The 57,671-nt window shown below is 65.7% G+C and carries 49 protein-coding genes (2 of these 49 cut by a window edge); 20 read left to right on the plus strand and 29 right to left on the minus strand.

Features of this window, described 5'->3' with window-relative positions; all coding sequences use genetic code 11:
- The 3 genes in view from HNP02_RS33305 to HNP02_RS33315 are tightly spaced (at most 8 nt apart) and all read right to left on the minus strand, a layout consistent with a single transcriptional unit that may run on beyond the window.
- Positions 1-552, minus strand: the 5' portion of a protein-coding gene (locus tag HNP02_RS33305) for a fumarylacetoacetate hydrolase family protein (protein ID WP_184444929.1). The gene continues 312 nt to the left of window position 1, outside the view; only the first 552 of its 864 coding nucleotides appear in the window; its start codon is at positions 550-552; its stop codon lies beyond the left edge, outside the window.
- Positions 549-1,238: a cysteine hydrolase family protein gene (locus HNP02_RS33310; RefSeq protein WP_184444930.1), complete on the minus strand. Its 690-nt coding sequence runs from the start codon at positions 1,236-1,238 to the stop codon at positions 549-551. Before HNP02_RS33310 ends, HNP02_RS33305 begins: the two co-directional genes overlap by 4 nt.
- A gap of 8 nt (positions 1,239-1,246) precedes the next feature.
- Positions 1,247-2,320, minus strand: coding sequence for a MurR/RpiR family transcriptional regulator (locus tag HNP02_RS33315; RefSeq protein ID WP_255507240.1), 1,074 nt, complete (start codon positions 2,318-2,320; stop codon positions 1,247-1,249).
- 696 nt (positions 2,321-3,016) lie between these two features.
- On the opposite strand from HNP02_RS33315, the gene HNP02_RS33320 reads away from it, so the two are divergent.
- The 4 genes from HNP02_RS33320 (at position 3,017) to HNP02_RS33335 (ending at position 7,069) form a co-directional block, all read left to right on the plus strand.
- Positions 3,017-4,432: an APC family permease gene (locus tag HNP02_RS33320; protein WP_184444932.1), complete on the plus strand. Its 1,416-nt coding sequence runs from the start codon at positions 3,017-3,019 to the stop codon at positions 4,430-4,432.
- Between the two features lie 11 nt (positions 4,433-4,443).
- Positions 4,444-5,196 carry an SDR family NAD(P)-dependent oxidoreductase gene (locus HNP02_RS33325; protein ID WP_184444933.1) on the plus strand — a complete coding sequence of 251 codons (753 nt, stop codon included), beginning with the start codon at positions 4,444-4,446 and terminating at the stop codon, positions 5,194-5,196.
- 32 nt (positions 5,197-5,228) lie between these two features.
- Positions 5,229-6,005 (plus strand): SDR family NAD(P)-dependent oxidoreductase, encoded by a 777-nt coding sequence (locus HNP02_RS33330; RefSeq protein ID WP_184444934.1) that lies wholly within the window; start codon positions 5,229-5,231, stop codon positions 6,003-6,005.
- Between the two features lie 77 nt (positions 6,006-6,082).
- Positions 6,083-7,069 (plus strand): polysaccharide deacetylase family protein, encoded by a 987-nt coding sequence (locus HNP02_RS33335; RefSeq protein WP_184444935.1) that lies wholly within the window; start codon positions 6,083-6,085, stop codon positions 7,067-7,069.
- A 74-nt stretch (positions 7,070-7,143) separates the two neighbouring features.
- Here the strand turns inward: HNP02_RS33335 and HNP02_RS33340 are convergent, their stop codons facing one another.
- Positions 7,144-8,151, minus strand: coding sequence for a DUF998 domain-containing protein (locus HNP02_RS33340; protein WP_184444936.1), 1,008 nt, complete (start codon positions 8,149-8,151; stop codon positions 7,144-7,146).
- A gap of 49 nt (positions 8,152-8,200) precedes the next feature.
- On the opposite strand from HNP02_RS33340, the gene HNP02_RS33345 reads away from it, so the two are divergent.
- Complete coding sequence (locus tag HNP02_RS33345) at positions 8,201-8,833, plus strand: TetR/AcrR family transcriptional regulator (protein WP_184444937.1); 633 nt, start codon at positions 8,201-8,203, stop codon at positions 8,831-8,833.
- Between the two features lie 10 nt (positions 8,834-8,843).
- On the opposite strand, the gene HNP02_RS33350 is transcribed toward HNP02_RS33345, so the two are convergent.
- Positions 8,844-9,347 (minus strand): MarR family winged helix-turn-helix transcriptional regulator, encoded by a 504-nt coding sequence (locus HNP02_RS33350; RefSeq protein ID WP_184444938.1) that lies wholly within the window; start codon positions 9,345-9,347, stop codon positions 8,844-8,846.
- A gap of 92 nt (positions 9,348-9,439) precedes the next feature.
- On the opposite strand from HNP02_RS33350, the gene HNP02_RS33355 reads away from it, so the two are divergent.
- From HNP02_RS33355 to HNP02_RS33385, 7 genes are all read left to right on the plus strand, one after another.
- Complete coding sequence (locus tag HNP02_RS33355; RefSeq protein WP_184444939.1) at positions 9,440-10,066, plus strand: class I SAM-dependent methyltransferase; 627 nt, start codon at positions 9,440-9,442, stop codon at positions 10,064-10,066.
- A 75-nt stretch (positions 10,067-10,141) separates the two neighbouring features.
- Positions 10,142-11,002, plus strand: a complete 861-nt coding sequence (locus HNP02_RS33360; RefSeq protein WP_184444940.1) for a haloalkane dehalogenase — start codon at positions 10,142-10,144, stop codon at positions 11,000-11,002.
- 375 nt (positions 11,003-11,377) lie between these two features.
- Positions 11,378-12,679 carry an NtaA/DmoA family FMN-dependent monooxygenase gene (locus tag HNP02_RS33365; RefSeq protein WP_184444941.1) on the plus strand — a complete coding sequence of 434 codons (1,302 nt, stop codon included), beginning with the start codon at positions 11,378-11,380 and terminating at the stop codon, positions 12,677-12,679.
- Positions 12,679-13,980, plus strand: a complete 1,302-nt coding sequence (locus HNP02_RS33370) for an NtaA/DmoA family FMN-dependent monooxygenase (protein WP_184444942.1) — start codon at positions 12,679-12,681, stop codon at positions 13,978-13,980. Before HNP02_RS33365 ends, HNP02_RS33370 begins: the two co-directional genes overlap by 1 nt.
- A gap of 2 nt (positions 13,981-13,982) precedes the next feature.
- Positions 13,983-15,188, plus strand: a complete 1,206-nt coding sequence (gene ribB / locus HNP02_RS33375) for a 3,4-dihydroxy-2-butanone-4-phosphate synthase (protein ID WP_184444943.1) — start codon at positions 13,983-13,985, stop codon at positions 15,186-15,188.
- Positions 15,188-16,405, plus strand: a complete 1,218-nt coding sequence (locus HNP02_RS33380; RefSeq protein ID WP_255507242.1) for an MFS transporter — start codon at positions 15,188-15,190, stop codon at positions 16,403-16,405. Before ribB ends, HNP02_RS33380 begins: the two co-directional genes overlap by 1 nt.
- A gap of 168 nt (positions 16,406-16,573) precedes the next feature.
- Positions 16,574-17,275, plus strand: coding sequence for a GntR family transcriptional regulator (locus HNP02_RS33385; protein ID WP_309241782.1), 702 nt, complete (start codon positions 16,574-16,576; stop codon positions 17,273-17,275).
- A gap of 20 nt (positions 17,276-17,295) precedes the next feature.
- On the opposite strand, the gene HNP02_RS33390 is transcribed toward HNP02_RS33385, so the two are convergent.
- The gene (locus HNP02_RS33390) at positions 17,296-18,612 is read right to left on the minus strand and encodes an NtaA/DmoA family FMN-dependent monooxygenase (RefSeq protein WP_309241783.1); all 1,317 of its coding nucleotides are present in this window, start codon (positions 18,610-18,612) and stop codon (positions 17,296-17,298) included.
- 408 nt (positions 18,613-19,020) lie between these two features.
- Here HNP02_RS33390 and HNP02_RS33395 point away from each other — a divergent pair, with 408 nt between their 5' ends.
- Positions 19,021-19,686 carry a GntR family transcriptional regulator gene (locus HNP02_RS33395; RefSeq protein WP_255507245.1) on the plus strand — a complete coding sequence of 222 codons (666 nt, stop codon included), beginning with the start codon at positions 19,021-19,023 and terminating at the stop codon, positions 19,684-19,686.
- Positions 19,687-19,794: 108 nt separating this feature from the next.
- On the opposite strand, the gene HNP02_RS33400 is transcribed toward HNP02_RS33395, so the two are convergent.
- The 12 genes from HNP02_RS33400 to HNP02_RS33455 all read right to left on the minus strand — a co-directional run bounded on the left by HNP02_RS33400 (position 19,795) and on the right by HNP02_RS33455 (position 36,657).
- A complete protein-coding gene (locus tag HNP02_RS33400) occupies positions 19,795-20,790 on the minus strand; it encodes an ABC transporter permease (RefSeq protein ID WP_184444946.1) in 996 nt (331 codons plus the stop codon).
- A gap of 16 nt (positions 20,791-20,806) precedes the next feature.
- A complete protein-coding gene (locus HNP02_RS33405) occupies positions 20,807-21,691 on the minus strand; it encodes an ABC transporter permease (protein WP_184444947.1) in 885 nt (294 codons plus the stop codon).
- Between the two features lie 149 nt (positions 21,692-21,840).
- The gene (locus tag HNP02_RS33410) at positions 21,841-22,977 is read right to left on the minus strand and encodes an MFS transporter (RefSeq protein ID WP_184444948.1); all 1,137 of its coding nucleotides are present in this window, start codon (positions 22,975-22,977) and stop codon (positions 21,841-21,843) included.
- A gap of 48 nt (positions 22,978-23,025) precedes the next feature.
- The gene (locus HNP02_RS33415; protein WP_184444949.1) at positions 23,026-24,342 is read right to left on the minus strand and encodes an NtaA/DmoA family FMN-dependent monooxygenase; all 1,317 of its coding nucleotides are present in this window, start codon (positions 24,340-24,342) and stop codon (positions 23,026-23,028) included.
- A 36-nt stretch (positions 24,343-24,378) separates the two neighbouring features.
- Complete coding sequence (locus HNP02_RS33420; protein ID WP_184444950.1) at positions 24,379-25,695, minus strand: NtaA/DmoA family FMN-dependent monooxygenase; 1,317 nt, start codon at positions 25,693-25,695, stop codon at positions 24,379-24,381.
- Positions 25,696-25,732: 37 nt separating this feature from the next.
- Positions 25,733-27,043, minus strand: a complete 1,311-nt coding sequence (locus HNP02_RS33425; RefSeq protein WP_184444951.1) for an NtaA/DmoA family FMN-dependent monooxygenase — start codon at positions 27,041-27,043, stop codon at positions 25,733-25,735.
- A 132-nt stretch (positions 27,044-27,175) separates the two neighbouring features.
- A complete protein-coding gene (locus tag HNP02_RS33430) occupies positions 27,176-29,164 on the minus strand; it encodes an ABC transporter ATP-binding protein (RefSeq protein WP_184444952.1) in 1,989 nt (662 codons plus the stop codon).
- A gap of 166 nt (positions 29,165-29,330) precedes the next feature.
- On the minus strand, positions 29,331-30,929 hold the full coding sequence (locus tag HNP02_RS33435; RefSeq protein WP_309241784.1) for an ABC transporter substrate-binding protein: 1,599 nt from the start codon (positions 30,927-30,929) through the stop codon (positions 29,331-29,333).
- 219 nt (positions 30,930-31,148) lie between these two features.
- Positions 31,149-32,474: an NtaA/DmoA family FMN-dependent monooxygenase gene (locus HNP02_RS33440; RefSeq protein WP_184444953.1), complete on the minus strand. Its 1,326-nt coding sequence runs from the start codon at positions 32,472-32,474 to the stop codon at positions 31,149-31,151.
- A gap of 123 nt (positions 32,475-32,597) precedes the next feature.
- On the minus strand, positions 32,598-33,878 hold the full coding sequence (locus HNP02_RS33445; protein ID WP_184444954.1) for an MFS transporter: 1,281 nt from the start codon (positions 33,876-33,878) through the stop codon (positions 32,598-32,600).
- The gene (locus HNP02_RS33450; protein WP_184444955.1) at positions 33,875-35,194 is read right to left on the minus strand and encodes an MFS transporter; all 1,320 of its coding nucleotides are present in this window, start codon (positions 35,192-35,194) and stop codon (positions 33,875-33,877) included. The genes HNP02_RS33445 and HNP02_RS33450 overlap by 4 nt, the downstream gene beginning before the upstream one ends.
- A gap of 146 nt (positions 35,195-35,340) precedes the next feature.
- Positions 35,341-36,657 (minus strand): NtaA/DmoA family FMN-dependent monooxygenase, encoded by a 1,317-nt coding sequence (locus HNP02_RS33455; RefSeq protein ID WP_184444956.1) that lies wholly within the window; start codon positions 36,655-36,657, stop codon positions 35,341-35,343.
- A gap of 189 nt (positions 36,658-36,846) precedes the next feature.
- Here HNP02_RS33455 and HNP02_RS33460 point away from each other — a divergent pair, with 189 nt between their 5' ends.
- Together HNP02_RS33460 and HNP02_RS33465 are read left to right on the plus strand one after the other, a co-directional pair.
- A complete protein-coding gene (locus tag HNP02_RS33460) occupies positions 36,847-37,332 on the plus strand; it encodes an NADPH-dependent FMN reductase (RefSeq protein ID WP_184444957.1) in 486 nt (161 codons plus the stop codon).
- Positions 37,329-37,829, plus strand: coding sequence for a flavin reductase family protein (locus HNP02_RS33465; protein WP_184444958.1), 501 nt, complete (start codon positions 37,329-37,331; stop codon positions 37,827-37,829). The genes HNP02_RS33460 and HNP02_RS33465 overlap by 4 nt, the downstream gene beginning before the upstream one ends.
- A gap of 18 nt (positions 37,830-37,847) precedes the next feature.
- Here HNP02_RS33465 and HNP02_RS33470 read toward each other — a convergent pair whose 3' ends face one another.
- Both HNP02_RS33470 and HNP02_RS33475 read right to left on the minus strand, forming a co-directional pair.
- Positions 37,848-39,476: an ABC transporter substrate-binding protein gene (locus HNP02_RS33470; protein WP_184444959.1), complete on the minus strand. Its 1,629-nt coding sequence runs from the start codon at positions 39,474-39,476 to the stop codon at positions 37,848-37,850.
- A gap of 135 nt (positions 39,477-39,611) precedes the next feature.
- Positions 39,612-40,925 carry an NtaA/DmoA family FMN-dependent monooxygenase gene (locus HNP02_RS33475; protein ID WP_184444960.1) on the minus strand — a complete coding sequence of 438 codons (1,314 nt, stop codon included), beginning with the start codon at positions 40,923-40,925 and terminating at the stop codon, positions 39,612-39,614.
- 120 nt (positions 40,926-41,045) lie between these two features.
- On the opposite strand from HNP02_RS33475, the gene HNP02_RS33480 reads away from it, so the two are divergent.
- Positions 41,046-41,471 (plus strand): hypothetical protein, encoded by a 426-nt coding sequence (locus HNP02_RS33480; protein WP_184444961.1) that lies wholly within the window; start codon positions 41,046-41,048, stop codon positions 41,469-41,471.
- Between the two features lie 28 nt (positions 41,472-41,499).
- On the opposite strand, the gene HNP02_RS33485 is transcribed toward HNP02_RS33480, so the two are convergent.
- Together HNP02_RS33485 and HNP02_RS43155 are read right to left on the minus strand one after the other, a co-directional pair.
- A complete protein-coding gene (locus tag HNP02_RS33485) occupies positions 41,500-41,811 on the minus strand; it encodes a type II toxin-antitoxin system PemK/MazF family toxin (RefSeq protein ID WP_184444962.1) in 312 nt (103 codons plus the stop codon).
- Positions 41,801-42,034, minus strand: a complete 234-nt coding sequence (locus HNP02_RS43155) for a hypothetical protein (protein ID WP_184444963.1) — start codon at positions 42,032-42,034, stop codon at positions 41,801-41,803. Before HNP02_RS43155 ends, HNP02_RS33485 begins: the two co-directional genes overlap by 11 nt.
- Positions 42,035-42,117: 83 nt before the next feature.
- Between HNP02_RS43155 and HNP02_RS33495 the strand changes: the two genes are divergently transcribed.
- The gene (locus HNP02_RS33495) at positions 42,118-43,275 is read left to right on the plus strand and encodes a zinc-binding dehydrogenase (RefSeq protein ID WP_184444986.1); all 1,158 of its coding nucleotides are present in this window, start codon (positions 42,118-42,120) and stop codon (positions 43,273-43,275) included.
- Between the two features lie 151 nt (positions 43,276-43,426).
- Here HNP02_RS33495 and HNP02_RS33500 read toward each other — a convergent pair whose 3' ends face one another.
- Positions 43,427-43,876, minus strand: coding sequence for an STAS domain-containing protein (locus tag HNP02_RS33500; protein ID WP_375373739.1), 450 nt, complete (start codon positions 43,874-43,876; stop codon positions 43,427-43,429).
- Positions 43,877-44,052: 176 nt separating this feature from the next.
- Positions 44,053-45,426 carry an LLM class flavin-dependent oxidoreductase gene (locus HNP02_RS33505; RefSeq protein ID WP_184444964.1) on the minus strand — a complete coding sequence of 458 codons (1,374 nt, stop codon included), beginning with the start codon at positions 45,424-45,426 and terminating at the stop codon, positions 44,053-44,055.
- Positions 45,427-45,594: 168 nt separating this feature from the next.
- Between HNP02_RS33505 and HNP02_RS33510 the strand changes: the two genes are divergently transcribed.
- From HNP02_RS33510 to HNP02_RS33520, 3 genes are read left to right on the plus strand one after another with little or no spacing between them, the layout of a single operon-like run.
- Positions 45,595-46,947: a sugar ABC transporter substrate-binding protein gene (locus tag HNP02_RS33510; protein WP_184444965.1), complete on the plus strand. Its 1,353-nt coding sequence runs from the start codon at positions 45,595-45,597 to the stop codon at positions 46,945-46,947.
- On the plus strand, positions 46,944-48,533 hold the full coding sequence (locus tag HNP02_RS33515) for a sugar ABC transporter ATP-binding protein (RefSeq protein ID WP_184444966.1): 1,590 nt from the start codon (positions 46,944-46,946) through the stop codon (positions 48,531-48,533). The genes HNP02_RS33510 and HNP02_RS33515 overlap by 4 nt, the downstream gene beginning before the upstream one ends.
- Before the next feature lie 4 nt (positions 48,534-48,537).
- The gene (locus HNP02_RS33520) at positions 48,538-49,563 is read left to right on the plus strand and encodes an ABC transporter permease (protein WP_255507248.1); all 1,026 of its coding nucleotides are present in this window, start codon (positions 48,538-48,540) and stop codon (positions 49,561-49,563) included.
- 35 nt (positions 49,564-49,598) lie between these two features.
- Here the strand turns inward: HNP02_RS33520 and HNP02_RS33525 are convergent, their stop codons facing one another.
- The 5 genes from HNP02_RS33525 to HNP02_RS33545 form a co-directional block, all read right to left on the minus strand.
- Positions 49,599-50,654, minus strand: a complete 1,056-nt coding sequence (locus tag HNP02_RS33525; protein ID WP_184444988.1) for an oxygenase MpaB family protein — start codon at positions 50,652-50,654, stop codon at positions 49,599-49,601.
- Between the two features lie 723 nt (positions 50,655-51,377).
- On the minus strand, positions 51,378-54,110 hold the full coding sequence (locus HNP02_RS33530) for an FAD-dependent oxidoreductase (protein WP_184444967.1): 2,733 nt from the start codon (positions 54,108-54,110) through the stop codon (positions 51,378-51,380).
- Positions 54,111-54,273: 163 nt separating this feature from the next.
- A complete protein-coding gene (locus tag HNP02_RS33535; RefSeq protein ID WP_184444968.1) occupies positions 54,274-55,269 on the minus strand; it encodes a CdaR family transcriptional regulator in 996 nt (331 codons plus the stop codon).
- 513 nt (positions 55,270-55,782) lie between these two features.
- Positions 55,783-56,388, minus strand: a complete 606-nt coding sequence (locus HNP02_RS33540) for a TetR/AcrR family transcriptional regulator (RefSeq protein ID WP_184444969.1) — start codon at positions 56,386-56,388, stop codon at positions 55,783-55,785.
- Positions 56,389-56,768: 380 nt separating this feature from the next.
- Positions 56,769-57,671, minus strand: partial view of a GMC family oxidoreductase gene (locus HNP02_RS33545; RefSeq protein ID WP_184444970.1) — the 3' portion only. Its footprint extends 690 nt past the window's final position; the window shows 903 of its 1,593 coding nt (coding positions 691-1,593); its start codon lies off the right edge, out of view; it ends in the stop codon at positions 56,769-56,771.

The raw sequence follows: 57,671 nt of genomic DNA on the forward strand, positions 1-57,671 counted from the left end.
GATGTACGGACCGATCGGGCACGAGCGTCGCGCCGACTTCGCACACGTGACGGTCGGGTCCGTCTGTTGCAGCGCGCGCAGGGTCAGATCGTTCGCGACCGCATAGCCGAAGACGGATGAAGGGTTGGCCACGGATGCGGACGGTCGACAATCCACCACGACGGCGAGCTCGACTTCGTAATCGCAATGCTGGTCGGGCGTCGAGGTGATCATGAGGGTATCGCCGCTCGCAGCCAGCGTGCTCGGTGAACGTTCGAACAGGTGAGGGATCGGTGACGCGGACATCCCGACCTCGGCCGCGTGTGCAGCGAAGTTCGCGCCCGCTCCCACGATCCGTTGGTTGGGCGTGATCGGGCAGTGCAACGCGTCGGCGCGTACCAACTCGCCCGCCGGCTGTGGGTAGCCCCATGATTCCCAGAGCCGCGCTATCGCGATGGCCGTGCCCGTGTCCGCTGGGTCGACGCCTAGACACGGCATCGGCAGCCACTGCTCAGAATCCATGGAGACGGCGAACCCGATCCAACTTCCGCTCGAGATCCGGCCGAGCCTCATTGCGCGGCTCCAGCCTGCGCCCACGCCTCACCGATTTCCGCGGCTGTCGCATGATCGCAGCGGTATGCCGTGAGCACGTGCATCGCGGCCTCGTGCAACGACCGGTCGTCGCTGGCGACACCATCGCGGACCAACGTGACGTAATAGTCGCGCGACACGGCATCCCTGATTGTCGAGTCCACACACCCCTCAGTCGTACAGCCGGTCACGACGATCGACTCGATACCGTTGCTGCGCAACAGCATGTCGAGGTCTGTGCCGGCGAAACCGCTTGAGCGTCGCTTGTCGACGACGGCGTCGCCGTCGCGGTAGCCGAGGCCATCCAGGAACTCGTGTCCCCAGGTGCCCGGCTTGGCGAAGTCGAACTCCGGCTGTTCGGATCGTCCGTAGGTGTTCTTCATTCGCAGTTCGAACCGCAACTGCGCCGGGGACTGGAAGAGTTCGGTCTGTGTACTGGTCACGCGAACCCAGATGATCAGTACCCCGGCCGCGCGCGCCGCGTCGACAAGCGACGCGATGGTCGGAACGATCGGTGGATATGCGCTGATGTCGGCTCCGGCAGCGGCAAAGGCGCCGTCAGCGTGGCACAAGTCGTTCTGCATGTCGATGACGACCAGCGCGGTCGTGCCCCGCTCGACCAGTTCGTCCAAGGTCTCACGCACCTGCGCGCGTCGGATGGTTAGCACGGTGTCTCCTAGGTGATCTGGGTGTCGCTAAACACCGAGTCGATGCGCTTCAGGGCTGATAGGGAACGGTCGGGATTGCTGTGTATTACCGCGGTGACGATGGCGTTGATCAGCGCAACGGTCGCGGTCAGCGAGTTGCTGAGCTCCGCCGAGTCGGTTGGCACTCGCAGCACTTGTTGGGATGCCCGGGCGACGCCTGATTCTGAGCTGTCAGTGATGGCCGCCGTTTGGACGTCGGCGGCGGCGGCGCGGATGAGCAGTCGCTCGCTCGATGCGATGTAGCGCCAGAACGAGATGCCGATGACTAGATCGTCGGTTCCCAGATCGGCGATGTGGATCGCCGTCTCGATCTCGGTGGTCGGCGCGATCGCGTCGACTCCTGCAAGGCGAAGGAGGTGAGCAGCCAGTGATGCCGCGTGCGAAGAGAGTCCAGACGCCACGATCACCGTGCGGCGTGCAGCTGTGATCGTCTCGGCCAGTTCGGCGATCTTTGCCGCACTGTTCCACTCCGCAGCAAGCGCGATGTTGGCGCTGTCGCGGCTGAACACGCCGGGCACAGCGTCCTCTTCGGTCTGCCCGGCGGCCAAGGTTCTGGAGATCTTCTCTGCGGCAGTGCGGAATCGCGTGTAGTCGTCACGCAGTTGGGATTTGAGCCCGGCGAAGCCGTCGTATTCGAGCTCGTTGCAGAGCCGGACGACCGTGGCGCCGTCGACGCCGGCTTCTTGAGCAAGGGACTCGACGGTGCGCAACATCAGGGCAGCGGGGTCGGTGAGCATGATCTGGGCGAGTACGCGTCGCTTCGGTGTCAGGAACGGCATCCGATCGCGTAGGCGAGCCTCGAAGTCGGCCGTCGCGGAGCTTTCGGGCAGAACAGCGGAGCTTTCGGGCAGAACAGCGGAGCTTTCGGCCAGAACAGCGGAGCTTTCGGCAGGAGCGGGGGACTGCTTCGTCTGTGCTTTCGAGTCGCGCTTCCTCTGCGCTGTTGCAGCGGTTGCCGATTGGCGCCTGGCCTTCGGTTTCGTCTCTTTGGGCGAACCTCTTTGCGGCTCGGGTTTGTTCGTCGAACGTGCAACCCTCGCCATCAGGACTCCTTCACGGATCGGTGGTGTACAGCGACATTCGAATACTCGAGCGGAACAGCGCTTCCCCTGCTGCTCCGGGCCACGGGGTTGGGTGGTCGACGACACCGACAGCCTCCATGACGGGCGCCGTGCCTCTGCGGGCTTGGCTTCCCTTCGTGGAATGCCGCGTGCGCGCCCATCGCCGCCCTTCCGCTGGATGTTTGCGCAATCTGACGTGGGTTCACGCTAGCCGAGTTCCTGAGCTGTTGCAATCTGTGCTGCACGATCGCCCATGGTGTGCAACATTCTATGCATGACCGTAGTTCGACCGGCCGCGAGGATCCTGCGAAGACTAAGTCATGCAACATTCAGTGCAGCTGGCGCCGTCAATGCAACAGAATCAGCAATTGGTTTCGATCGTGGTTTAGGTTATCCAACAAAGGATTTGGTAACCGAAAGCCTCGATTCGCTCCACCCTCGGGTTGACAGCCGATCCCCCCGAGGCTCTAATTCCACATATTCGCTCCAGCGCCATACCACACAACGACCTGCGATAGTCCGCTGTGTGGTGCGTCTTGGAGACCGGATCTACTGGCGAGAGGCTAGAGACAGATGGCCAATACAGTCCCCACATCATCGAGTGCATCAGGCGAAGGACCGAAGCTTGAACGGGGGATTCTGACAACCCGGAACTGCGTGGCGCTGTCTGCTGCCGCGATGGCGCCTGTGCTCGCAGTCGTGCTGAACGCGCCTGCGGCCGGAGCCAACGCAGGCGCGGCCCTGCCCGTCGCGTTCCTGCTGGCGTTCGTTGCCGCGTTGTTCGTGTCCAACACCGTCATCGAGTTCACGAAGAAGCTTCCTTCCTCGGGCTCCTTCTACACGTTCTGTACCAAATCGATCGGTAGCCTCGCAGGGTTTCTCACCGGGTGGATCTACGCCGCGGCGTTCGTCGCGTTGACGATCGGGCTCTTCACCGCGAACGGTGCCTTCATGCATACCTACCTGCAGTCGACCTTCGGTTGGGACGTCCCGTGGTGGCTCCTCGGGATCATCCTGGTAGGACTGGCGATGATCCTGTCGGTGCGGAGCATCAGGACATCGGTGCGGCTGGACCTCATCCTGCTCGCAGCGGAGATGTTCGTCTTCGCCTTGCTGGCGCTCATCGCCATCATCCGTGCGGGCAGCGGCAACAGCCTCTCGTACTTCAACCCGACTTCCGGCCCGAACGGTCTTTCCGGGGTGGGCCTGGGTGTCGTCTTCGGACTCTTGTCTTACATCGGCTTCGAGGCCGCAGCAACATTGGGTGAGGAGACCGCCAACCCCAAACGCAATGTGCCGCTGGCCATCCGAGCTGCGCTCATCGGAGTCGGCGTGTTCTTCGTCTTCGTACTGTACGGACTGGCGGCCGGCTTCCATCTGAACACCGCCGAGGGACTGACGAACTTCCTTGCCAGCCCTGCCCAGTTCACCTCCCTGGCCGAGCAGAACGCCCCATGGCTCACGCAGCCCGTGGAGTTCGCCGCGGTTGCCGGCTTGTTCTCGTGCATGCTCGCAGTGCTCAACACGACAGTTCGGGTCATGTACGCGATGGCAAGTGAGCGGGTACTCCCGCCCGTGCTCTCGCGAATCCATCCGAAGTTCCGCTCGCCGTTCATCTCGATCTACGTGCTGGTCGGCTTCTCGGTCATCGTCGGCATCGCGCTGTCGCTATGGGTGGGTTCCGGCCTGACCGACGTCTACGGATTCACCGGCTCGATCGGCACCATCGGTGTCATCCTTGTCTACGCGATGGCCAACGTCGGCCTCATCAGATTCTATTGGGGGGAAGCCGATTTCAACGCCTGGCGGCACTTGGTTGCGCCGGTGATCGGCACCGCCGTGTTGCTCTATCCCTTGTGGTCGACGGTGAAGCCTGGCCAAGACTTCCCGTACAACCACGTCAGCCAGATCGTTCTCGTCTGGCTCCTGATCGGGCTGGCCGTCTACTACTACATCAAGCGCACGGCGCCCGAGAAGCTTGCCGCGATGGGCGCAACGATGGCCACAGACGACATCGACTTCGCAGAGGGGAAGTCGCCAAGCCTGTCGCCGGACGGCCTGCCCGACGTGGATCCCGCGCTCGAGAAGCCCTGACAGAGGACACCATGACCAAGAAACTCACCGACAAGGTCGCCATCGTCACCGGTGGCGCACGAGGGATCGGCGGCCAGATCGCGATGGCGTTCGCCGCCGAGGGCGCCGACGTGGTCATCGCCGACGTGCTGAGCGAGGCGGCGGCAGAGCGGGTGATCGCGTCCATCGCCGAGTCCGGCCGTCGCTCTCGGTTCGTGCACACCAACGTCGCCGACGAGAAGCAGGTGCGCGCAATGGTCGACATCGCAGTCGCCGAGTTCGGCAGGGTCGACATTCTGGTCAACAACGCTGGGACCTTCAGCGAGCACGGATGCGAAGACCTCTCGATCGAAGAGTTCGACAGGGTAGTCGGAGTGAACCTGCGCGGCTCCTTCATGTGCAGCAGATTCGTGATCCCGGGCATGCTCGAGCGCAAGAGCGGCGTGATCATCAACGTCGCCTCGCAGCTCGGCCAGATCGGCGGGCTGGACATGGTCCACTACTGCGCGAGCAAGGCCGGGATCATTGGGATGACCAAGGCGATGGCTCGGGAGGTCGCCACCAGAGGCGTTCGAGTCAACGCCATCGCACCCGGCCCGATCGTGACGGACATGATGGCCGAGGAGAGCGAGGAGTGGGCCGCCCGCAAGCTCTCCGAGCTGCCGATGGCGCGCTTCGGAGAAGTGGACGAAGTGGCGCCGACGGCGGTCTTCCTCGCTTCCGAAGACTCCTCCTACTACGTCGGCCAGACGCTCTGCCCCAACGGCGGAGACGTAATGCTCTGAGAGGGGCACCTCTTTGGAAAGTTGAGACGTCCATGTTTGAACTCACTGGCCGGGTAGCACTCATTACCGGGGCTGCCTCTGGGATCGGTGCGGCAACCGCAAGGGTGTTCGCCGAGGCGGGCGCCAACCTGGCATTGGCCTGGTATCCGCCGGACGGTCACGACATCGGCATCGTCGAAGATGCGGTGGCGAAGGCAGGAACACGGAGCATTGCGGTCGAGGTTGACGTACGTAGCACGGCGGACGTCGATTCGATCGTCGAACAGGCGGTGTCGAAGTTCGGCCGCCTCGACATCGTCGTGGCCAACGCCGGGATCGCCCGCAAGGTCGATCTTGCGGACCTGGACGACGACGCGTGGCAGGCAGTGATCGACGTCGATCTCAACGGTGCCTGGCGGTGCTTCCGAGCCGCGCTGCCACACATGCGTGAGGCGGGCTACGGGCGGTTGCTGGCAACCTCCTCGGCCGCTGGCACCGTACAGGGGTGGCCGAAGCTTCCCCACTACACCGCGGCGAAGGCGGGACTGGGCGGACTCATCAAGACACTCGCCGTCGAATACGGGCCGGACGGTGTGACCGCCAACGCGGTCGCACCTGGCGTCATCGACACCCCACAGGCCAACGACCCGGTCAACTCACTCGGCCCCGACGGGGTCAAGGAGGTCGCAGCCAAGATGCCCTCGGGACGGTTGGGTCAGCCGGAGGACATCGCGTACGTCTACCAGTTCCTGGCCAGCGAGCAAGGTGCCCACGTGAGTGGACAAGTGATCGCTGCCGACGGCGCGCGCTATCTCGCCGGGCTGGGTTAGAACGTCGTCGCTCTGTCCAGACGGGATCGCAGTGTCGCGCCGATCTGGGGCCCAACGCTAAAACACGAGGAGTAGGCATGACTGAGGACGTTTCATTCTTCCGCCGCGGCGACGACGTCGATGTGGCCGGCCCGCCACGGGAGATCGTCGGCTACGGCGAGCACCCCCCGATGATCCGGTGGGCAGGCGACGCGAAGGTCGCGATCCAGCTCGTCGTGAACTACGAGGAAGGCTCTGAGAAAACCTACGCAATGGGCGACGGCGAGAATGACATCCTCTACGAGCTGCCGTTCAAGCTCGAAGGTCAACGTGACCTGGCTGTCGAGTCAATGTACGAGTACGGCTCGCGGGCCGGTATCTGGCGGCTGTTCCGGATCTTCGACAATGCGGGCATCCCCGTCACCTTCTTCGCGTCCGCGGTCGCCCTCGAGCGCAACCCGGACGTCGCGGTCAAACTAGCCGCCCGTGGGGACGAGGCCGCAGGCCACGGATACCGGTGGAGCAATCACTTCGAGATGACGCGCGAGCAGGAGCGTGAGGCGATTCGACGCGCGATCCTGTCCATCGAGGAGACCACAGGAACTCGACCCGTCGGCTGGTACTGCCGCGAGATGAGCACCAACACTCGCGAGCTGGTGGTCGAGGAGGGCGGCTTCGAGTACGACTCGGATTGCTACAACGACGATTTGCCGTACTGGACTCGTATCGGCGGACGGACACACCTGGTGGTGCCGTACTCCCTCGTGGTCAACGATGCGCGATACATCGTCGGCACGGGGTACGGCAGTCCTGAAGACTTCTTCATGACGGCCAAGGCCACGCTTGATCGACTTCGCAACGACGGCGACGACCTCGGGCGGATGATGTCGATCGGCGTCCATCCGCGGATGAGCGGCAACCCTGCGCGCTCAGACGGACTGGCCCGCTTCATCGACTACGCCCAGCAGTTCACTGACGTCGCCTTCGCGCGCCGTGTGGACATCGCCCACGATTTCGCTGAGCAGTACCCGGCGTCGAAGGCGTTCTCGGATGTCGCCCTCGTCAGGGACGCCGCCTCTCGATGAACGGCGAAAGGTAGACGCGGGCAACGCCTTTACTGCAATCGTCCGCAGACAGTCAGAGACATCCACGGCTTGTTCTACGACGCGTGAGCTTGCCCGGCAGGCGATGCGACCGTGGACCGCGCTGCCGCACGACCCGCCAGGAGCAGCAAGATCACTGCAACAGAACCGAAGACGACGTTGCTCACCAAATCCACCGTGGGTGAGCCACCGTCTGATGGGGCCATCGGGAACGCCAGCCACACACAGGTCAGGGTCGCACCTGCGGCGAGCGCAGAGCGATGGCGCTCGTTCCAGCCGCGTTGCCGCGACCACCGCGAGATCATCAGGACCCCGACGGCGACGACGAGGCACCACGCGAACACACCGGCCCACTCGCGCCATGCGGACTCGTTGAAGCCCGAAGCCATCCAGTAACCGCTGGTTGCCACCAGTGCAGCGGTGCCGACGAGCCACGGTGACGGCGCCCGGCCGTCCAACGGCGGCAGTCGGCGTGACCGGATGGCGAACGCGGCGATCACCAGTCCGACGATGGCGATGCCGATCCAGATCTGATGCGACCACGGGGCGATGAACCGGTACTCGGTGAAGTTCCCCCAGAACACGAACACCGCTCCGAGCGCGAAAATCGTTGCGACGACGATCAATCCGGTGCGGCCCAGCCAGGGCGTGCTGCCTCGGTCTCGGGCGAAGGTCTCGACAAGTGCGATGGGCACGCAGATGCTCCACACGGCGTGCAGCGCGATCACGGTCTGGATGAGCGCGATGCTGGTGCCGAGCGCAGGCACGTAGGTGGCGGTGTGGAAGTCGTCGACACCGAGGTAGGCGTCGTTCCACAGCAGCTGATCGAGCGGTCCTTCTTCGATGAGCGCATAGGCGCACGCCAGCAGTCCGATGGTGGGCCACCCGCCGCCGTAGCGACGTCCGAGCTCGCGCACCAGGATTGCCCCGCCCCCGTACATGGGGGCGAGGAGGACGCCGATGAGGAGGCCACCGATGGTGATGTTGCCGAGCAGGAACTCGCCGACGAACGGCGCGAGCAGGAAGAGGCCGATGACGGGAGCCAGCCGTCGCAGGAGAGCCACGACGCCGAGCCTACCGCAATAATTCGACTAGTCAGGTTAAGATTGACGAATGGCCAGAACCGTCAACCACGAGCAACAGCAGATCCGCCGCGAGGCCATCACCTCTGCAGCGGCTGCCCTGTTCGCCAGGCAGGGGTTCGCCGAGACGTCGACGGCCGACATCGCCAAGGCCGCAGGGATCAGCACGGGCAGCCTGTTCTACTACTTCCCGGACAAGGCGGCGATCTTCCGAGGAATCTTCGAACAGGACATCCCCGAGAGCCGCCGGCTGTTCGAGAAGCACGACGAGACCGACGATCCAGCCGCCTCGATCCTCGAAGCCGTTGCCACGCTGGCGAATCCGGCTCGCGACGAGCTGGCGCCCGGCCTGTTCGTCGAACTTCTCCGCCGTGCGGGCAACGATCCGCAACTCATGGAGATCGTCGTCGCGAACGAGGCGATCGTGCAGGACGGTCTCGCGTCGTTGATCCGCAGGGCTGCCGGCAACGGACACGTCGACAAGGGGCTGGACCCTGCTGTAGCGGCAACCTGGATTCGCAGGATCATCGACGCCGTCTACCTGAACGCGGGCGACGGCGCCAGCGTCGACCCCGTCCCGATGCTTCGGCTGATCATCGCCCGGTTCCTCGGGATCGAGACGACGCCGAAGACCCCACGACGTCCTCCCAAGAAGCTCCGATGACCACCTCCGATCAGATCTCGATCGCACCAGCCCAGGCGCGCAGTCCGGCGAGGAACCCGCTCCGCTGCGCGACAGTCAGTTGCCCCAGCGCCCGAGCCAACGGTGCAGTGCGCCGCGCCACGAATTGCTCTACGTCGGCGCGCTGCGCGCTCTGCAGCGACACCAGCGTGCGACGGCGATCAGCGGCGTCGGCGTGGCGTTCGACATATCCGGCGTGATCGAGGTCCGCAATGAGCTGGCTGGCATTCGTCAAACCGAGGCCGAGTTGTCGGGCTAGCTCACCCACCGAGACGGGTCCGGTGTAGAGCAATCGGGCCAGCACGGCGCCGTGCCGATTTCCCAACCCAGCGTCAACGAAGTCCGCACGCAACTGTGGCGGCATGTCGGCGTGCGCACGCTTGAAATGGTTGGCCAGCAACGGGACCAACGCTTGGAGCTCAAGCAGTTCCTCGGCATCGAGCGCGGCGCCCGGAGGCACGCCCATCGACGTAGGAGCTCCCTCTCGTCGCGTCATCGATCTGACCTCCACCGGCTGGGGTTGGCAAGCATGATATAGTTCTAATATCTGAACTGTTCAGATATAAGAACCTTCTAGCGGGAGACGCCGTGACCTCCAACCAGTACTTCGAAGGCATCTACCGGGCCCATCGACCGGACGGTAACCCGGTCTCTGGCGCAGGATGGGACATCGGCAGCCCGCAACCCATGCTGGTCGAACTCGACCGTCGCGGCGCCATCACCGGCACGGTACTCGACGCCGGCTGCGGCACCGGCGACAACGCTCTCTATCTGGCCAAACAGGGATACACGGTGACTGGGCTCGACGCAGCGCCGTCCGCGATAGCCCACGCTCGCAGCAAGGCTGAGCAGCTTCGCCTGACCATTGAGTTGGCGGTCGCCGACGCGCTGGACCTAACTGCGTACCAGGATCGGTTCGAGACGATCATCGACTCCGGGTTGTTCCACACCTTCGCCAACACCGACCAGGCCCGCTATCTTGCTTCCCTCCACCGCGCCGCTCGTGACGGAGCCCGCCTTCACGTATTGGCAATCAGCGACATGGCAACGGGAAGCCAGGGTCCTCGCCGGCTCACCGAAACCGAGATGCGAGGGGCGTTCACTGACGGTTGGGTCCTCGACGACCTCGAGCGCGTCGCCATGTCGGGTGCACTACCCGGCGAACCACATAGCGTTGATATCCCGTCGTGGCTTGCGACAGCTCACCGTCGGTGAACGAAGTAGGGCCGCCGCGGTGACCTACCGGAATGTCAACCGACCACACCCCGTCCACTGACGAAGGGACATGTCGTGCCCACCATCGATGCTCTCGATTCGACCATCTACTACCGGGAATCAGGCAGTGGGACGGCCATGGTCCTCCTCCACGGCAATCCAGGCTCGTCGCACCTGTGGCGCAACGTGATCCCCAACCTGGGTAGTCGGCGGCTGCTGGCACCAGACCTCATCGGAATGGGCCGATCTGGAAAGCCGGACGTCGCGTACAGCTTCGCCGACCACGCCCGCTACCTCGACGCCTGGTTTGATGCCCTCCATCTGGACCGGGTAATCCTTGTCGGTCACGACTGGGGCGGCGCGCTCGCCTTCGACTGGGCGGCCCGCCACCCCGAACGGGTACTCGGCATTGCGTTTCTGGAGAGCGTTGTCAAACCAATGGCGTGGGAAGAGCTTTCACAGCAGACCCGCCAACGGTGGGAGGCGATTCGGACTCCCGGCGAAGGCGAAGCCATGGTGCTCGAGCAGAATCTGTTCCTCCGTGGGGCGTTCACTGGGGGCGGCGTCCTCACCCCGGTCAGCGACGTAGACATGCAGGCGTATCTTGAGCCATTCCCGACTCCCGGCAGCCGCCGCCCCATTCTTGCCTGGGCGCGCGAGCTTCCTCTCGGCGGCGAACCGGCCGGACTGGTTGCCCGCATCGAGACCTACGACGCCTGGCTGGCGGTCAGCTCGGACGTGCCCAAGTTGCTCATGACCTTCGAGGGCGCGCCGTCGCTGCTGATCGGCAAGGAAATGGCCGACTGGTGCGCGGCTCACATCGCCTCGCTGGAAATCGTCGCCTGCGGTCAGGCCGGGCACCACGCTCCGGAGGATCGTCCGAACGAGATCGCGGCGGCAGTGTCCGCCTGGGCAGACGAGCACGGGCTGCGCTAACGACCGCCTGTAGGGGTGCCGACGCTGCAGCACGGCCATAGTTACCGGATTGGTCGAGCAGATCCCCGATCAACGGCGGAGTAGGCCGTTCATCATCGCATCTCGCAGGGGATGACCTGCTACGTGCCATTGGCTCAGAATCATTGCCTACAGGGCACTTTCAAGTGGCGTTTGTTGCCTAGTGACGGTGGTTCACAGTGACCGCGTGATCGAAGGCCACGGGGAACGATCTGCGTCGGGGAGCGACGTGGTGGAGCGCACGAGCACCCGCGTGATCTTCAGCGCAATCTCGGTGGTACCGCTAGGACACATCGGAGTAACGCCACTCCACTTGTCTTGAGCCAGAGGTAGCGAGCAGATCCGAGAGGGGTCGTAATGACCGACATGTTCCATCTGGGCTGGTTCCTGAACTTCGTCGCCGACGAGTGGAACGGAAACTGGGGCGACGGCGGGCGGGACTTCACCGGCGACTTCTACGTCGAGATGGCCAAAGACCTCGAGCGCGCCAAGTTCGACTACGTCCTGATCGAGGACAAGCTGATGGTCTCGACGGCCTACGGCGGCACGATGGAGCACGACCTCAAGCACGGGGTGAACCCCAAACACGACCCGGTTCCGCTGGCCGTGCTGATGGCCGCGGCCACCACCCGGCTCGGCGTCGTCCCCACGATGTCGACCAGCTTCTACCCGCCGTTCCTGCTGGCCCGGCTGTGCAGCACCATCGACCACATCGCCCGCGGACGCTTCGGCTGGAACGTCGTCACCTCAGGCGAAGACCGCTCCGCGCAGAACTTCGGCCTCGACAAGCTCTGGGAACACGATGAGCGCTACGTGCGAGCCAGTGAGTACCTGGAACTGGTCAGCAAGCTGTGGGAGTCGTGGGAACCCGACGCCATCGAGCGCGACTACATGACGGGGACCTACGCCAACCACAAGAAGGTCCACACCATCGACTTCGAGGGCAAGTACTTCAAGTCCCGGGGTCCGCTGAACACCGCGCCGTCACCCCAGTACCGCCCGACGATCGCCCAGGCCGGCGCGTCGCCGCCAGGCCGCGAACTGGCCGCGCAGCACGCCGATACCATCGTCGCGCCCGCCAACGGCGTCGAGGCGATGAAGGCCTACCGCGATGACATCCATGCCAGGATGAAGGCCAACGGCCGCGATCCTGCGCACTGCAAGCTGCTCTACCTCGTCACCCCGATCGTCGCCGACACCCACGAGGAGGCGCTGGCCAAGCAGGAGCGGTGGTTCACCGACCCGCTCTACATCGAGTACATGCTGGCCGAGATCTCCTCCATCACCGAGATCGACTTCGCCCAGTTCGATCTCGATGAGCCGATGCCTTCGGACGTGACGACGAACGGCGAGCGCGGCGCCCTCGAGAGCTTCCTTGCCCGCGGAAAGGGCAAGACGCTGCGTGAGATCGTCACCGGCAGTGGGCTGTCCGGCAACGTCCCCTTCGTGGGCACACCCGCCGAAGTGGCCGACGAGATGGGCGCAGTGATGGATCAGGTGGGTGGCGACGGCTTCCTGATCACCAGTCCGGTGATGCGACTCAACCGTCGCTACGTCACCGAGATCACCGACGGCTTGATCCCGGAACTGCAGAAGCGCGGTCTGGTCCGCTCCGAGTACACCACCACGATGCTGCGCGACCACCTGCGCGAGTTCTGATGACCGACAAGCGGTTACATCTCGGCTGGTTCATGAACTTCACGACCAACGAGTGGAACACGCCGTTCGGCAACGACGGCATGCCGTGGAACGGGAAGTTCTACATCGAGATGGCCCAGGCGATGGAGAAGGCCTGCTTCGACTACATCATGATCGAGGACACCCTCATGGTGTCCGAGGCCTACGGCGGCAACTCCGAGGTGTATCTGAAGTACGCGACCATGGCGCCCAAACACGACCCGGCGCCGCTGGCGGCGATCATGGCTGCGGCCACGTCGAAGATGGGCGTGGTTGCGACGATGTCGACGACGTTCTATCCGCCGTTCCTGCTCGCCCGCCTCGCCTCCACCCTCGACAGCATCGCCGAGGGCCGCTTCGGCTGGAACATCGTGACCTCCGGTGAGGATGGCTCGGCGCAGAACTTCGGCATGGACAAGCTGACCGAGCACGACCTGCGCTATGACATCGCCGACGAGTACGTCGACCTCGTCTGCCAGCTGTGGGACTCGTGGGAGCCCGATGCGGTGATCCGCGACCAGGAGACCAACACCTACGCCGATTTCAAGAAGGTGCACGCAATCCACTTCGCGGGCAAGTACTTCAAGTCCCGGGGCCCGTTGAACACGGTGCGCTCGCCGCAGGGCCAACCCACGTTCGTGCAGGCCGGGGGATCGCCGAAGGGCCGCCAGTTCGCCGCGAAGTACGCGGACTCCATCATCGCCGTCGCCAACGGGGTGGAGGGCATGAAGTCCTATCGCGATGACGTCCGGGCGCGGGCCGCCGCGCAGGGCCGCAACCCCGACGACATCAAGGTGCTGTTCGTCGTGAGCCCCACGTTGGGCTCGACGGAGGAGGAGGCGCTGGCCCGTAAGAAGGCGGCGTCCGAGGATCCGGCGTTCTTCGAGCAGTCACTGGCCAGCATCTCATCGGTCACCGACATCGACTTCTCGCAGTACGAGCTCGACGAGCCGCTGCCGGACCTGGAGACCAACGGCGAGCGCGGTTCGCTGGACAAGTTCGCGCAGTGGGGCAGCGGTAAGACGTTGCGGCAGTTGGTTCTCGACGCAGGCGGAACGTCCGACTCGATCGAGCTGGTCGGCACTCCCGATCAGGTCGCCGACAAGATGGGCGAGGCGATGGCGGAGGTCGGCGGTGACGGCTTCCTCATCAGCACTCAGAGGGTCAGCACGCAGTACATCACCGAGATCTGCGACGGGCTCATTCCTGCGTTGCAGCGCAAGGGATTAGCTCGCACGGAGTACGCCCACACGCACCTGCGAGACACATTGCGCGAGTTCTGAGTATGTCCGTCATCGGGTTCCGCCGACGCACCGTTGGCGGCGGGGACCGTCCTGCAGCCCCAGTGGGCTCGACGGTCGACGCCGCGGTCGCGGCGCTGCGTGCTGGCCGCATGGTGATCGTGGTCGACACCGAGGACCCGCACGACGACGGTGATCTCGTGCTCGCGGCCACACATGCCACACCGGAACGGGTGGCGTTCATGGTGCGGCATACGAGTGGCATCCTGTGCGTCCCAATGCCTGCCGGTGATCTCGATCGGCTCCGCCTGCCTCCGATGGTCGCCATCAACGAGAATCCAAGGGGCGCAGGCTACTCGGTATCGGTGAATGCCAGAACGGGAATCGCGAGTGGGATCTCCGCCGCAGACCGAGCCAGGACGATCTCACTGCTCGCAGACCCCGACACTCAGCCAAGCGACCTGAGCAGGCCCGGCCACGTGTTCCCGCTGCGGGCGGTCGACGGCGGCGTGCTGCGGCGGGCCGGGCACACTGAGGCGGCCGTCGACCTGGCGCGGTTGGCCGGGCTGTCACCCGTCGCCGTGATCGGCGAGGTGGTCGACGACGACGGGGCGGTCGCCCGCGGCGAGCGGCTGCGTGGCTTTGCCGCCGACCACGGGCTGACCATCGTGACGATGTCCGAGCTGATCGGCTACCGGCGCCGCACCGAACGACTGGTGGAGTTCAAGGCCTCCAGCCGCTTGCCGACTCATCACGGCGAATTTCAGGCGCACGGCTTCCGCTCCCTGCCCGACGGCCGTGAGCACATCGCGCTGGTGATGGGTGACGTTGCGGGACCGGATCTTTCACCCACGCTGGTCAGGGTGCAGACCGAGTGCCTGACTGGCAACATCTTCGATTCCGGGCGCTGTGACTGCGGGCCCAACCTGCAACGCGCTCTGGAGATGGTCGCCGACGAGGGCCGCGGTGTCGTGCTCTACCTGCGCGGGCGTGAGCGCCGCGGCATCGGGCTGCTGCAGGAACTGCACGCAGGCCACCCGCAGGACGCGGGAGTGGATACGGTCGACGCGCGTGACTACGGCGTCGGTGCGCAGATCCTCGGCGAACTGGGCGTGCGGCGCATGCGACTGCTGACGAACAATCCCGTCAAGCGGATCGGGCTTGAGGCATACGGCCTCGAGGTCGCCGAGACAGTGCCCCTACCGATCACCCCCACCCGGCACGCCCTGGTCACGTCGACGTCCGGCTGATGCGCGGCTCCGTCCAGCGGCGCATCCCCGAGGCGCGATGGTTCCTGCCGCTGATGGCGGCCAGCGGCGTCACGATGAGCTTGACCGCTCCATTGGAAGTGCTCTTCGTCAGGGAGTTCTCGCACAGCAGCGTCTACATCGGCATCTTCATGTTGAGCGCGTCGGCGGGCGTCATCGTCGTCGACCTGTTCGGCACCAGGTTCGTGCCTGGCCTCGACGCGCGGGCCGCACTCACCGTCGGACTGTTCCTGTTCGGAGCGGCGTGCATCGGCATGGGCCTGGCTCCCGGCGGCACCCTGCTAATGGCGTCGCGAGTACTGCAGGGTTTCGGCAGCGGGGTGGTGCTCGGCGCCGGGTTGCAGGCCGCAGTACGGGTCCACCAGCCCTTCGGTGCCAATGCCTCAGGTGCATCGCCGGCGCCCTCCGGCGATCTCGCCCGGTCGTTGGCCCGGTTCAACGCCGCGTTCCTCTTCGGCGGCGCCGTCGGCGCTCCCGGCGGCCTGCTGGTCGCGGGAATCGTCGACGGGCGGGCCGGCTACCAGGTCGCGCTGGTCGTCACCGGCCTGCTGGCGTTACTGGTCGCCGCCGTCCTTGCCGCCCTACTGCCGAGACTGGCTGCGCCGCCGGGGATTCCGCGTCCGCGGCTCGGTCTTCCGCGCTTCGACAAGACACCTGGCAGCGGTGCCGCCCTGGTGCTCGCGATGAGCGGAGACTTCCTGCGCGGCGGGGTGCTCTTCACCGCCCTCCCGCTGGCAGGCGCCGCCAGGGAGTACTCGACGATCACGATCACCGCGGCCATCGCGCTGATGTCCGGGGTGGAGATCGTCGTCCTGCTCGTCGCTTACCAGCTCATCCGGTACGTCGGGGTGGTCGCCATGCTTACCGCCTCGCTCGCGTTGGGGACGTTGTGCGCGACGCTGCTCGCCGTCACGCCGGGCACGACGACGTACCTGGTGGTGTCCGCATTGTTCGGTGTCAGCCTGGCCGGAGCCACCGCCAGCCTGCCGGTGCTGGTGGTTTCCCAGGTGGGGGAGTCCTCCGCCGGCCTTGCGAAGTTCCGCATCTCGGCAGGTATCGGGATCCTCGGCGGGTCGGTCGGCTGCGCGGTCCTCGGTACCGAGATCGGCATCGAGGAAGCCTTCGCCGTGATCGCGGTCGCATTGCTGGGCGGCGCGGGGCTGGCTCACGTCGTGGGCCGGCGGATGGCGGCTGCGTAACGCAGGCGAATCAGCCACGCCCACAGCCGTTAACAATCGACTGGTCCCATGGAGGCTAGGGGCTGCGACACCGTCTTGAAGGAGCGCTGGGCCATGACAGCAGGCGAACGAGCACTGTACGGAGAATGCCGAGCGAGGCTCCCAACGAACGGACGGGATCGCCCGGAAGTGATCTATCAACGGCAGCGGCACAGCCCGGACCGGCTGAACAACTCGACCCGACGGACGTACGACCTGCTCCGCTCGACCCTCGTCGCGATGGGCAGGAGCATGACCCTCGTCGAGGGGGAGCTCACCGACGCGATGTCGGCCAGCCGCAGCACCGTCCGTGCGGTTCTGCAGCAGCTCGCCCGTGAGGGCCTCGTCACCCGTGAGCCCAAGAATGGAACTCGGGCCACCGGTTCGCTCCTGTTGCCGATCGATGAACTCAGCCCGATCCAGGCGCGCACTCTGGAATCCCAATTGCTGGGCTGTCCACCGATGGTCCGTGACAGGCTATGTCTGCCGGCCGGATGGACGGTGCTGATGATCGAGAGTCTCCTACTGGAAAATGCTCTGCCACTGGGGCTTTCGGTCAGCTACATCGCCCTCGACGAGAGGCGGGGCCCCGAGATCAATACCGACGAGCCGGACGTTCTGCTCATCCTCGAGCGGCAGCTCGGGATACGCATCGGCGTCAGCCGCACCACCGTCAGCGCGGTCGCCGCCGACGAGCAGTCCGCCGAGCTTCTCGGCGTGGAGTGCGGTGCTCCCCTGATCTGGCTCGAGGACGTCATCGAGGACGAGCATGGGCAGCCGATGGCGCTCTCCCAGCTCCGGCTACGCGGTGACCGAGTTGCCTTCTCCGCCAGGGCCCGTCGCTCCGCCTGAGGCCCTTGCGTTGCGGCCGTTCAGAAGCTCGTCAGGTTCCCGCGCAGGTGCGGTGAGTCGTAGGAGGTGCGCGCCAGTCCACGCACCTGTAGCTCGGGTACCAGACCGTCGGCGATCTCGGCGACCACCCGCCGGTTGAGCGGTCCGGCGACGAAGAGCAACCCGTCGCCGCCGACCTCGGCCACCATCTTGCCCAGCTCGTCGGCCACCTCGGCCGGGGTGCCGACGGGCTCGACGGCGTGTGCCTGCGCCGCCACCTCTCGAAGGGTACGCCGTGGATCTCCCAGACGGGCTGCCAGCGAACTTTGGTGGCCGTTGGTCGCGAAAGTGGTTGCGAGATCCTCCAATGGCGTGTCGACGTCATACGGGGAGAAGTCGATGTCGGTGATGAAGCCGAGACTGGCCAGCCCGGCCTCGGGGTTCTCCCACATCTCGTCATCGTGCCGCTTCTTGCGGTCCACCGCCTCAGCGTGGGTCTCGCCAAGGTAGGGCGTGCACAGGAACAGCACCTTGACGTCGTCCGGATTGCGCCCCGCCGCCTCGGCGCGGCCGCGGACGTCGTCGCGGTACTCCTTCATCTCCTCAACGGATGTCGCCGCCGCGATGATGCTGTCGGCATTGCGGGCCGCGAAGTCGCGCCCCGCGGACGATCCTCCGGCCTGGATCAACGCGGGCCTGCCCTGGGGCGGCGGCGTGGTGTTCAGTGGCCCGCGGGTCTGGAAGAACCGGCCGTTGAAGTCCACGGGGCGCACCTTGCCGTGGTCGGCAAAGATCTCGGCTTCGAGGTCGGCGACCACGGCATCGGCGTCCCACGATGACCACAGCGCGCAGACGGCATCGGTCATCTCCTTGGCGATTTCGTAGCGCACGTCGTGCGCCGGCTGGGCCAGCTTGCCGTAGTTCTGGGCCGCCCGATCCGAGCTGCCGGTGACGATGTTCCACCCGGCGCGGCCGCCGGACAGATTGTCCAGCGTCGCAACGAGTCTGGCCAGCAGGTAGGGCTGGTACTCGGTAACCGCAAGGGTTGGCACCACGCCGATGCGCCGGGTGGCGGTGAGCATGACCGTGGCCAGCACCGCCGGGTCATGCTTGGGAACCGCCCTGGCGTTCTGGAGGTAGTACCGCGTCGACTCCTCGTAGCCGTCGGGTACGTAGGCAGAGTCCTCGATGACCAAGTAGTCGAAGCAAGCACGTTCCAGCGCGTGGATGAAGTCCACGTGGAACTCGCCGTTCATCCAGTCCGTAGCCGCCGTGCCGCGCCATTGGCTCTTCCAGTCGTGGACTCCGAACCCGCTGCCGAGAAACCATGCCAGGTGCATGCGCCGGTCGCGTTCCACGTATGGGTCTCCTCATGCCATCGGTGCCGTCGCCTCGCCACCGTCCAATCGTTGTCCGCCCATCAGATCCGCCTCGGGTCATCGGCGCGTGTCGGATGCCGAACGACTCGATTGCGCCGCGCAGGCGCATGTGTCCTCGATCACCAGCCAAACGCGCCCGCGTAAAGCTCCCGACTCCGCAGCGGCGACCGGTGGAAACACACCGTTAGTTGGCTAGACACATCGCATCCTCTGCAACCACCCGAACAGGAGGTTCTTCATGAAGTTCGGCCCAAGCGAGCCCTGGAACGGCGGCGGTGTGCAGTGAGGTCCCTACCGACCGGACCCGTGCGGCCAGAAACGCTCTACCAGCGGAACCGGCAGACACCGGACCGCCTCAACAACTCGCTGCGACGGACCTACGATCTGTTGCGGTCCACCCTGCAGAACGGGTGCGTCGATCAGTCCCTGGTCGAGGGCGAGCTCACCGACGCGCTCTCGGCGAGCCGGAACACCGTCCGTGCGGTGCTGCAGCAGCTCGCCAAGGAGGGCCTGATCACCCGCAGCCCCAAGCGCGGCACCCGTTCGGCGGGGGCGTTGATGCTGCGCATCAACTCGCTCTCGCCCGTCAAGGAGTTCGGCGGCGACGCCAGCATCCGTACCGAGCTCAGGACGCTCGAGTATCGGACAATAGGCTGCCTGCGCATGGTGCGCGAGCGGCTGCGGCTCCCGCCCGGCTGGACGGTGCTCATGATCGAATCGCTTCTGGTGCAGGACGACCAGCCGATGGGCATCTCGGTCAGCTATATCGCGCTGCACCCCGATCAGCCCCGCAATCTGCAGGTCGACGAGCCGGACGCCATCCTCTTCCTGGAGCGCCAGCTCGACGTCAGGATCGTCGGCAGCCGCGCCACGATCGGTGCGACCGCAGCCGACGAGCAGTCCGCAGCCCTGGTCGGCGTCGAACTCGGCGCGCCGATGATCTTCCTCGAGGACATCCTCGAGGACGAGACTGGGCAGCCGCGCGCGCTGTCGCAGTTCAGGATGCGCAGTGACCGGATCGCCTTCACGGCGTCCGCCTCGCGCTCGGCCTGACGCCCACTAGCTGGCCGTTGACGGACCGCGGTCGTGGCACTCGTGATGACTCGACCGGTAGATCCGGAAACCCCGCCGTTGCGCGCGGATTGCGCTACCGGGGTTGACTCAGACGGCGACGCGGGGGTCCGCAGCAGCCTGCATCACGTCGACGACGATGTTGGCCAACACGTAGAGGACGCCGATGACCAGGGTGACGCCTGCGATGGTGTTGAAGTCGCCCTTGGAGATCGCTTGGGAGATGAACAGGCCGATCCCGGGCCTGGCGAAGATCATCTCGACGACGATGCTGTTGCCGATCAGGCCGGCCAGCTGCAGACCAAGCAATGCGAACACCGGGCCGACGGCATTGCGCAGCGCGTGCTGGATCAAGATCCGTTTCTCGCCTAGGCCCTTGGCCCTGGCGGTGCGGGTGTATTCGGCCCGCATCGTTCCCTCCAGACTGCTGCGCAGCACCCTGCCGACGGCGACCGCGGGTGTGATGGCGACGCACAGCGCCGGCAGGATGAGGTGTGCCAGTGCGTCCATGAACAGCGCGGGCCGGCCCGCCAGCAGACTGTCGATGAGCAGGAAATGTGTTGGGCCGCTGGGGGCGTCGTACGCATAGGTCTGGCCAGTGGCAGGCAGGATGCCGAGCCAGCGGTAGAACACCAGCATGGCAAGCAGGCAGGCGAGGAACACCGGCACCGACGCACCGGAGATCATCACCACCCGCAGCACTCCCGAACCGCGCCACCCCTGGGCGGTCGACAATCCGAGGAAGAAGCCGATCACCGCGATCAGAATGCCCGCGACGAAGACCAGTTCCAGTGTCACCGGCAGGAATTCGAGGATGTCGTGCGCTACCGGCGTCCGCGTCACCGTGGAGATGCCGAGGTCGCCCTGCACCGCCTTGCCGAGGTAGGAAAGGAGCTGTACCGGTATCGGGTCGTTGAGGCCAAGTTTCTCACGAGCGGCTTCGTAGACTTCCGGGGGCGCCTTGTCGCCGATCAGCGCCACCACCGGGTCGACAGGGGCAATCTTCTGCAGCGTGAAGACGACCGCGACGAGGGCCAGCAGCACCGGGATGGCGCCGAGAAATCGCCGGGTGAGCGTGAGAAGCATTGCGGTGTCTCCTCAGTCAGCGGTCGCGGATGCGGTCGCGCAGCGCGTCGCCGGCGAAGTTGCTGACGAGCGCGATGACCCCGACTGCGACGGCGGGGAAGATCGGGATCCACCACGCGCTGAAGATGTGGGTCATGCCCTGCGCGCTCATCGCACCCAGCTCGGGCGCCGGCTGCGGTGCGCCAAGGCCCAGGAAGGAGAGGCCTGACAGCAGCAGCACCAGCGCGGCGATGTCGAGGCTGGCGGTGATGATGGTGACGGGCACGGCGCCCGGCAACAGGTGGCGGGTGAGTTGGCGCCACCAGCCGGCGCCGGCGATCCTGGCCGCCTCCATGTGCGGTGAGGCGCGCAGCTTGCGCACCTCGGCCCGGACGATCCGGGTGTACAGCGGCCACCACACGATCGAGACCCCGATGAGCGTGTGGATGAAGGACGGACCCAACGCGGCCACCACCGCGATCGCCAGGATCGGGCCCGGCAGCGACAGGAACACGTCGGTGATCCGCATCAGCATGCTGTCGACGATTCCCCCGAAGGCGCCGGCGACGAGGCCGATGACGCCCCCGATGACGACGCCGGAGGCGACGACTCCCAACGCTCCCCACCAGCTGGTGGACATGCCGACCAGTACCCGGGACAGCAGATCCCGGCCGACGGTGTCTGTGCCGAGCCAGTTTTCGGCGCTGGGTCCGGTCATCGGCTTCCCAGCGGGCACTAGCGGGTCGAAGGGGGCAAGAACGTGCGCGAAGATCGCCACCAGGAACATCGCCGCGAGCGCACCGAAGGCGATCCAGCTTGAGATGGACGTGCCACGGAAGTACTGGTTGAGCGCGAGGGCGACGTTGCTCCGTGAGGGAACCCGAACCAGGGGGACCGGGACGTACGGTGTTGCGATTGCCATGACTTCTCCTACCTGCGGACTTGTCGGACGCCTGTGGTAGTGAGTCCACACGCAACCGGTATCGCCAGCAGATCGTCCACGTTGCCGGGCGATTGCGCGCCGGGCCTTGAAGTTTCGGCAGGCGTCACCCGCACGGGTTGCTCGCCGCGTCAGCCAGACGCGGGGAACCCGGGCGCGATGCGCCGGCCGGTGCTGCGGGCGAGTACGACACCGACCGCGAGGACTCCCGACACCACTGCCAGGCCCCCGGCCGCACCGAGCACGGCGATGAGCAGGTTCACGCTCCCCGACCCAAGGAACGAGCCAACGCCGCACGCGATGCGATAGGTCGCCACCCCGGTCGACGCGTTCGGGCTGAGCGCCACGATCAGGACGGGCGGGGCCGAAAGGGCGACGCCGTCGACGACGCCGAACAGGGCGGCCGCCACCAAGAACCCTCGCAGGTCCTGGACGGTGGCGAGCACCACCACCGCACCGATGCCGAGCAGGAGCGCGACAGCCAGGCAGCGGGCAGGCGGAATCCTGTCGAACAGTCGGCCGGAGAGTGCCAACACGCCGATCTCGACCGCGGACAGGAGTCCGAGCGCGAAGCCGATGTTGGCAGCCGACAGGCCGTAGGCATTGCCGACCAGCGGCAGTGCGGTGTTCTCGATGCCGCTACGCAGGTAGTTGCCGAACAGGCCGAGCGAGAGCGCAAGGCGCAGCAACGGAGGGATGGCGAAGTCGGGCAACCCGATCTGGGGCCTGCCGCTGCCGGGCGGGGGCGGCAGCCCGGGTAACAGCAGGACCGCCACGACGGCGACCACCACACCGAGCCCGGCGCATACCAGGAAGCTGAGTCGGTAGCCGTCCAGCCCGGCGAGCAGGCTGGCCACGATGCCGCCGGTGGGTGCGCCGAACGCCGCGCCGAGCAGTTGGAGCCCCTGATTGGAACCCAGCACGTGGTGGGGACGGCTGCTGTGCAGCCGGACCGAGACCTGCAGCGCCGCGCCCGCGATCGCCGCGCTCGCGACCCCCTGGAGAAGACGCGAGGCGAACAGGCCAGTCGCACCTTGGGAGAGGGCGTAGCACCCCTCGCTGGCCGCGAACAACACGAGCCCGATCGCGATCGTCGCTCGCGCGTCGATGCGGGTGATGACGCGGGTGCCCAGAACGTCGATGACGATGGCGCCCAGCGCCGAGACCATGATGAAGACCGTCACCTGGGCGGTGGACAGGCCCAGTTTGATGGCGTAGAGCAGTTCGATCGGCGCCGTCATGGCCATGACGAAGCCGACGAGGACCATGGTGGCCGAATGGCTCCAGGGTCGGGGCCTACTGATGACGTGTGCTCATCAGAACTCGCGGAGTGTCTCGCGCAGAGTGGGTTTGGTGTATTCGGTGCGGGTCAGGCCGCGCCGCTGCAACGCCGGGACGAGGCCGTCGCAGATCGATTCGATGTACTTGCGCGACAGGTCCCAGCCGGGCTTGGCGATCAGGAAGCCGTCACCACCGACCTCCTCCATGGCCTCGCCCATCTTCTTGGCGACCTGGTCGGGGGTGCCGACGAGCTCCAAGCCGCGTTTGGCCCGATGCATGACGAGCTGGCGCAACGTCTTTGGGCCGGGGCTGCCGTCGCCGCGCATGAAGTACTCCAGCGATCCACGTTCGCCGTTGGTGGTCAGATCGGCAGGCAGCGGCTCATCGAGGTCGAACTGCTTGAAGTCGATCTCGGTGTTCGACGAGATGCTGACCAGCGACTTCTCCACGTAGGAGGGATGACTGAGCAGCCGCTCGACCTCCGCGCGGGCCTCTTGTTCGGTGGCGGCGATGGTCGGGGAGACGACGAAGAGCAGCTTGACGTCGTCGGGGTTGCGGCCCGCGACCTTGGCGCGGGTGCGAATGTCGTCGCGGTACTCCTTCATGCCCTCGATGCCGGTGCCTACGGCGATGATCGCGTCGGCCGCGCCAGCGGCGAACTGGCGGCCCTTCGGGGAGGCGCCGGCCTGTAGGAAGGTGGGCCGGTGTTGCGGGGAGGGCACGGTGTTGAGCGGTCCGCGGGATTTGAAGTACTTGCCGTGGAAGTCGATGGTGTGGACCTTGTTGAAGTCGGCGAAGGTGTGGGTCTGCCGGTCCATCACCACGGCGTCGGCTTCCCAGGAGTCCCATAGCTGATTGACGATGTCGAAGTACTCTTCGGCGACGTTGTAGCGCTCGTCGTGTTCGGGCAGGCCGTCGAGTCCGAAGTTCTGTGCCGCGCGGTCTTCTGCCGAGGAGACGATGTTCCAGCCGAACCGGCCGTGTGCGATCGAGTCGACGGTCGAACTCAGTCTCGCGAGCAGGTATGGCGGGTAGAAGCTCGTCGACATCGTCGCGACCACACCGAGATTCGTGGTGTTGACCGCGACCTGGACGGCCAGCGGGATCGGATCCTGCTTTGGTGCGAAGGCCGAGTGCTTCAGCGCGCCTTCCATGGTGCCGCCGTAGGCGTCGGCCACCATCACGGTGTCCTCGATCATGATCAGGTCCATGCACGCCCGCTCCATGCTGCGCGCCATGTCGACGTAGAACCGCCCGTTCGGCCACTCTCTTGCGTCCGGCGACGCGTCGTCGGTGTCCCACTCCGGCGGGATGAAGTTCATGAACCAGCCGAGGTGAAACTTCTTGGTCATGTCGATGTCTCCTGAATCTCGTTGGGATGCGGCGGGTTAGAACTCGCGCAGGGTTTCGCGCAGAGTCGGTTTGGTGTACTCGGTGCGCATCAGGCCGCGCCGCTGCAGAGCGGGTACCAGACCGTCGCAGACCTCGGTGATGTACTCGCGGGAGAGGTCGCGCCCGCCCCTGCTGATCAGGAAGCCGTCGCCACCGATCGCCTCCATGGCCTCGCCCATCTTCTCGGCGACCTGGTCGGCGGTTCCGACGAGCTCCAGGCCGCGAGTGGTCCGCTCGTGGGTGAGCTGGCGCAGCGTCTTGGGGCCGGGGGCCCCGTTGCCGCGCATGAAGTGCTCCAGCGAGCCGCGTTCGCCGTTGGTGGTCAAATCCGCTGGCAGCGGCTCATCGAGGTTGAACTGCTTGAAGTCGATCTCGGTGTTCGACGAAATACCAACGAGGGCCTTCTCTTCGAAGTTCGGGGCGGCGGCGAACCGGGCCACCTTCGCGCGGGCCTCTTCCTCGGTGGCGGCGATCGTCGGGGAGACGACGAAGAACAACTTGATGTCGTCGGGATCGCGCCCCGCGGCCTTGGCCCTGGCACGGACGTCGTCGCGGTATTCCTTCATCCCCTCGACCCCGGTGCCGACGGCGATGATCGCGTCGGCCGCGCCAGCGGCGAACTGCCGACCCTTGGGTGACGCACCCGCCTGCAGGAAGGTGGGCCGGTGCTGTGGTGAGGGCACGGTGTTCAGCGGACCGCGGGATTTGAAGTACTTGCCGTGGAAGTCGATGGTGTGGACCTTGTTGAAGTCGGCGAAGGTGTGGGTCTCGCGATCCATCACCACGGCGTCGGCTTCCCAGGAGTCCCAGAGCTGGTTGACGACGTCGAAGTACTCCTCGGCGACGTTGTAGCGCTCATCGTGTTCGGGCAGCCCGTCGAGACCGAAGTTCTGCGCGGCCCTGTCCTCGGCCGAGGACACGATGTTCCAGCCGAACCGGCCCTGCGCGATCGAATCCGCCGTAGAACACAGCCGAGCCAGCAGGTAGGGCGGGTAGAAACTGGTCGACATCGTCGCAACCACACCGAGATTCGTCGTGCTGACCGCGACCTGGATCGCCAACGGGATCGGATCCTGCTTTGGCGCGAAGATGGCGTTCTTCAGCGAGCCCTCCATGGTGCCGCCGTACGCGTCGGCCACCATCACGGTGTCCTCGATCATCATGAAGTCGAAACAGGCCCGCTCCATGCTCTTCGCCATGTCGACGTAGAACCGCCCGTCAGCCCAGTTGGCCACCTCGGGCGACGCCCACTCCGACTCCCAGTCCGGCGGCGCGAAGTTCATGAACCAGCCGAGGTGAAACTTCTTGGTCATGTCGATGTCTCCTGAATCTCGTTGGGATGCGTGGGGGTTAGAACTCGCGGAGGGTTTCGCGCAGAGTGGACTTGGTGTACTCGGTGCGGGTCAGGCCGCGGCGTTGCAGCTCGGGGACCAGGCCGTCGCAGATCGATTCGATGTAGCTGCGGGTGAGTCCCCGCCGCCAGACGAGGAAACCGTCGCCGCCGATCTCGGAGATGGCGGCCGCCATCTCGTCGGCCACCTGCGCGGGCGTCCCGATGAACTCCATCCCGAAGGAGGACGCGGCGACGGCGAGCTCGCGCAGCGTCTTGGGCCCGGGGGTGCCGTCGCCGCGCATGAAGTGCTCCAGCGATCCACGTTCGCCGTTGGTGGTAAGTCCCTGTGGCAGTGGCTCATCGAGCGGGAACTGCTTGAAGTCGATCTCGGTGTTCGACGAAATGCCGACAAGGGCCTTCTCGACGAATCGATCGGACGCGCCGAACCGACGGTGCGCCGCGCGGGCCTCGGCCTCGGTGGCGGCGACGGTCGGGGAGACGACGAAGAGCACCTTGATGTCGTCGGGATTGCGGCCCGCCGCCTTGGCCCTGGCGCGGACGTCGTCGCGGTACTCCTTCATGCCCTCGACGCCGGTGCCGACGGCGATGATCGCGTCGGCCGCACCAGCGGCGAACTGGCGGCCCCTCGGGGAGGCGCCGGCCTGTAGGAAGGTGGGCCGGTGCTGTGGGGAGGGCACGGTGTTCAGCGGGCCGCGGGACTTGAAGTACTTACCGTGAAAGTCGATGGTGTGGACCTTGTTGAAGTCCGCGAAGGTATGGGTCTCGCGATCCATCACCACCGCGTCGGCTTCCCAGGAGTCCCAGAGTTGGTTGACGACGTCGAAGTACTCTTCGGCGACGTTGTAGCGCTCGTCGTGTTCGGGCAAGCCGTCGAGACCGAAGTTCTGTGCGGCCCGGTCTTCTGCCGAGGAGACGATGTTCCAGCCGAACCGGCCTTCTGCGATCGAGTCGACGGTCGAACTCAGCCGCGCCAGTAGGTATGGCGGGTAGAAGCTCGTCGACATCGTCGCGACCACACCGAGATTCGTGGTGTTGACCGCGACCTGGACGGCCAGCGGGATCGGGTCCTGCTTGGGCGCGAAGATGGCGTTCTTCAGCGAGCCCTCCATGGTGCCGCCGTAGGCGTCGGCCACCATCACGGTGTCCTCGATCATCATGAAGTCGAAACAGGCGCGCTCCATGCTGCGCGCCATGTCGACGTGGAAACGCCCGTTCGCCCAATCGGTTACATCCGGAGAGGCCCACTCAGATTCCCAGTCCGGCGGCGCGAAGTTCATGAACCAGCCGAGGTGAAATTTCTTGGTCATCGCGATATCTCCTGTATCCGCCGTCCTTTCAAAGCCATCACAGTGCCCGCGCATGTCACTGTGAAGGCGTCACCGTGGCGCCTCCATTGCGCCGATGTTGCGGGGATTTCGCTGGCCGTCACATGCTGCTTGTCAGGAGGCGGCGCGCTCCGGGCCATCCCGATCCACTTCGGTGAGCAGGCAGGCCGCAAAGCGGCTGCTGGTGCCGTCGAGCGAGTAGAGGATCGGCGCTTCGGTGGTGCACCGGTCGGTCCGGTCCGGGCACCGTGGGTGGAAGGAGCACCCTGGTGGCACTGCGAGCGGGCTGGCCGGCTCGCCCGCCAGCCGGACCGGGGCCGTGCCCGGTGACGGGATCGCGGCCAGCAGCGCCTTGGTATAGGGGTGTTTCGGGTTGCTGATGACCTCGACGGTGGGGCCGACCTCGACGATCTGGCCGAGGTACATGACTGCCGTGCGATCGGAGATGAACCGGGCGGCGGCGAGGTCGTGCGTCACGAACATTACCGCCATGCCGAGCTCACGACGCAGATCCTGCAGCAGGTTCAGCACCGACGCGGCAAGCGACGCGTCCAGCGCCGACGTGGGCTCGTCGCACAACAGCAGTTTGGGCGGCACGATGATCGCCCTGGCGAACGCGGCGCGTTGCCGCTGGCCCCCCGACAGCATTCCGGCCTTGACCTCGGCTACCTCGGGCGGCAGCCCCACCTGGCGCAGTGCCCGGCCGACCTTCTGGCGCCGCTCCGCTCGGCCGGTCGTCTTGATCAGCCGTTCTCCGACGATCTCGCCGACGGTCAGCCAGGGGGTCAACGAGGCGCCCGCGTCCTGGAACACCATTTGCGGCTGGCCGCCGGGGCAGTCCACGGTGCCCCTGTCCGGCTTCATCAGCCCGGCCACGACTCGCAGCAGGGTGGACTTCCCCGATCCCGATTCCCCGACCACGGCCACCGATTCGCCGGGGGCGATATCGAGGATGATGTTGCGCAGCGCGTGGAGCTTGTCCTTGTGCAGCAGCCCGCGCCGTACGTCGAAATGCTTGTCCACGCCATTGATTTGCGCCGCGGGCCGGAGGTCGTCCGGTTCGGTCATCGGTGCGAAGGACGGCGTCGCGGCGAGGCTGCCGATCGCTTGGGTGGCGTCGGTGATCACGCAGGCGGTCACTCCATCGTGGGTCGCGGCCGGCCGTGTGGCTGGCAGCGATTCCAGACACGGCTCGACTGCGGCCGGGCAGCGAGGTGCGAAGGCGCAGCCGGGTGGGTGCGCGCGAGGGTCGGGCGGCTCGCCGGGCAGCGAGGGGATGGCGTGCCCGATCGGCAGGTCCAGGTTGAGGCGCGCCTTGAGGAGGCCGACGGTGTAGGGGTGCGATGGTGCCCGCAGCACGCTCGCCATCTGGCCCTCCTCCGCCAGCCGGCCGCCGTACATGACGGCGACGCGGTCGCACACCTGTGAGGCCACGGCGACGTCGTGGGTGACCAGGATGAAGGAGGTGCCGAGCTGGTCGCAGAGGTCGCGGATCAGGCCGAGGACCTGAGCCTGGACGGTGACGTCGAGCGCCGTGGTCGGCTCGTCGGCGATCACCAGATCCGGCTTTCCTGCCACCGCCATGGCGATCATCACCCGCTGCCGCAAGCCGCCGGACAGTTCGTGGGGAAAGGCCTTCATCCGTCGGGCTGGGTCGGGGACGCCGACGAGGTCGAGGAGGCGCAGCGCTTCCTCGTCTGATCCCGCGGCCTCGACGACTTGGCGGCCCACCCGCATCGTCGGGTTGAGCGAGGTCATTGGGTCCTGAAAGACGGCGCCCAGGTGCGCCTTTCGGATCTCGCGCCGCTCGTCGTCGGAGGCCGCGACCATGTCCACGCCGCACACCTCGGCGCGGCCGGTGATCGTGGGCATCGGCTCGCCGGATAGCAGGCCGAGCAAGGCGAGCCCCATCACGCTCTTGCCCGAGCCGGACTCGCCAACCACGGCGAGGATCTCGCCGGGGTTGATGTCGAGCGTGACCCCGCGCAACGCGTTGACTGCGACGCCGCGGCGCTCGAAGGTGACGGTCAGGTCCTCGACCCGGGCGCGCGGGACGTTCGGCGCATTGGATGGAGCGGCGGCGACATCGCGCAGTGTGGTCATGGACGCTACCTCTTCTGTGGTGTGTCACGATGAAAACCCGGCCGCGTGACGCGGAGGGGTCGCCGCGGTGCCTGGCATATTGCGCCGTGTTTCAAACGCCCAACGTGCGGTCGTCGAACACGTCGCCCGAGCAGGGCCGTGAACAACCGAACGTTCGCGAGCCTTCTTAGACGCGCTTGATGGTGCCTGCGTCGAAGATGGAGGGAAGGTAGGAGTTCTGCACGATCCCGTCGATCCCCTTGTGGGCGATCATGTTCTCCGGTCGACGGCACAGCGGCACCCAGAGCGCCTCGTCTTCGATGAGCGAGGTGATCTGCACGTACGCCTGGTTGGTCGCGTCGATCGTCGGCTTGGTGATCGCCTCGTCCATCAGCCGGTCCACCGTGGGGTTGCCGTACTGAAAGTAGTTGAGCGGCTTGGCCCCGGTGCGCAGGAAGATCCGCAGCACGGTGTCGAGGTGCAACGCATCGCCGCCGATGCCTGCGACCATGAGGTCGGGCCGCTTCTCGGCCGGCTGGTTGGCGAGGTCGAAGGACTCCGCGCTGGGCATGGCGCGCACGGTGATCTCCAGCCCGGTCGGGGCCAGCTGGGTCTGGACCAGCTCGGCCACCTGTTGACCCGGCGCGCCGTAGGACGTCACCCAGGCGAGGTCGATCTTCTTGGACGGCAGCGTCGGCACGATCGCCTCGAGTGGCGCCAGGTCGAAGCCCGTCGAAACCGGCGTCAGCCCGGCAGGAAAGGTGTTCTCGGGCCAGAAGTTCTCTGACACCTGAACGACGCCCTGGAATGCGGTATCGACGATCGAGGGGCGGTCAAGGGCGGTCATCATCGCCCGCCGAAGCGCCTTGTCGGTGAAGACGCCTGCGCCGAAGTTCATCCAGAGCACGATGATCGAGGAACCGAGCACCGTGGTCGCGTTGAAGTCAGGGTTCTTTCTGTAGCTGAGGACGTCGGGGATGGCGAAGCCCTTGGAGACTAGATCGAAGGCGCCCTGGTCCAATTGCAGCTTCTGGGTGGCGATTTCGGGGACGATCTCGATGCGCACGGTTTGGAAGTACGGCTTTTCGCCCCAGTAGCCGTCAAAGCGCTCCAGCGTGTAGTGGCTGCCGGGGACGAACTCCTTCATCACGTACGGCCCGGTGCCTGCGTCGTTGGTCTTGAGCCACTCCTGGGCCAGGTCGCCGCCCACTGCGTTGGTCTTGACCGCGGTCGGGCTCACCGCGAACATCTGCCACGGGCAGGCCGCATAGTGCAGGAAGGCGTTGTTGGGTTCCTTGAGCGTCACGACGAGCGTAGTCGGGTCGGGCGCAACGGATTTGGTGATGCCCTCCACCATGTACGCCGGTCCCTCCTTGACCGCGAGCCTGCGCTCGAAGCTCTTGATCCAAGCCGTCGCGTCGGCAGGGGTGCCGTCGTGGAATGTCACGTCGGGCACCAGTTTGAAGGTGTAGGTCAGCTGGTCGTCGGATACCGTCCAGGACTGCGCCAGCGCGGGGATGATGTCAGAGGTGCCCGACTTGTAGTTGACCAGGCCCTCGTAGCAGGACTTCATCACCTGTACGCCCTCGCCCTCGTACATGATGTCGGGGTCGGGCACCTGCATGTCCTGCAGGAACGGCATCCGCAGGGTCAGCGTGCCCTTGCCGTCGTCGCTTGCGGTACCACCGCACGCTGCGAGGAAGTTGGCAAGGGCGAGCCCGCCAACGGTTAGGCCGCTGGCCCGCAGGAAGGTACGGCGGTCCATGGCGATCGGGGCACGGTTCACGGGGGTCTCCTCAGGCTGCGGTGCTGGGGTCTACGGCGCGGCAGTCGACGGCGCGGCGGCGGGTGAGGCTCGGCCCTGGGACAGGGCAGATGTATCTGTGAGTTGCCATCCAAACCGCTGTACGTGACGGCGCGGGGTCGCCACCGTGCTGTTTCCATTGCGCCGCATGACATGGCGCATTCCCCGCGTAATGGGTCGACGGGTGCGTGAGCGGTCGCCTTAGAACTCGAGCAGGTTGTCGCGGAACATTTCGTAGCGATAGTGCTCGCGGGTGAGGCCGCGCTTCTGCAACTCCGGCACCAGGCCGTCGGTGATCTCACTGATCGAGCGACGGGTGAGGACGTCCTGGGTGATCAGGAAGCCGTCGCCGCCGACCTCGGCCATCACCTCGCCCATCTGCTCGGCGACTTCCGCTGGCGTACCAAGGAACTCGACCCGCTGCCCGGCGCCGTACGCCGAGTTCGAGGCGACTTCCCGCAACGTCCTGTCGAGGTTTTGCCGGATGAACGATGCCAGGGAACTCTGGTGTCCGTTGGTGACCATCTGGTCGGCGAGCTCACGGATGGGGACGTCGAGGTCGAACACCGAGAAGTCGATGTCGGTGGCGTAACCCATCCCCGCGAGCCGGAACCGCGGATCGACGGCGGCGTCGGCGGCCGTCTGCTCCTTGCGTTCCAATGCGTGCTGGTGCGTCTCGCCGAGGATGGGGGAGATCAGGAAGAGCACCTTGACGTCGTCGGCCTTGCGTCCATGGCCCTCGGCGCGGGTGCGGACGTCATCGCGGTACTCCGTCATCTGCTCGATTGTCGTGGCCGACGCGATGATCGAGTCGGCGCACCGCGACGCGTATGCCCGGCCCTTCTCCGAACCGCCGGCCTGGACGATCACGGGTCGGCCCTGCGGGGATCGCGCTGAGTTGATCGGGCCGCGCGACTTGTAGAAGCGGCCATCGAAGTCCACCGCGTGGACCTTGTCGGGATCGGCGAACATACCGTCCTGGTCGACGACCATCGAATCCGGTTCCCACGAGTCCCAGAGCTGGGTGACGAGGTCGGTGAACTCCTCGGCCATGTCGTAACGGACGTCATGGTCCGGTTGTGCGTCGTGCCCGTAGTTCTGGGCGGCGCGGTCGGAACTGGCGGTCACCATGTTCCAGCCGGCGCGGCCACGCGACACGTGGTCCATGGTCGACACCAGTCGCGCGAGGAGGTACGGCGGGTACTCGGTGATCGCCAGCGTCGTCACGATGCCCAGCCGGTCGGTGTTCTGGGTGAGAATCGATGCCAGCACGGCGGGGTCGAACTTCGGTACCGCGTAGGCGTTCTCGAGATAGAAGTCGTGCTTTCCCTCCCAGGCATCGGGAACGAACGACGAGTCCTCGAGGATGAAGTAGTCGAAGCAGGCCCGCTCAAGCGATCGCGCCATGTCCACGTAGAAATCGGGCAGCATGCCCTCGGACTTGTGCGTGCCGATCCACTGGTCGCGCCAGCCGTGGACCCGGTAGCCGTTCATGAACCAGCCGAGATGGAACTTGGTGGCCTGCATGCGTGCCTCCTCGCGTCGTCCTGCCCCTTTCCGTCGGGGTTGACTGAAACCTAGTGACGCGTGGTTGCGATACCGGATCGCTCCCGTTCCCGCGGCATTGCGCCATTGCAACGACGGGTGCGCTCAGATGGGCTGCTGCGCATGCGGAGGCGGGTTGGGGCCCAACAGATCCCGGCGCCGCAGCACTATCGTGCCAAGTGCAGTCAGGCCGAGCACCGACGAGGCGAGCAGCGCTCCCCGGGGGCCGACCACCTCCGCGGCCAGACCGATGGCGGCCATGCCGATGGGTAGCGCTCCGATGGCGGTGCTCAGCACGCCGAGGGCGACGCCACGTTCGGTGGCACCCGCGGATTCGATGGCCAGCAGGCTCTGCATCGAGCCGAACCCGGCCTGGCCAACGCCGGAGATGAACAACGCGACGAACGCAACGCCCAGCAGGGGAACCGTCGCGAAGACGAACAGCCCGAGCAGCGCGATGGCCGAGCCGCACGCGAATACCAGGCCGTGGCGGCGCAAGTCCCTGGTGCTGAGTGCCATGCCTGCGGTGATCTGGCCGAGGCCCGGAGCCGCAGCGAGCGCGCCGGCAAGCACGGCGCCCTCGCCGAACCGCTCGGCCACAACGGGCACCAACGGGATGTAGCCGAACATGCACAGGTTCATCACGACCGTGACCGCGAGCATCGCGACGAACCGCCTGCTGCGCCGGATCAAGCTCGCGCTCGCGGCGGCCTGACCTCGCAGCGAGATCGAACCCGCGGCGGGGGGCGAGGCCGCGTACCGGGGCTGCGGGACGTACGCGAGCAGCACCGCCGACACACACAGCAGCACGCCCATCCCCGCGAACCCGGCACCCATGCCGAGCTGCTGGATCAGGATTCCGCCGACGAGGGTGCCGAACATCGCCGATCCCGCCTGCGCGGTCGACTCGATGGTCATTGCCTGGCTGGCCAGCCGCGGTCCGACCGTCTCGTAGATGAGCGGGCGCTGGGCGGTCATGTTGACCAGGCCGCCGATGCCCACGAAGAACATGAACGGGAACGTCATCCACACCTCCACCCGGCCGGACTGCACGGCGGCGAACATGAGGAACTCGACGGGGATGAGCACCAGTTGCACGGCCAGGATCAGCCGCTTGCGTTCGAACCTGTCGCTGATCGCCCCTGCGAAGAAGCCGCCGAGCAGCATCGGCACGAAGAACAGCGCTCCGACCACCTGGTTGAGGAGCGGCGCGTCCGCGATCTGGGTGAGCAGGTAGCTGGTCGTGAACAGAGCTCCCCACCGGGTGGTGTGCCAGATCAACGAGCTCAGAAACAGGTTGCGGTACCCAGGAACTCGCAGCAGGGAGCGCAGCCGCGGGCGGTCGGTCGCGTCGCCGGGGACGGCGATCAGGTCATCGGCGGTCATGCGGCGGCAGCGCGTCTGGCCTCGGCGCGGCGCTGCAAGAGCACCCCGACCAGGACGGGAAGAGTGAGAGCGGCGGAGCCGAGCGCGAGGGCCGCGAATCCGGCCCAGCTCATGACGAACCCGCAGACCACGCTGGCCAGCCCGCCGCACACCGCGGTGGTCAGATCCGCGGTGCCCTGCACCGGCACCCGGTAGTCCAACGGGACGTGTTCGATCAACAGGCTCGAGCCGCCGATGAGGGCGAGCGTCCAGCCAAGCCCGAGCGCGAACATCGCCGCGAACATGAGCGGCACGTTGTCGGAGGAGAGGGCCGAGAGGCCGCAGGCGGCCAGCAGCACTAACGCACCGGCGCGCAGCGAGGCCAGCCTCCCCCTGCGGTCGGCGTAGCGGCCGACCAGCGGGCTGAACGCGAACATTCCTGCGATGTGCACCGAGACCACTACCGAGCTCATTGCCTCGTGGTCGTGGGCCTTCATGTCGATCGGCGCCATCGCCATCACGCCGACCATAACCGCCTGTGCGATGACCATTGCCAGCAGGGCCAGCCGTGCCACGGGCGATGCGGCGATGGCGCGCACCGACTCTCGCAGTCGCACCGGCCGATCCTTGGCCGTCATCGCGTGTTCGGCCGCGAACACCAGCAGCGGGTCGGGCCGCAGCCGGACCGCCACGTTGACCGCGGCGCACGCGAAGAAGAACGAGCTGAACAGCCACGGGCCTGCGTACATGTCCAGGCCGAACCACGCCATGCCGAGGTGTTCGGCCGGGATGACGAGTGTTGGACCGAACACGGCGCCGAAGGTGGACGCGAAGAGGATTCGGCCCATCGCGCGGCCGCGCTGATCCGGCTCGGCCAGATCGGTGGCGGCGTAGCGGGCCAGCAGGTTGGTCGCCGACCCTGCACCGTAGAGGAGGAGGCCGACCAGAAACACCGGGAGCGCCGCCAGTTGGACTCCGGCGCAGGCGATCACGCCGCCGACGACCGCGAGGCCATAGCCCAACTGCATGCCCGCGCGCCGACCGTAGCGGCGCATCACCAGCGACAGAACCTGGGCCATCGTGCCCGAACCGGCCGTGACCGCTGCCGTCGAGACGCCCACCCACGGCGTCCCGACGCCGACGATGTCCTCCACGACGAATCCGCCGACGGTGATCGCGGCACCAAGGGCGGCGGCTCCAACCACCTGGCCCATGACGAGGACGCGCAGGGTGTGCCGCTGCAACGCGGCCCGCTCGGCCATCGGCATGGGGAACGCCGGGGAGATCGGATCAACCTTGTTCGCCTTGATGTTTCGCCTCCTCGGCTGCGCCGCCATGGGCCGGCCTGACGACCGCCCGATCGGCAAGGTAGTGAGCCGGCATGACGGCGGCAGATCCAGTTGATTCCCGGGCTATTGCGCCACACGAAGTGCGGCCCGACGAAACTCGAAGTGGCGCAATCGATGGTTAACCCACGGTGCCCTTAGAACTCGCGCAGCGTCTCCCGCAGGGTCGACTTGGTGTACTCGGTTCTGGTCAGTCCGAGGCGCTGCAGTTCGGGCACCAAGCCGTCGGTGATCGACGAGATGTAGTTCCGGTTCAGGTCCCAGCCCGGCTTCATGATCAGGAAGCCGTCACCGCCGATCTCCTCCATCGCCTCGCCCATCTCGCGGGCGACCTGTTCGGGCGTACCGATGAATTCGACGCCGGTGGTGGCCCAGTCGGTCGCGAGCTTGCGCAGCGTCTTTTCCCCAGGGCTGCCGTCGCCGCGCATGAAGTGCTCGAGCGAGCCCCGCTCGCCGTTGGTGGTCAGATCAGCCGGTAGCGGCTCGTCCCAGTCGAACTGCTTGAAGTCGATTTCGGTGTTGGAGGAGATCCCGACCAGCTGCTTCTCGACGTAGCTCGCTCTCGCGGTGAGACGGTCGACCTCCGCTCGCGCCTCGGCCTCGGTCGATGCGACCACCGGCGACACGCAGAACATCAACTTGATGTCGTCGGGGTTTCGTCCCGCTTCGACGGCGCGGGCCCGAATATCGTTGCGGTACTCCCGCATTCCTTCGACGCCGGTGCCGACGGCGACGATCGAGTCGGCGGCGCGGGCTGCGAAGGCCCGTCCGCGCGGGGACGCCCCAGCCTGCAGGATCGTCGGCTTGTGCTGCGGCGAGGGCACCGTGTTGAGTGGCCCCCTTGACTTGAAGTACTTGCCGACGAAGTCGACCGTGCGCACTTTGTCGAAGTCGGCGTAGGTGTGGGTCTCGCGGTCCATCACGACCGCGTCGGCATCCCATGACTCCCAGAGCTGGTTCACGACGTCGAAGTACTCGTCGGCGACGTTGTAGCGCTCGTCGTGCTCGGGCAGGCCGTCAAGACCGAAGTTCTGTGCGGCCCTGTCCTCGGCCGAGGACACGATGTTCCAGCCGAACCTGCCCTCGGCGATCGAATCCACCGTCGAGGCCAGCCTGGCCAGCAAGTACGGAGGGTAGAACGACGTCGACATCGTCGCCACCACGCCAAGCCGCGACGTGTGCGCCGCGATCAACACCGCCAGCGGAATCGGATCATGCTTCGGCGCGAACACGGAGTTCTTGAGCGAGCCCTCCATGGTGCCGCCGTACGCGTCGGCGACCATCACGGTGTCCTCGATCATGATGTAGTCGAAGCAGGCCCGCTCCATGCTCTTCGCCATGTCGACGTAGAACCGGCCGTTGGGCCACTGCGCCACGTCCGGTGAGGCCCAGGGCGTATCCCATTCCGGTGGAATGAAGTTCATGAACCAGCCAAGGTGGAACTTCTTCGTCATCGCCATACTCCTTTGAATCGCTACGCGTTCATCAAACGACGGCCCGGTGTCCCGCCGGATTCGCCGCCGTAGCACGGGCATTACGCCGATCGCGAGTTCGTCGCGTTCGATGTCCATCCGATCCACGGCGCAATGCAGCTTTTACTGTCACGGTCGACGTCAGAAATTTGCCGCCGGTTGACTGCAACGATGACCGTCGTAGTCGTAGGAAATCCCAAGCCGATGTCGCGCACGCGGGCCGCCGCCGAGTTGGTCGCCGAGAAGCTGACCGGCGTCGCCCCCGAGCACGTGATCGACGTCGTCGACCTCGGCCCTGCCCTGCTCGGCTGGGGTGACCCAAAGGTGGCCGAGGCGAAGGAGATCGTGAAGTCCGCCGATTCCCTGGTGATCGCGTCTCCCACGTTCAAGGCCACCTACACCGGCCTACTGAAACTGTTCCTCGACCAGTTCGGAGCGGGTGAACTCGGTCAGATCACCACGTTCGCGCTCATGCTCGGCGGCTCGTACACCCACGCGCTCGCCCCCGAGTTGACCCTTCGCCCAGTCCTCGTCGAGATCGGCGCGAGCTGCCCGGCACCGAGCCTGTATCTGCTCGACTCCGACTACGACACGTCGCCGGATCTGGACAAGTGGCTCGAGGTCGCCCGCCGGTTCGTCCCGCAGGTGTCGGCATGATCCGGGCGGTCGACGACGACTTCGATCAGTCGCTGTTGCGGCAGGCCTTCGGCTGCTTCCCCAGCGGCGTCACGGCCTTCTGCGGTCTGCTTGACGGTGTCGCCGAGGGGATGGCGGCGAGTTCCTTCACCTCCGTCTCACTCGACCCGGCGCTGGTTTCGGTATGCGTGGCCAATACCTCCACCACCTGGCCGAAGCTGGCGAAGCTCGACCGTCTCGGCCTGTCCGTGCTGGCTGGTGACCACGCACCCATCGCGCGGGCGCTGGCGTCCAAGACCGGTGACCGGTTCGGCGGCGTCGACTGGACGGCGACCGAGAGCGGCGCCGTGTTCGTGCACGGCGCGACGCTGTGGCTGGAGTGCGCGCCGTTCAAACGCGTCGCGGCCGGCGACCACGAAATCGTCGTGCTGCAGATCGTTGCACTGGCGATGTACCCCGACGTCGCTCCAATGGTATTCCACCGCAGCAACTTCCACGAACTGGCGCCCACCGCCTGAAGGCCCCGGGCCTGCGGGTCAGGTCCGCTTGAGGGCTGGCGGCCAGAAGATGGCCGGATAGAACGAGTTGTCCTCGATGCCGGTCACGTGGTTGTGCGCGATCGTCGAGTTCGGTGGCAGGCAGAGCGGGATCCAGATGGCCTCGTCCAAGACGATCTGGCTGCACCGTTGGTAGATCGCCTCCATCTGCGCCGTCGTCGGCTGCTTGATCGCCTCGTCCATCAGCTCGTCGAGCTCCGGGTTCGAGTACTGATAGAAGTTCAACGGCTTGGCGCCGGTCCGCAGCAAGATCCGAAACGTGGTGTCCAGATGCAGCGCGTCACCACCGAGGAACGCCACCAACATGTCCGGCCGCTTCTCGGGTGGCTGGTTGGCAAGGTCGAACATCTCGGCCGTCGGCATCGTCCGCACGGTGACGTCGAGCCCAAGGGCGGCGAACTGGCTCTGCGCGAGCTCGGCCATCTGCTGACGCGGCGCCCCGCCCTCGGCGGCCCACGCGAGGTCGATCTTCTTCGACGCAAGCGTGGACACCATCGCCTTGAGCGCCGTGGTGTCCACCGCAGAAGGGAACGGGGCCAACGCCGGGTTGAGGGTGCGATCCGGCCACATCGCTGTCTGCGCGGAGGTCAACCCACCCCAAGAGGTGTCGACGATGGACTTGCGGTCCAGCGCGGTGAGCACGGCCTTGCGCAGCGCCTTGTCGGCGAAGATGCCCGAGTTCGGGTTGAGCCAGATCGCCTCGCCGACACCGCCGAACGAATTGACCACGGAGAATTGCGGGTTCTGTTGGTACTGAAGAACGTCCGGGATCGCGAAGCCCTTCGTGATCATGTCGAACGCGCCGGAGTCGAGCTGCAGTTTCTGCGTCGAGATGCTCGGCGTGATGTCGATGCGGATGGTCGAGAACGCGGGCTTTCCGCCCCAGTAGTCGCCGAATGCCTCCAACGTGTAGTGGCTACCTGGGACGAACTCCTTGAATGTGTACGGCCCGGTGCCTGCGTCATTGGTCTTCAGCCAATCCTGGGCAAGGTCGTCGCCCTTGGCGTTCTTGGCCACGGCGGTCGGGCTCACCGCGAACGGCTGCCACGGGCAGGCCAGGTAGTGCATGAACGCGTTGTTGGGTTCCTTGAGCGTGACGACGAACGTCGTCGGGTTCGGCGCCGCGGTCTTGGCCACACCGGTAACCATGTAGGCCGGGCCCTGATTGATCTTCCCGCGGCGCTCGAAGCTCTTCGTCCAGGACTCGGCGTCGGCGATGGTCCCGTCGTGGAACTTCACGCCGGGGTGCAGTGTGAACGTATACGTCAGCAGGTCGGGCGAGACCGTCCACGACGTCGCCAGCCCAGGGATGATCTCCGACGTGCCGGACTTGTAGCGCACCAGTCCCTCGTAGGCCGATTCCATGACCTGGACGCCCTCGCCCTCGTACATGATGTCCGGGTCGGGAACCTGCATGTCGGCGAGGAACGGCATGCGCAGCGTGAGTGTGTCACCGCCAGGTCCGCCGCCACCGCCGCCGCAGGCCGCGATCAGGGCTGCCAGGCTGAGGCCGCCGACCGTGAGACCGCTGGCCTTCAGAAACTTGCGGCGGTCCCAGTCAGCCGACGGACCGGACGAGTTGCCGTTCGAGTGTGCGTTGTCGAACACGAATGCCTCCTGCTTGGGTCATCTCTTGACCGGTGAGCACGGCGTTCGTTGGCGCGCTTTCGTCACGAGTAAATCGGCGTCGCGTGACGCATCCGCGTCGCGTCAGTACCTCTGGTATTACGCCGGGATCTCGGCTCAGAACTCGAGGAGGTTCTCCCGGAACGTGCTGTGGTTGTAGCCGTCCCGGATGAGGCCGCGCTTGCGCAGGGCGGGTGCCAGGCCGTCGGCGATCTCGGCGATGTTGCGGCGGGTGACGGTCGGCGACAGCAGGAAGCCGTCACCTCCCACCTCCTCCATCGCCTCGCCCATCTTCGATGCCACGGTGTCCGGCGAGCCGACGAAGGCCAACCCGGCATGGGTGTCGACGGTCGCGATGGCCTCCCGCAGCGTCTTGCCACGGGCACCCTCGATGAAGGTGCGCAGCGTGCTCGTCTCACCGTTGCCCCACACATCGGGCACCTCTTTGTCGAGATCGAAGGTGGAGAAGTCGAACTCGCCGCCGGAGGTGTAGCTCAGGCCCCACAACCTTCGCTCGATCGCCTTGTCGCTCCAGGCTGCGGCCTTCATGTCCTCCTCGCGGGCCTGTGCGACGCGGTCGGTGTCGCCGAGGATCGGGTCGATGAGAAAGAGGATCTTCAGCGTGCTCGGGTCGCGTCCGTACTCCTTCATCCTGCGGTGCATGTCCTGCCGGAACGCCTTCATGCCCTCGATGCTGGTGCCGTGCGCGAGCATCGACTCCGCGTACTTCGCGGCGAGATCGCGCCCGGCAGGCGAGGCACCCGCCTGCACGATGACCGGTCGGCGTTGCGGGCCGGGAATCGTGTTGAGCGGTCCCCTGGTGCGGAAGTACTTGCCCTCGAAGTCGACGGTGTGCACCTTGGTGTGATCGGCGTAGCGCGGAGTCTCCTGGTCGACGAGGACAGCGCCCTCTTCCCACGAATCCCACAGCGCGTCAACGGCTTCCATCCACTCCTTCGCCATTTCGTACCGCTCACTGTGCAGCATCAGCTCGTCGTAGCCGTACTGTTGCGCCGCGCGCGACGAGCTCCCGGTCACCACGTTGAGTCCCACCCGTCCTTCGGTCAGGTGGTCGAGGGTCGTCATCGTCCTTGCCGCCATGTACGGGTGGTAGAAGCTCGTCGACAGTGTGACGGCGATGCCGATGTGCTTCGTGCGCTGGGTCAGTAGCGGGATCAACGGGACGGGATCGCACTTCGGTGCCAGCAGCCCATACTTGAGCGTGGTCTCCATGGAGCGTCCGTAGGCGTCCTCGACCATGCTGGTGTCCTCGACCAGCAGATAGTCGAAGCGGGCGCGTTCCAGCGACGCGGCCAGGTCGACGAACAGATCGCCCTTCATCCAGTCGTGGCCGGTATTGCCCGCCCACGGATCCTGCGCCCACGTCTGCACGCTGAAACCACTGCCCATGAACCAACCCAGATGAAACATGCCGACCTCCTTCAGGTGCGACCAATGTGGCGCGGAGTTGTTTCAGCGGGCGGGGCACACGATTCCGCCCGTATTACGCTGGCTGGGTCGCCGTCGGTGTCGTCGCGGAGAACGGAGAACATGGTGGGAGACCACGATCCGGCCACCTCGGGCACGCCAACCACCGTGCTATCGGTCGGGCTGCATCCGAGCGCGATCGACTACGGCCGGTATCCCGATTTGGACGAGGCGACGATGACCGCGCGGATCGACGCGGGCGATGCCGCGCTGCGTGCAGCGGGATTCGATTTCATCGCCTGCCGGGTCCCCGCGACTCCCGATGAGGCCGAGGCGGTGGTGCGCGACTGTGCGAGCTCCCGGCCGTTTGCCGTCGCGATGATCGGTGCGGGCGTGCGGATGGCCCCCGAGCACACCGAGCTGTTCGAGCGGCTGGTCAACGTGATCAACGAAGTCGCTCCTGGTATTTCGTTCTGCTTCAACACATCACCGGAATCCACCATCGACACTTTGCGCCGGTGGGTGACGCCGACCGAGGTTCCGCGATGACCTACTGAAGTCGAGTTGGCGCCCGTCGTTACAGGTCTAAAACCAGGCGCAAGGCTGCATCGACGCGGCGCAACTCGTCGAATGTCAGCTCGCCCGAGGGGTCACCGAGGCGGTTGGAGTCGACGGCGGCGGTCTGCTCGACAAGCACCCGGGTGATTTGCCCAGCGATCTCGACCTCGGGGCGGAAGCTGGCTGCCCGCGCTGACGTGGAGGTCGGTGCCACCAACCATGTTGACAGTGGCAGTTCGTCGGATTGGACAACCACCGCGTATCGAGAACCGCCTTGCTCGTGGCCGCGGGTACCGCGTGGCGCGCGGAGTCGGTACACCTCACCACGCACGCAGTGTCTCCATATCGCGCAGGACCTGCGCCGCCTCGGCCCTGTCCTGTTCGTCGGCGGCGAGGTCTTCTGCCTCGGCACGCAGCGTCGCTGTGGCCTGGCGTCGGGCAGCGTCGATCAGGGCTGCGCGCACCGCCGTTGACACGGGTGTGCCGTCCTTGGTGAGGACCGCGAGCGCTCGCGAGGCGTCATCGTCGGGTCGGAACGTAATCGTGTCACCCATTCGACCAGTGTATTACGAAATGTAAGACATTGTTGGTGGGATGCTGCATGGGTGACGACCCCGATCGCGTGGAGGAGTGTCCGATGAAGGTGGTCAACTGTCTTGGCGGAAAGCTCGAAGTCATCGACGTCGCCGCGCCGCGACCCGCCGACGGGCAGCTGGTCCTCGACGTCCAGCGTTGCGGCATCTGCGGCTCGGACCTACACGCCAAGGACCACGCCGACGAACTGCAGGACGCCATGGTGGACGTTGGCTACGGCGATTTCATGCGCAGCGATACGCCCGTCGTGATGGGCCACGAGTTCTGCGGTGAGGTCGCCGAGCGCGGCCGTCGCGTCGCCAAGGAGTTCAAGGTCGGCGCCACGGTCGTCTCCTTCCCGCTCGTCCGCGCCAACGGCGGCGTGCATCTGACCGGTCTCTCGCCGTTGGCCCCTGGCGCCTATGCCGAACAGGTGGTGGCCGAGGCGGCGATGAGCTTCGTCGTTCCCAACGGGCTCTCCCTGGACATTGCGGCGCTGACCGAACCGATGGCGGTGGCACTTCATGCGGTCAACCGAAGCGAGATCGGCAAGCGAGATGCGGCCGTCGTGATCGGCTGCGGGCCGGTTGGGCTTGCGGTCATCTGTCACCTGAAGGCACGCGGTGTGGGCACCATCGTCGCCAGTGACCTTTCGGCCGGACGACGGGCGCTGGCCACGCGATGCGGTGCGGACGTCGTCGTCGACCCGACCGTGGACTCTCCGTACGAGGCAGCATCGTCGAAGGGCGTCATCACCGAGGCACCTGCGCTCTACGAACTCGGGATGTCCTCGATGGAGAAGCTGCGCCGGCTACCAGGTTGGTCGCATCTCTACCGCGCGGCGGATGCCTTGGGCGCCGCCGGGCCGAAGCGCCCGGTGATCTTTGAATGTGTCGGCGTGTCCGGCATCATCGACGGTGTGATCGGCGCGGCGCCGCTGAGCTCCCGGATCGTCGTGGTTGGCGTGTGCATGGGTGAGGACAAGATCCGGCCCGCGCTGGCGAACGGCAAGGAGATCGACCTGCGGTTCGTGTTCGGCTACACCCCGTTGCAGTTCCGCGACACGCTGTACATGTTGGCCGAGGGCAAGCTCGACGCGGCACCGCTGATCACCGGCACCGTCGGGCTCGACGGCGTCGCCGCTGCGTTCGACGTGCTGGCCGGCGCCGAGACCCACGCCAAGATCCTCATCGATCCCATGAGCGCAGCACTGGTGCCATGACGAATGGCCGGCGACGACGGCGTGTCGTCACCGGCCATCCGGTAGGACTCAGGCGAAGGTGACTTCGCGCGAGGCGACCGTCTTGTGACGACGGTGCAGCAAGTACGCAAGCCAACGGATGTCTAGCAACACGTGAGATCGATCCTGTCTGTTATGCGGACTTGCCAAGAATCGGCAGCAATTGGCGCCGCTCGGACATGACGTCGGAGAAGTGGTGCAGAGCCGCGGGCACGGATTCCGCAGTGGGAACGAGATCGCCGCGCAACCGCAGCACTCGCGAGACCGGTTGGCTTGCCACCAAGGACCATTCGACTGCCGCCTCGTCGCACATGTCGTCGACGGCCTCGAGGAGCGCGATGCCGTCGGCAGCGAACGAACGTACGTCGCCGAGATCCAGGACGATGGGCTTCTCGGTCAGGATGTAGTGCCGCACGCGCTCGATCAGAGCGTCGACGTTCGCATCCGTGACGTCGCCGGTGATGGAAACCACCGTCGCGAGGTGACGGCACTGCGCACGTAGCTGTGCACCGCCGCAGTCGACGGTCGGATTACCGTATCGGAACGTGGAATTCGCAGCCGATTCATTTGAACTTGCAATCACGAGGGCCTCCCTTCAGCGGCTCGACGATGGGTAACTGCCCCATGCAGTCACGACAACGTAAGGCCGAAGGTAATCCGCCAACATAAGGTACCGGGGAGTAGCCACTAATACTTCGCTAAGAGTCGGCCCCGTGCCGCCAGCAAAACAGCGCGATCAGGCGCGCCAGGGATACCCCGCTAGGCCTCGATCGGTGTGAATGCACCGCGGTACTGCGCGGCGGGATGACGCCCGCTGAGCAGGTCGTGGCCGAACAGCTTGGCCCGTGTGGTGCCCGGGGTGTACGCGCGCTGCGCCAGTCCCCGATCCTGCAGGACGGGTGTCACGTGGTCGACGAATTCTTCGTAGCTGCCGGGAATGGTGGCGTTGACGACGTTGATGCCGTCCACTCCGGCATCGCGCCACTGCTCCAGTTGATCGGCGATGGTCTCCGGCGTCCCGACGACGCGAGAATTCCGACCCTGCAGCAGCCCCAGATCCCGCACCGTCGCTTCCCGGCCCGCCACCGATTCCTCTACCCAAGCCACGATGCTGCGCACTCCGTCGGTCTGGCCGATGTCTCCGAGTGGGGTGTCCAGCGGATGGCCGCCGAAGTCGACCCCGACCGCGCCGGACAGGTGCGCCACCATGCCGTCCAGGTCGATGGCGTCGTCGAGTTCGGCCTCCTTGCGCCGGGCCTCGGATTCGGTGCTGCCGATCACGAAGTGCAGACCTTGGAAGAACTTCAGGTCGCGCGGCTTGCGTCCAGCGGCCACCACGCGGCGGCGGGTGTCGTCGATCAGATCGCGCGCCTGCGGCGGGCCCGGAGTGATGATGAACTGAGCCTCGGCATTGCGTGCCGCGAAATCCCTTCCTGCCGTTGATGATCCCGCCTGAAACAGCACGGGCGTTCGTTGTGGTGACGGTGCGACCAGGTGCGGTCCCTCGACGCGATAGCGCTTGCCGACGTGATGGATCTTGTGAATCTTGCCGAAATCACCGTGCCTTCCGCGCTCGCGATCCTGCAGTAGCGCGCCGTCGTCCCACGAGCCTTCCCAGAGCTTGTAGGCCACGTCGACGTACTCATCGGCCCAGCGGTAGCGCTCGTCGTGCTCCTCCAGTTCGTCGTAGCCGAAGTTGCGGGCACCGTTGGCCAGGGCGTTCGTGACGATGTTCCAGGCGATCCGGCCATTCGAGGCGTGATCGAGCGTGGAGATCTTGCGGGCGAAGTTGAACGGGTGCTCCTGAATCACCGAGCTGGTGATCGCGATGCCGAGATCGGTGGTGTTGTAGGCGATCGCCGATGCGATGACGCTGGGGTCGTTGCTCGGGATCTGCAGTCCGGAGTCGACGTACTTCTCGTACGAACCGCCGTAGTCGCCATACAGGCCGATGACGTCGGCGAAGAAGATGAAGTCGAACCGGCCGCGCTCGAGCACCTTCGCCAGGTGAACCCAATGGTCCAGGGAGTTGAAGTTCGTTTGGCCCGCCTCGGGCCGACGCCACACGCCTTGCAGGATGTGCGACGTCGTGTTCATCACGAAGGCGGAGAAGTGCAGCGGTGGAGCGGACATGGCGCCGAGCGTCGCTGCGTTGGCTAAGCGGCGCAACGTTTTGAATCACGTTGCGTCTGAGTGACTTTTGCGCACGGTGATCGATTCACCGTGATCGAGAGCCTTCGGATCAGTCGGCTGCACCCATAGCCTCTGCGACCAACACCATCCGAAAGGCGGCCTTGGCCGATGACATCCGACGGCGACGAACGCCGAGCGCTCGACCCGCTTCTCGAGCGTCTCGACACCTATGGCCTTGGGCGCCGGCAGTTCGCCAAACTGCTGGCGGGCAGCGCAGTTGCGCTGGGAGCGGCAGGCGCGCTGACGGCCGTCGGCCGCAGGGACAACGCGCGGGGCAACGCCGTCGCCTACACCGACGGCCAGTTCGCGCTGCTGAACTGGTCTTCGACAGGGGACTACCAGGTGCAATGGGCGAAGGCCTACCAGGACGCCGCTCGCCAGTTGGGCTACAAGAGCGTGGTGCTCGACGGCAAGAGCGACGCTGCGGTGCAGTCCAACCAGTTCAATCAGTTGCTCACCCAGAAGACCACCGCGATCTTCGTCGGACTCAACGACGCGGGTGCGCTGCCGACGCTGGCACACGATGCCAACGATCGTGGCGTGCTGTTCCAGGCTGCCTGGAATTCGCCTGCCTGGTACACGCCGTGGCACAGCGACGCCGACGGCGACAAGTACAACACCTTCCTGATGCCCGACGAGTACGTCGCGGTCGGCAAGGCCGTCGACGTGCTGGCCAAGCGGATCGGCGAGGAGGGCACGGTCGTGCGGGTCGGCGGCTACTACCCGTCGATCGACGGGTGCGAGGTGCAGCGCAGGCTCGCCGTGTACGACACCTTGAAGAAGTATCCGAAGATCAAGTTCGCGGGAGAGCTGCACGCGAAGTACGACGCAGATCTTTCGCAGCGGGCGGCGGCGTCGCTGCTGGCCCGCTACCCGGACACCGTCGGCATCGTGGCGGTCAACGACGACGCGGCGACCGGCGTCGTCGCGGGCATCGAAGCGGCAGGCAAGGTGCCTGGCAAGGACGTGTTCGTGGTCGGGGCCAACGGTTCGACCGCTGGCATCGACCGGATCGTCAAGGGCACCCAGCTGGTGACCACCGGGAACGTACCCGCCTACCCGTCATTCGTGACGCTGGCGCAGTTCCACGACCGGCTGCGCGGCTGGCAGCCGGAACCGGCCGAGCGCTTCTACGGCTGGCACGCCGAGATCATCACCCGCGACAACGTGCAGCCGTTCAAGGCGCGTTACGTCGACGGTCCGATCGGCGAGTCGTTCGACGTGCGTCTGCTGTCGCGCACCGAACACCCGAACGACTTCGACCTGCAGTTCGACGGCTATCCGGTCGAAGACCTTGAAACGATCTGGCCGGAAGTGCCCAAGCCCAAGGGATTTCAGTACCCCGAGGTGTATCTGCGGGCTCAGCGCAACGGCGACTTCGAGCGGATTCGCGAGCTGTACCAAAAGCACTACCGCTCACCGGTTCTGGGCCCCTCGCCGTACGGGAAGAGGCAAACATGAGCGTCAAGGCCAGTGAACCCCGGCTTCGGGCAACGGGAATCGTCAAGTCGTTCGGGGCCAACCGCGCGCTCAAGGGTGTCGACCTGACCGTCGGCGACGGCGAGGTCCTCGGATTGATCGGCGAGAACGGCGCGGGCAAGAGCACGATCCTCAACGTCGTGTCAGGAGTCCTTCCGTTCGACTCCGGCACCTTGCTGCTGGACGGCAGGGAGATCGCGCCCAAGTCCTATCAGGAGGCCAACCGCCTCGGTATCTTCCGGGTGTTCCAGGAGCCCGCGCTGATTGACGCCCTCGACGTCTACGAGAACGCGTTCTTCGGGTGGGAGCACCTGTTCCGTTCCCGCAGTGGCGGTCTCGACCATCGAGCACTGCGCCGGGCCGCGACGGCGGCGTTGCACGACGCCGGGGTGGACGGCATCGACGTCACGTGGGCGACCAGCCGTCTCACACCAGGGCAGAAGCAGAGCCTCGACATCGCAAGGGTCACCGCGCTCGCGCGGCTATTGGAGGTCGAGCGGCCAGTGGTGCTCTTCGACGAGCCGACGACGGCCCTCGACCAGGAGCACGAGGACAACTTCCTCCGGCTGCTGCAACGACTGCGCGGTGTCGCCGCCGTCGTCTTCGTATCGCATCGTCTGCCCGAGATCGTGGCGACGACCGACCGGATCACCGTGTTCAAGGACGGCGAATCCGTGGCCGATCGGCCGACGACGGGGACCGACGAGAACGAGCTCCACCGACTGATGGTCGGGCGGGTGCGGACCGAGAATTACTACCGCGAGCACGTTCAACGCGACGTCCCCGCTGCGACGCCACCGCGGCTGGTCATCGAATACGTGGCAGGCGCAGGCGTTCTGCTAGATGCGTCGCTGGAGGTGGCACCAGGGGAGATCGTCGGGCTTGCCGGTACCGAGGGATCCGGCAAGCGGGTGCTCGGCGAGATCATCGCAGGCGTGGTGCGCCCATCGGCAGGCCGAGTGCTGGTGAACGGGCAGGAGGTCAGCGGCGGGATCGGCGACCACGTCCGGGCAGGCATCGCCTACGTGCCGCCCGACCGCGCCGACAAGGGCCTGATCACGTCGGCGTCGATCGTCGACAACGTCCAGCTCGCCTCACTGCACGACCGTTTCGCGACTCGGCGGGTCGGACTCTGGGCCGTCGGACGCGCCAGGAAGGTCGCGCAGCGCTACGTCGACGAACTTGGCATCGTGGCGGAGAGCATCGACGCGCCGGTGTCCTCGCTGTCCGGAGGCAACGCGCAGAAGGTCCTGATCGCGAAATGGCTTCTGCGTCAACCAGATGTACTGATTCTCGACGAGCCAACCCAAGGCGTCGACACCGGTGCCCGTGAGGGCATCTACGACCTGCTGCGCGAGGTCGCCGCCTCCGGCACGACGGTGGTGCTGGTCAGTGACGACCTTCCCGAGTTGATCGGGCTGTCCAACCGCATCGCGGTGATCACCGGGGGGCGGCTGACGGCGATCGTCGACGCGCCCCCCGGCGACAAACCGGACGAACACGACCTGATTGCCCGAATGATTCCGGGCGCCACCACAACCCAAGCCGCTCCTACGACCGTCGGATGATGCCATGACCACTGAACTGACTCCCGTGATCCCCGCCGTCGACGCTCCGCCGGTCGCAGGCGAGACGCCACGCACCAAGCTGCTGGACCGCGTCAACGTCGCTCGCGACGTGCTGCCGTTGGCCGCGCTGCTCGCACTCGTCGTGTACTTCTCGGTGCGCGCGGAGGCGTTCCTGACCGCGGCCAACCTCACCCTGATCAGCGGTCAGGCCGGGATCCTATTGCTCGCGTCGCTCGGTGCGACGCTGGTGATCGTCGCTGGCAGCGTTGATCTTTCGGTCGGATCCATCGCGCTGCTGACCGGCGCCGTGTTGGCGTCGCTGATCAATGCCGGCATCGGCAACCCCGTGATGGTGCTGCTGATCGCCGTCGCGGTGGGCGCCGCGATCGGCCTGCTCAACGGCGTGGTGTTCGCCTACGGCCGGGTCCCGTCGTTCATCGCCACCCTAGGCACGCTGTCGCTGTTCGCAGGCATCGGGCTGACCGTTCTGGAGGGCAGCACGATCAACTTCACCAATCAGGGCATCCGTGACCTGGCGATCGGACAGCTCATCCCGAACGTCCAGAATGCGGCGTTGATCGCGTTGATTGCGCTGGGTGTGATCTGGTTCTTCGCACGCCGCACCAGGTTTGGTCTCTACGTCTACGCGATCGGCGGCAACGAAAGGGTCGTCGAGCTCGCCGGTGTGCGCACGCGACGGGTCAAGGTGCTGGTCCTCATCGTCTCCGGCATCACGGCAGGGCTGGCCGGGCTGCTGCTCACCGCTCAGCTGGGTGCGGCCGGGCCGACACTTGGCTCGACGATCCTTCTGGACTCGGTGGCCGCCATCGTCATCGGGGGGACCGCCTTGTCGGGCGGCGTTGGCGGTGTCGGCCGCACGGTGCTCGGCGTGCTGATCCTGACGGTTCTGTCCAACGGGCTCAACCAGATCGGCGCGGCCGACTACACGCAGACGATCATCAAGGGCCTGGTGATCATCGTCGCCGCGGTCTTCACCATGGCCTCGCAGCGCAAGCTCGTCGTTAAATGATTGTTGTCAAATGATTGAAGGGGCGCCCAGCTGCATCAGGCCCTCAGACCCAGGATCGGTTCGGATTCGACAAGGCCTTCGTCGCTCGGGCTGACGCCCTCCCCGAAGACGCGTTCGGCTTGGCGCGCCCGGAGTTCTCGGTGAGCCTCGGACGGCTTGTCGTAGCCATACCGGGCACGGGCTTCTGCCGGCGAGACGATCTCCGGGTTCACCGGGGGCACGCCGAGGAGGATGGGCGCCGCGACGGGAACCGTCATGGGGGAGATGAACTGCAGGAGTGCGAGCTGGAAGCGCGTGCTGATGTGCACGATGTGGAACGCGATCCACAGCAACGGGCGGATGGCCAAATCGGTGATCCGGCGCTGGTGAAGGCCGCTGATCTCGCGCATCCACCGCGGCATGGTCGAGATCGTGCCCGCACGAAGAGCCCGGGTGGAAAGTACTGCGACGGGCCGGGCGACCAGTGGCATCGGCGGGAGCATGACGTCGGCCTGGAGCAGGTGGTTCATCGCCTGCACCGCGATTTCGCTGCCCCTGAGCTGCGGCCGCATCTGCTCGAAGTAGGCGCGGACGCCCTCACGTGTGCGAGGCACGTCGTCGGGGGAGCAGGTCTGGAGTTCGGCTGCGGTCGCGCACTCGTCCCAGTAGCGGCCCTCCTCCTCCGGGGTAAGGGGGCCAGGACCGAATTTCTCGTAGGCCACGAGGATGGAATGCCAGGCGGTGAGGTGGATCCACAGTTGGGACGCCGGGTTGTTCGCGTCGTAGCGGTTGCCGCCGTACGGCTCCGTCCCGATCGCCTTGGAGTGAATCTTGACCAGAACGTCCGCGACGTTTGACGTTTCGCGCGATCCGCCAAATGCGACCATCGCGAAGTACCGTAGTGTCCGGTCGTAGCGGGTGCGCGGCCGCTTGTAGATGTCGTGCGTCTTGTCGACGGCGGCAATGAGGTCTGGGTCGAGTTCCTCGATCACGACTGCGCGCTGGAAACCGACCGTGAGGCTGGTCGGGTAGCTCCACACCTTCCAGGTCACCGAGTCGGGGCCGAAGAATCCGTAGTCCTCGTGGGGCTCGACCTTGCCGCGCGTCATCATCGCGAGGAAGGCGCGTCGTCCTTGCCTCTGCTTGTCGGTACCGGTGGTGGCAGGTCGTGTCATCGGATGCTCCTTTGCGAGAGAGGCACGTCGGCCCCTGTCATGTAGACGGTACTCACGGTACTGTATACCAAGGGTACTAGCGAGGGGGTCCAAGTGCTGCCGACAATCGACCTTCGTGGGGGCGTGGTCCGGCTCGGCTACGTGAGACGTCGCCGGGCGGCGCTCGTCCGTCGCGTCGTACGACGTACGGCGGCCATCGCGACGACGAACTCGTTCACGCCCGAACGTCCGGAACTGATGACGCACGGGCGGGAACGGTGTTGACGGTTCAGCCGGCGCTGACCTCGGCCGCGATGTCGTAGCGTTCGACGTAGTCCGAAGCGTTTCCCGGAGGTCATCGGCCCGCAGTCCGTAGCCCTCGAGCCGGTAACTGTGGGTGCCGAACCGTCCCTTGGGCTTTGCGTCGCCGATCTTCCCGAGATGGCGTGATGTCGATCAGCGACGCGTTGAACACGCCATCGCGCGCAAACGCCCTCGCCGCGCTGTCGAGCAGCTTGGCCTTGATGTTCGACACGTCAGATCGTCGGCCTCCATGCTCATCGTCGTACTGAGCCCCAGGCCGCTTCTGTCGGGCGACTAGCGCTTGAGCTTCTCCAGCAGATTCGGTGATTGGTGTCTGGGTGGCTGGAACTTCCCTTCTGTGAACGACTGGTTCCGCGGTCATCCGACGGCGGCGTCGAAGTCGACGACGACGCGCTCGCTGACGGGGTGTGACAGGCAGGTGAGGACGAAGTTGTTACTCGCTTCGGACTCCTCCAGTGCCATGTGGGGCACGTCGAGCATTTCGACCGTGCCGTCGCAGACCTTGGCTCGGCAACTTCCGCACGTACCGCTGAAGCAGGAGTAGGGCAGGTCGTCACGTTGGCGAATCGCTGCATCCAAGATCGTCTCGTTCGCCGACTTCATCGTGAACTCGGTCGCTCGCTCGTTGGCGTTCAGTTGGATGCTGGCAATGGCGTCCGCGGGAATCGACGACGGCGGGGCGGGGATGCCGACGCCCGTGTCGAACAGCTCGGCCTTCACCCTGCTTTCGTCGATGCCGTGGCCGTCGAGGACGCGAATAGCTGTCTCCACCATGTCGGCCGGCCCGCACAAAAGCCACTCATCGATGTCGTCGGGATTACATCCGTTGGCGAAATGGCGCTTCAGAGCGTCCGCATCGACACGGCCCTGATGGAATCCAGGTCGATCGGGCAAGCTCTGGCGGGAAAGGTGATGCTCGATGCGCATCCGTGTTCCGTAGCGCGTGCGCAGTTTTTCGAGGTCCTCACGGAACATGGTGGAGTCGACGGTCTGGTTGCCGTAGAGCAATGTGCATGCGGTATTCGGTTCTGCGTCAAGGACACTGCTGAGAATCGCCATGATGGGTGTGATGCCGCTACCCGCGGCGATCGCGACGAGAGTCCGGGGACGTCCGGCACTCGGTGAAGCTCCGAACGACCCTCGCGGTGGGGCGACCCTCACTACGTCGCCAACCTTCAGGGTGCTGAGTGCGTGTGTCGAAAAGACACCCCCATGAACCGCCTTGATCCCGATTCGGAGGCGGCCGCTGCTGGGCGGCTCGCAGATCGAATAACTGCGCCGGATGTCTTCGCCGGCAGCCTCGCCGCGGACGGTGAGATACTGACCGGGTTGGTGGGCGAACGTGTCCGCGAGTGCGCGTGGGACGTCGAACTCAACCAGAACACTGTCCGCCGTGTGCCGCTCGATGGCGGACACGCGCAGCTGGTGGTCACGCGAGCCCGCAGCGGCGTCGGGCGGGGTCGCGAACCCTTTGTCGGTCAATCCATGACCAAACACTGCGCCTCGGCTGACCTCGTCCCACAGACTCCGATCGAGGATGGCTCCTGCGGTCTCGACGCCACCGCGCAGTGTGCCGAGGATGGCGCCCCCGCAACTGGAGCTGGCGCCGGTAAGGAAGAGGCCCTTGATCTCGGTGCGGGGACCTGGCCGCAGCAGCATGTTCTTCAGCGAGAAGTCCAACCCGGCCCAAGCGCCGAACCGACTCAGCGTCCAATCCTCGTGCGACAGCATCGTCGAGGACTCCTGCCATACGATGTGGCCCTCCAGGAACGGCAAGATCTCGAGTGTCCTGCGCACTAGTGCGTCCTCGATCCGTTGCTTCTGTTCCAGGTAAGCCGGGTCGCGGTGGTATTCGACCCCGTCCAGCACCCCACCCTCGACTCCCCAGAACGAGTAGTTCTGCGGTGTAAGCGTGGTGAGCTCAAGGCTGGAATAGCCCGCGCTGCCCGGCGCGGGATCGTCCTTCAACGTGCCAGAAGTGATCCACAGAAGTGCCTTGTCAGGGTCGAAATCATCCCGCGAACTGCGGAACATCATGTCGAGCATCTCCTGGTAGTCGAGGCTCCCGATGTCGAAGATGTTCTGCGAAGGCAGGTATTCGCGCAGGTCAACGTCCACTCCGAGATACACGGAGAAGCCACATCCAGAGAGTCCGGCCTTCGCGAACCGGCGTACTCGCCGCGCCGACAGGTGCTCGGCTGGAACGAGCCCGCCATAGGTGGTCTTGATGTCGGCGTTGCTGACCACCACGGGCGCATGGATCTCCTCGCCCGTCGCGAGTCGCACGCCGTACGCGCGCCGCCGATCGACGAGAACCTGCTGAACACGGGATCGCAGGCGAATCTCGCCGCCGTGGCATCGCACCAACCGGGCCAGGGTGTGCGACAGCTTGCTGACGCTGCCGTTGATGTACCACCCGCCGGTCTTGACGTAGTGGTGCAGCCCGTAAGCGTAGATGGCGGCAGCTAGGTCCTCGCGTGGCAGCAGCACGAAGTTCGAGATGTAGCCAAGAGCGGCCCGCGCTCCTTCGCTGAGATGGTGCCGGTCGAACAGTCGTTGGAGGCTCATCACCCCGTCGCGCAGGGCTGGCAGCGCACGCGCATTCTTCATGAGAACACGCATGGTCGGACGTGGAGGTGCTCCGATCTGCTCCATGGCCTCGCCCATGCGGCGCAGCTTCCGCACGACCGTGCGAAGCGCCTCTTCTTCGCTCGGGAAGTGCTGGGCCAGCCGCTCTTCGAACGCGTCCCACCCGCGCGGGACTCGGAAGTCGAAATCGACCCCCGGCGCGACGATACGGTCGAACTCATCGGGGTCCATTTGATTGAAGGCGACCTCACCCTCAAGGCCGACACCGCGCAAGGCCATGGGAATTACCGCGTCACGTGTGCAGTCTCCGACGTAGTGCGCGCCCGTGTTGAACTCGAAGACCCGTCTGCGGTGGAATGACTGTGCGGCTCCACCGATGACGGACTGGGCTTCGAGTACCAGGACGCGCCTACCGTTCGTGCTCAAATAGGCGGCGGTGCAGAGTCCGCCGATTCCGCTGCCGATGACGATCGCGTCCCACTGCGTTGCTGCCACGGTCATGTGGTCAGCATCGTGGATGGCGCCGCGAGCTGAAAAGGGAGCACGGCACGGGATTCATCGGCGCGGGCGTGCGTATTGCACAGTCGGCGCTGGAATGGCCGCAGGACGAGCTACGAGACAAGATCCGGCCCCCGGTGCTCCTGCCGATCAGGCCCCGCGGGTGCTACGAATCTTCGGTCGCGTCGAAATACGCCAGGAGGCGCAGCGCAGTCTGGAGTTCGAACGTGCGGACGGTGACCTCGCGTTGAAGGATCTCTTCGGCGCGATGCACTTGTTGTGCAACCGTGTTGCGGTGCATATGGAGCGCCTGAGCAGTCGATAGATGGCGGCATTGATGCTCGAGGAAGGCCAGCAATGTGCAGCGCAGCCTTGCGGTGTTTGCATCCGGTGAGGCGAGTCTGCCGAGTTCGTCCTCAACGAACGTGCGCGCAGGCTCGGGGTTTTCGAGAAGCAATGACAGTAGCGAAACATCCGCGTAGGCGATGACGCACTTTGGCGAAACGCGGCCGATCGCACGCGCGCGCTCGGCTTGGCGGTAGGTGTCGCGGAAACCTTGAACTCCCGCAGCGGGGTTGCCGATGGCGATGCGGACACCCGATTGTGTGGCCAGTGCCGCCGCCGCAGCGGATTCGAGTTCGGCACGGGCAGCGCTACGAAGCCAAGTCGTCGCGAGGCCGGGGGCATCCTGCACCGTAAGGGAGCCGCGAACGGTCATGGCTGCGGTTACATCTCGCATCACTTGCCCCACCATGCGAGGGCCATCTTCGCGGGTGTCGACCACCCAGGTGCGAAAGGCGACGTGAACGCCGTCGAAATGGTAGCCGAGTGCTCGCTCCGCGCCTCGCAGATCGACTTGTTGGCCCGAGAGCACCGCCCGGACGTGGCTGTGGCGCTCGGCCAGATCGCTGCGCAGCAGCGTCTCCCGTTCCCGCTCATATTCGGCGATCACCGACGTCGTGCAGGCGTCGGTGAAGCGGAAAGCGAGTTGGCCGAGTTCCCCGAGTAACTCGACAGCCGTACCGCTGTCGGTGCATTCCGCTGCGCAAAACTGACGGATGTCCTCGTACACCCACTCGTGTCCGAGGCGGTAAGCACGAACAAGGACGTCGATGGAGACATCAGTCCAAGCCAGGCGACGGGCCAGCGCCGTGGCGGCCAACGGTGGCGCGAAGCTGTCGTGCATGCCGTGCTGGACCACTACCGCGAAGGATTCGAGATTCGCAGCGGCGGAGGCGATCTCGAGCTCGGCTAGGCCTACATCCCCCAGTTCCGGCAGCGCCGCCTGGACAACCTTGAGCTGTTGACGGCTCAACTCGTCTTTCAACCGCAACAGATGCTTCGCGTAAGTGGATGCCGACACTGGCGATTCGGCCCTCATGGCAATGCGCATCCTGCGTCGCTCGCCCGTGTGACGCGATAGTTGAATCTCTCGAGCCGCCAGCCCATCTCGTGCCTGCTGGTGACCCGCCATATTCGATCCTGCCGTATTCATCTTGCGAGTAGCGGTGATGTTGCACCGGCCGAGCACTGGCCGGGGTTGGTTCGGGCGTTGCTGCGCGATAACTACGAATCACAACTGCGGTTTTGCTGCCGACGACTTACGTTCAGAACATAGCTTATGTTATCTTTCGGTGCGATTCAAGCTCGGCGGAGCCCGGGAATCGCCGACCTGTCAGGCTCGTTTCGAGCGTCGCTGCGGCGTCCCGCCAGCGTGAGCACGCCCCCGTGTGGGACGCGGCGGCGGCCTGCGCACCGCTCGGTCGTACTCTTCCAACACGCGCATCAGTTCTGCGGGATCGACCAGGGCTCGCACCGATTGGAACCCGACGAGGATGCTGAGGCCCATGATGGCGAATACATCAGAGCGTTCGTCGTCGCGTACGACTTCTTTGATGACGGTCCGTATCGCCTCGAATCGTTCGATGTCGACGCGACGCTGAAACTGCGCGATCGCAGGATCGCCATTGCTCCACGCGCGGATCGCCGACTCCGCTGCGTGGGGCAGTTCGGTCGCCAACTTTCTCATCGTCGCCATCTTCTCGACCGGATCCGACGGAATGGAGGACAGCTCCAGGATTCGCGCCGTTTGTTCGTGCTCCCAGTAGGTCAGCAACTCGGGCGCGAACTCCGCCCAGCTACCGAAATAGTTGTAGAACGACCCCGTGGTGACGCCGAGAACCTTGCATAGCGGCGTCATCTTTAGTGCGTGATGGCCCTCGGTCGCAAGGATCGTTAGCGCGGCCTCGAAGTAGTCCTCGCGGGTGACCTGCAGGTGCACGATGTGTCCTTTGCCGTGGGATAAAAGTGCCGCGCCGAAGTGTATTCGCCCTTTGCCGTGGATCCAGGCGGACCTCTTTGCAAAGATAACATGTCTTATGTCAGCTTTCCGTCGCGGAGGGCAGGTCCTTGACGGTAACCGTCGCGTCGTCGGCAAGGACGACGCGTGTACCGCTTCGCCCCAGCATTCATCGAGGACGCCGATGGCGGCGATGGCGGGATGCTGGCGGTGGGCCTACATCTGCACGGTGAAGACCGCCCCGGAAGCGACCGCGGTGCAGATCGTGTGGTCCTCGCGGCGCGGATTACGGCACCTCGAGCATCTCGGTTCAGCTCGCGATGACGCCGAACTTGAGGGCCTTGAAAGCTGCCGTGCCCGGCTCAGTTGTGGTTGGCGTTCTGCGACCAGTCCGATCGGATGAACTCCGCACACCGCTCTCCGACGAGGATGGCCGGCGCATTGGTGTTGGCGCGGGGGATGGCGGGCAGTGCAGAAGCGTCGGCGACTCGCAAACCTGCGACGCCGCGTACCCGGAGTTTCGCGTCTAGCACACTGTCGGGCTCGTTGCCCATGGCGGCACTGCAGGCGGGATGTCCAGTTGTTCCGCAGGTTTCGCGTACCCACGCTGTCAGTGCTGCGTCGGTGACCACGTCGGGGCCTGGATGGATCTCACGTCCGAGGGCCGAAGCGAGCGGCTCCGTCGCGGCGATCTGACGGGTCATCCGGATGGCGCGGATGAATGAATCGACGTCCCCTGGCGCGGTCAGGGTATTCATCTGAATGGCGGGAGCTTCCCGTGGGTCCCGGGAGCGGGCCAGCACCGTGCCGCGGCTCCCCGGTGTCCAAAAGGATTGCAGGATTGCCGCTGCTGGTCGTACGTGCTTGCCGCGACCGAAGTCCCATACGTAGGCAGGTCCATTGATCAGTTGGAAGTCGGGGTCTACGAGTCCTGGGTGTGACCGGATGTGCGCGACGGCCTCCATGAAATTGCTGCTGAGCTTGCCGGTCCCGTGTAGCAACCACTGAACCAGCCACTTGGGGTGTTTCGCATCGGCGAGGCCGTCGAAACCCTTTGCCAGTTCCCAATTCATGTATGTCGCCGGATGATCGGCCAGATCGCGACCGACCCGTGGGGATTCGACCAACGGCGTAATCCCGACGTCACGCAAGTGGTCCGCCGATCCGATTCCCGACAGTTGCAAGAGATGCGGTGTCCCGAATGCTCCGGCGCTAAGCACGATTTCGTGGCGGGCCAGGACTATCTCCACGCGACCCCGGCGGGT

It is taken from the genome of Mycobacterium sp. AZCC_0083 (assembly GCF_014202335.1).
Taxonomy (GTDB): domain Bacteria; phylum Actinomycetota; class Actinomycetes; order Mycobacteriales; family Mycobacteriaceae; genus Mycobacterium.

What these genes read in the sequence shown, in the direction of transcription:
- HNP02_RS33330 (WP_184444934.1), top strand. Translation starts at nt 5,229, where the DNA reads ATGTTTGAACTCACTGGCCGGGTAGCACTCATTACCGGGGCTGCCTCT.
- HNP02_RS33400 (WP_184444946.1), bottom strand. Translation starts at nt 20,790, where the DNA reads ATGCTTCTCACGCTCACCCGGCGATTTCTCGGCGCCATCCCGGTGCTG.
- HNP02_RS33335 (WP_184444935.1), top strand. Translation starts at nt 6,083, where the DNA reads ATGACTGAGGACGTTTCATTCTTCCGCCGCGGCGACGACGTCGATGTG.
- HNP02_RS33345 (WP_184444937.1), top strand. Translation starts at nt 8,201, where the DNA reads ATGGCCAGAACCGTCAACCACGAGCAACAGCAGATCCGCCGCGAGGCC.
- HNP02_RS33440 (WP_184444953.1), bottom strand. Translation starts at nt 32,474, where the DNA reads ATGCAGGCCACCAAGTTCCATCTCGGCTGGTTCATGAACGGCTACCGG.
- HNP02_RS33450 (WP_184444955.1), bottom strand. Translation starts at nt 35,194, where the DNA reads ATGGCGGCGCAGCCGAGGAGGCGAAACATCAAGGCGAACAAGGTTGAT.
- ribB (WP_184444943.1), top strand. Translation starts at nt 13,983, where the DNA reads ATGTCCGTCATCGGGTTCCGCCGACGCACCGTTGGCGGCGGGGACCGT.
- HNP02_RS33405 (WP_184444947.1), bottom strand. Translation starts at nt 21,691, where the DNA reads ATGGCAATCGCAACACCGTACGTCCCGGTCCCCCTGGTTCGGGTTCCC.
- HNP02_RS33320 (WP_184444932.1), top strand. Translation starts at nt 3,017, where the DNA reads ATGGCGCCTGTGCTCGCAGTCGTGCTGAACGCGCCTGCGGCCGGAGCC.
- HNP02_RS33480 (WP_184444961.1), top strand. Translation starts at nt 41,046, where the DNA reads ATGGTGGGAGACCACGATCCGGCCACCTCGGGCACGCCAACCACCGTG.
- HNP02_RS33495 (WP_184444986.1), top strand. Translation starts at nt 42,118, where the DNA reads ATGAAGGTGGTCAACTGTCTTGGCGGAAAGCTCGAAGTCATCGACGTC.
- HNP02_RS33425 (WP_184444951.1), bottom strand. Translation starts at nt 27,043, where the DNA reads ATGACCAAGAAATTTCACCTCGGCTGGTTCATGAACTTCGCGCCGCCG.
- HNP02_RS33455 (WP_184444956.1), bottom strand. Translation starts at nt 36,657, where the DNA reads ATGACGAAGAAGTTCCACCTTGGCTGGTTCATGAACTTCATTCCACCG.
- HNP02_RS33325 (WP_184444933.1), top strand. Translation starts at nt 4,444, where the DNA reads ATGACCAAGAAACTCACCGACAAGGTCGCCATCGTCACCGGTGGCGCA.
- HNP02_RS33520 (WP_255507248.1), top strand. Translation starts at nt 48,538, where the DNA reads ATGACCACTGAACTGACTCCCGTGATCCCCGCCGTCGACGCTCCGCCG.
- HNP02_RS33415 (WP_184444949.1), bottom strand. Translation starts at nt 24,342, where the DNA reads ATGACCAAGAAGTTTCACCTCGGCTGGTTCATGAACTTCATCCCGCCG.
- HNP02_RS33430 (WP_184444952.1), bottom strand. Translation starts at nt 29,164, where the DNA reads ATGACCACACTGCGCGATGTCGCCGCCGCTCCATCCAATGCGCCGAAC.
- HNP02_RS33505 (WP_184444964.1), bottom strand. Translation starts at nt 45,426, where the DNA reads ATGTCCGCTCCACCGCTGCACTTCTCCGCCTTCGTGATGAACACGACG.
- HNP02_RS33515 (WP_184444966.1), top strand. Translation starts at nt 46,944, where the DNA reads ATGAGCGTCAAGGCCAGTGAACCCCGGCTTCGGGCAACGGGAATCGTC.
- HNP02_RS33380 (WP_255507242.1), top strand. Translation starts at nt 15,188, where the DNA reads ATGCGCGGCTCCGTCCAGCGGCGCATCCCCGAGGCGCGATGGTTCCTG.
- HNP02_RS33475 (WP_184444960.1), bottom strand. Translation starts at nt 40,925, where the DNA reads ATGTTTCATCTGGGTTGGTTCATGGGCAGTGGTTTCAGCGTGCAGACG.
- HNP02_RS33410 (WP_184444948.1), bottom strand. Translation starts at nt 22,977, where the DNA reads ATGGTCCTCGTCGGCTTCGTCATGGCCATGACGGCGCCGATCGAACTG.
- HNP02_RS33460 (WP_184444957.1), top strand. Translation starts at nt 36,847, where the DNA reads ATGACCGTCGTAGTCGTAGGAAATCCCAAGCCGATGTCGCGCACGCGG.
- HNP02_RS33420 (WP_184444950.1), bottom strand. Translation starts at nt 25,695, where the DNA reads ATGACCAAGAAGTTTCACCTCGGCTGGTTCATGAACTTCGCGCCGCCG.
- HNP02_RS33445 (WP_184444954.1), bottom strand. Translation starts at nt 33,878, where the DNA reads ATGACCGCCGATGACCTGATCGCCGTCCCCGGCGACGCGACCGACCGC.
- HNP02_RS43155 (WP_184444963.1), bottom strand. Translation starts at nt 42,034, where the DNA reads ATGGGTGACACGATTACGTTCCGACCCGACGATGACGCCTCGCGAGCG.
- HNP02_RS33510 (WP_184444965.1), top strand. Translation starts at nt 45,595, where the DNA reads ATGACATCCGACGGCGACGAACGCCGAGCGCTCGACCCGCTTCTCGAG.
- HNP02_RS33365 (WP_184444941.1), top strand. Translation starts at nt 11,378, where the DNA reads ATGACCGACATGTTCCATCTGGGCTGGTTCCTGAACTTCGTCGCCGAC.
- HNP02_RS33530 (WP_184444967.1), bottom strand. Translation starts at nt 54,110, where the DNA reads ATGACCGTGGCAGCAACGCAGTGGGACGCGATCGTCATCGGCAGCGGA.
- HNP02_RS33350 (WP_184444938.1), bottom strand. Translation starts at nt 9,347, where the DNA reads ATGACGCGACGAGAGGGAGCTCCTACGTCGATGGGCGTGCCTCCGGGC.
- HNP02_RS33525 (WP_184444988.1), bottom strand. Translation starts at nt 50,654, where the DNA reads ATGATGACGCGCGGCAAGGTCGAGCCCCACGAGGACTACGGATTCTTC.
- HNP02_RS33465 (WP_184444958.1), top strand. Translation starts at nt 37,329, where the DNA reads ATGATCCGGGCGGTCGACGACGACTTCGATCAGTCGCTGTTGCGGCAG.
- HNP02_RS33370 (WP_184444942.1), top strand. Translation starts at nt 12,679, where the DNA reads ATGACCGACAAGCGGTTACATCTCGGCTGGTTCATGAACTTCACGACC.
- HNP02_RS33315 (WP_255507240.1), bottom strand. Translation starts at nt 2,320, where the DNA reads ATGGCGAGGGTTGCACGTTCGACGAACAAACCCGAGCCGCAAAGAGGT.